42 protein-coding genes are annotated in these 46,760 nt (G+C 73.0%); 25 read left to right on the forward strand and 17 right to left on the reverse strand.

All coding sequences use genetic code 11. The features are described from left to right. Positions 1–127: 127 nt before the first annotated feature. From ABZ923_RS27415 to ABZ923_RS27435, 5 genes are all read right to left on the reverse strand, one after another. Positions 128–3,235 (reverse strand): efflux RND transporter permease subunit, encoded by a 3,108-nt coding sequence (locus ABZ923_RS27415; protein WP_361476482.1) that lies wholly within the window; start codon positions 3,233–3,235, stop codon positions 128–130. 157 nt (positions 3,236–3,392) lie between these two features. Beyond that, the gene (locus ABZ923_RS27420; RefSeq protein ID WP_361476484.1) at positions 3,393–4,073 is read right to left on the reverse strand and encodes a response regulator transcription factor; all 681 of its coding nucleotides are present in this window, start codon (positions 4,071–4,073) and stop codon (positions 3,393–3,395) included. Next, positions 4,070–5,287: a sensor histidine kinase gene (locus tag ABZ923_RS27425; RefSeq protein WP_361476486.1), complete on the reverse strand. Its 1,218-nt coding sequence runs from the start codon at positions 5,285–5,287 to the stop codon at positions 4,070–4,072. The genes ABZ923_RS27420 and ABZ923_RS27425 overlap by 4 nt, the downstream gene beginning before the upstream one ends. A 65-nt stretch (positions 5,288–5,352) precedes the next feature. Continuing rightward, entirely contained in the window at positions 5,353–5,631 is a 279-nt protein-coding gene (locus ABZ923_RS27430; RefSeq protein WP_361476488.1) for a hypothetical protein, read from the reverse strand. 32 nt (positions 5,632–5,663) lie between these two features. Then, on the reverse strand, positions 5,664–6,443 hold the full coding sequence (locus ABZ923_RS27435) for a PspA/IM30 family protein (protein ID WP_078894006.1): 780 nt from the start codon (positions 6,441–6,443) through the stop codon (positions 5,664–5,666). Positions 6,444–6,668: 225 nt separating this feature from the next. On the opposite strand from ABZ923_RS27435, the gene ABZ923_RS27440 reads away from it, so the two are divergent. From ABZ923_RS27440 to ABZ923_RS27450, 3 genes are all read left to right on the forward strand, one after another. Beyond that, positions 6,669–7,295: a DUF3043 domain-containing protein gene (locus tag ABZ923_RS27440; RefSeq protein ID WP_361476491.1), complete on the forward strand. Its 627-nt coding sequence runs from the start codon at positions 6,669–6,671 to the stop codon at positions 7,293–7,295. 83 nt (positions 7,296–7,378) lie between these two features. Beyond that, positions 7,379–8,080 carry a class I SAM-dependent methyltransferase gene (locus ABZ923_RS27445; RefSeq protein WP_361476557.1) on the forward strand — a complete coding sequence of 234 codons (702 nt, stop codon included), beginning with the start codon at positions 7,379–7,381 and terminating at the stop codon, positions 8,078–8,080. A 56-nt stretch (positions 8,081–8,136) separates the two neighbouring features. Further along, positions 8,137–9,228, forward strand: a complete 1,092-nt coding sequence (locus tag ABZ923_RS27450) for a trypsin-like peptidase domain-containing protein (protein WP_361476493.1) — start codon at positions 8,137–8,139, stop codon at positions 9,226–9,228. 58 nt (positions 9,229–9,286) lie between these two features. Here ABZ923_RS27450 and ABZ923_RS27455 read toward each other — a convergent pair whose 3' ends face one another. After that, positions 9,287–9,496, reverse strand: coding sequence for a hypothetical protein (locus ABZ923_RS27455; protein ID WP_030340902.1), 210 nt, complete (start codon positions 9,494–9,496; stop codon positions 9,287–9,289). A 79-nt stretch (positions 9,497–9,575) separates the two neighbouring features. Between ABZ923_RS27455 and ABZ923_RS27460 the strand changes: the two genes are divergently transcribed. After that, complete coding sequence (locus ABZ923_RS27460; RefSeq protein WP_361476495.1) at positions 9,576–10,778, forward strand: bifunctional adenosylcobinamide kinase/adenosylcobinamide-phosphate guanylyltransferase; 1,203 nt, start codon at positions 9,576–9,578, stop codon at positions 10,776–10,778. Here the strand turns inward: ABZ923_RS27460 and ABZ923_RS27465 are convergent. Continuing rightward, a complete protein-coding gene (locus ABZ923_RS27465) occupies positions 10,768–11,754 on the reverse strand; it encodes a class I SAM-dependent methyltransferase (protein ID WP_361476497.1) in 987 nt (328 codons plus the stop codon). The two genes, ABZ923_RS27460 and ABZ923_RS27465, sit on opposite strands and share 11 nt — an antisense overlap. Positions 11,755–11,887: 133 nt before the next feature. On the opposite strand from ABZ923_RS27465, the gene cobT reads away from it, so the two are divergent. From cobT to ABZ923_RS27480, 3 genes are all read left to right on the forward strand, one after another. Then, positions 11,888–13,015: a nicotinate-nucleotide--dimethylbenzimidazole phosphoribosyltransferase gene (gene cobT, locus ABZ923_RS27470; RefSeq protein WP_361476499.1), complete on the forward strand. Its 1,128-nt coding sequence runs from the start codon at positions 11,888–11,890 to the stop codon at positions 13,013–13,015. 113 nt (positions 13,016–13,128) lie between these two features. Continuing rightward, entirely contained in the window at positions 13,129–14,934 is a 1,806-nt protein-coding gene (locus tag ABZ923_RS27475; protein ID WP_361476501.1) for a phosphatidylglycerol lysyltransferase domain-containing protein, read from the forward strand. 25 nt (positions 14,935–14,959) lie between these two features. Further along, positions 14,960–15,739, forward strand: coding sequence for a hypothetical protein (locus ABZ923_RS27480; protein WP_361476503.1), 780 nt, complete (start codon positions 14,960–14,962; stop codon positions 15,737–15,739). Here ABZ923_RS27480 and ABZ923_RS27485 read toward each other — a convergent pair. Beyond that, positions 15,679–16,443 (reverse strand): hypothetical protein, encoded by a 765-nt coding sequence (locus ABZ923_RS27485; RefSeq protein WP_361476505.1) that lies wholly within the window; start codon positions 16,441–16,443, stop codon positions 15,679–15,681. The genes ABZ923_RS27480 and ABZ923_RS27485 overlap by 61 nt on opposite strands. Before the next feature lie 60 nt (positions 16,444–16,503). Between ABZ923_RS27485 and ABZ923_RS27490 the strand changes: the two genes are divergently transcribed. The 9 genes from ABZ923_RS27490 to ABZ923_RS27530 all read left to right on the forward strand — a co-directional run bounded on the left by ABZ923_RS27490 (position 16,504) and on the right by ABZ923_RS27530 (position 29,510). Beyond that, positions 16,504–17,265: an adenosylcobinamide-GDP ribazoletransferase gene (locus ABZ923_RS27490; RefSeq protein WP_361476507.1), complete on the forward strand. Its 762-nt coding sequence runs from the start codon at positions 16,504–16,506 to the stop codon at positions 17,263–17,265. A 225-nt stretch (positions 17,266–17,490) separates the two neighbouring features. Then, positions 17,491–19,035, forward strand: coding sequence for a leucyl aminopeptidase (locus tag ABZ923_RS27495; protein ID WP_361476509.1), 1,545 nt, complete (start codon positions 17,491–17,493; stop codon positions 19,033–19,035). Between the two features lie 291 nt (positions 19,036–19,326). Then, positions 19,327–20,715, forward strand: coding sequence for a dihydrolipoyl dehydrogenase (gene lpdA / locus ABZ923_RS27500; RefSeq protein WP_361476511.1), 1,389 nt, complete (start codon positions 19,327–19,329; stop codon positions 20,713–20,715). A 61-nt stretch (positions 20,716–20,776) separates the two neighbouring features. Next, positions 20,777–22,591, forward strand: a complete 1,815-nt coding sequence (sucB, locus tag ABZ923_RS27505) for a 2-oxoglutarate dehydrogenase, E2 component, dihydrolipoamide succinyltransferase (RefSeq protein ID WP_361476513.1) — start codon at positions 20,777–20,779, stop codon at positions 22,589–22,591. 183 nt (positions 22,592–22,774) lie between these two features. Continuing rightward, positions 22,775–23,398 (forward strand): GntR family transcriptional regulator, encoded by a 624-nt coding sequence (locus ABZ923_RS27510; protein WP_356160086.1) that lies wholly within the window; start codon positions 22,775–22,777, stop codon positions 23,396–23,398. Positions 23,399–23,678: 280 nt separating this feature from the next. Then, a complete protein-coding gene (gene aceE, locus ABZ923_RS27515; RefSeq protein ID WP_361476515.1) occupies positions 23,679–26,381 on the forward strand; it encodes a pyruvate dehydrogenase (acetyl-transferring), homodimeric type in 2,703 nt (900 codons plus the stop codon). A 58-nt stretch (positions 26,382–26,439) separates the two neighbouring features. Then, complete coding sequence (locus tag ABZ923_RS27520; RefSeq protein ID WP_361476517.1) at positions 26,440–27,426, forward strand: WYL domain-containing protein; 987 nt, start codon at positions 26,440–26,442, stop codon at positions 27,424–27,426. A 67-nt stretch (positions 27,427–27,493) separates the two neighbouring features. Beyond that, complete coding sequence (locus ABZ923_RS27525) at positions 27,494–28,012, forward strand: DUF4240 domain-containing protein (protein ID WP_361476559.1); 519 nt, start codon at positions 27,494–27,496, stop codon at positions 28,010–28,012. Between the two features lie 313 nt (positions 28,013–28,325). After that, positions 28,326–29,510, forward strand: a complete 1,185-nt coding sequence (locus ABZ923_RS27530; RefSeq protein WP_361476519.1) for a MarP family serine protease — start codon at positions 28,326–28,328, stop codon at positions 29,508–29,510. Positions 29,511–29,546: 36 nt separating this feature from the next. Here the strand turns inward: ABZ923_RS27530 and ABZ923_RS27535 are convergent, their stop codons facing one another. Beyond that, positions 29,547–30,035, reverse strand: coding sequence for a GNAT family N-acetyltransferase (locus tag ABZ923_RS27535; protein WP_361476521.1), 489 nt, complete (start codon positions 30,033–30,035; stop codon positions 29,547–29,549). Between the two features lie 73 nt (positions 30,036–30,108). Here ABZ923_RS27535 and ABZ923_RS27540 point away from each other — a divergent pair, with 73 nt between their 5' ends. Both ABZ923_RS27540 and ABZ923_RS27545 read left to right on the forward strand, forming a co-directional pair. Next, positions 30,109–31,005, forward strand: a complete 897-nt coding sequence (locus tag ABZ923_RS27540) for a TIGR01777 family oxidoreductase (protein WP_361476523.1) — start codon at positions 30,109–30,111, stop codon at positions 31,003–31,005. A 180-nt stretch (positions 31,006–31,185) separates the two neighbouring features. Continuing rightward, on the forward strand, positions 31,186–32,550 hold the full coding sequence (locus ABZ923_RS27545) for an NAD(P)/FAD-dependent oxidoreductase (protein WP_361476525.1): 1,365 nt from the start codon (positions 31,186–31,188) through the stop codon (positions 32,548–32,550). Positions 32,551–32,557: 7 nt separating this feature from the next. On the opposite strand, the gene ABZ923_RS27550 is transcribed toward ABZ923_RS27545, so the two are convergent. Then, positions 32,558–34,015: a regulator gene (locus ABZ923_RS27550; RefSeq protein ID WP_361476527.1), complete on the reverse strand. Its 1,458-nt coding sequence runs from the start codon at positions 34,013–34,015 to the stop codon at positions 32,558–32,560. Between the two features lie 239 nt (positions 34,016–34,254). Here ABZ923_RS27550 and lipB point away from each other — a divergent pair, with 239 nt between their 5' ends. From lipB to ABZ923_RS27580, 6 genes are all read left to right on the forward strand, one after another. Continuing rightward, the gene (gene lipB, locus ABZ923_RS27555) at positions 34,255–35,052 is read left to right on the forward strand and encodes a lipoyl(octanoyl) transferase LipB (RefSeq protein ID WP_361476529.1); all 798 of its coding nucleotides are present in this window, start codon (positions 34,255–34,257) and stop codon (positions 35,050–35,052) included. 115 nt (positions 35,053–35,167) lie between these two features. After that, positions 35,168–36,133 (forward strand): lipoyl synthase, encoded by a 966-nt coding sequence (gene lipA, locus ABZ923_RS27560; protein WP_361476531.1) that lies wholly within the window; start codon positions 35,168–35,170, stop codon positions 36,131–36,133. A gap of 230 nt (positions 36,134–36,363) precedes the next feature. Next, positions 36,364–36,561 (forward strand): hypothetical protein, encoded by a 198-nt coding sequence (locus ABZ923_RS27565; protein ID WP_361476533.1) that lies wholly within the window; start codon positions 36,364–36,366, stop codon positions 36,559–36,561. Positions 36,562–36,660: 99 nt separating this feature from the next. Continuing rightward, positions 36,661–37,362, forward strand: a complete 702-nt coding sequence (locus tag ABZ923_RS27570) for a DUF4191 domain-containing protein (protein WP_361476535.1) — start codon at positions 36,661–36,663, stop codon at positions 37,360–37,362. A gap of 65 nt (positions 37,363–37,427) precedes the next feature. Beyond that, entirely contained in the window at positions 37,428–38,516 is a 1,089-nt protein-coding gene (locus tag ABZ923_RS27575) for a right-handed parallel beta-helix repeat-containing protein (RefSeq protein WP_361476537.1), read from the forward strand. A gap of 43 nt (positions 38,517–38,559) precedes the next feature. Continuing rightward, entirely contained in the window at positions 38,560–39,624 is a 1,065-nt protein-coding gene (locus tag ABZ923_RS27580) for a methyltransferase (protein WP_361476539.1), read from the forward strand. Positions 39,625–39,697: 73 nt separating this feature from the next. On the opposite strand, the gene ABZ923_RS27585 is transcribed toward ABZ923_RS27580, so the two are convergent. Genes ABZ923_RS27585 through ABZ923_RS27615 form a run of 7 tightly spaced genes read right to left on the reverse strand, consistent with a single transcriptional unit; the run spans position 39,698 to position 44,863 of the window. After that, positions 39,698–40,030, reverse strand: a complete 333-nt coding sequence (locus ABZ923_RS27585; protein ID WP_361476541.1) for a TcmI family type II polyketide cyclase — start codon at positions 40,028–40,030, stop codon at positions 39,698–39,700. Positions 40,031–40,051: 21 nt separating this feature from the next. Then, complete coding sequence (locus ABZ923_RS27590; RefSeq protein ID WP_361476543.1) at positions 40,052–40,531, reverse strand: SRPBCC family protein; 480 nt, start codon at positions 40,529–40,531, stop codon at positions 40,052–40,054. A 1-nt stretch (position 40,532) separates the two neighbouring features. Then, positions 40,533–40,787, reverse strand: coding sequence for an acyl carrier protein (locus ABZ923_RS27595; RefSeq protein ID WP_361476545.1), 255 nt, complete (start codon positions 40,785–40,787; stop codon positions 40,533–40,535). A 19-nt stretch (positions 40,788–40,806) separates the two neighbouring features. Beyond that, positions 40,807–42,051 (reverse strand): beta-ketoacyl synthase N-terminal-like domain-containing protein, encoded by a 1,245-nt coding sequence (locus ABZ923_RS27600; RefSeq protein WP_361476547.1) that lies wholly within the window; start codon positions 42,049–42,051, stop codon positions 40,807–40,809. Between the two features lie 7 nt (positions 42,052–42,058). Then, entirely contained in the window at positions 42,059–43,318 is a 1,260-nt protein-coding gene (locus tag ABZ923_RS27605) for a beta-ketoacyl-[acyl-carrier-protein] synthase family protein (RefSeq protein WP_361476549.1), read from the reverse strand. After that, positions 43,315–43,746: a cupin domain-containing protein gene (locus ABZ923_RS27610; protein WP_361476551.1), complete on the reverse strand. Its 432-nt coding sequence runs from the start codon at positions 43,744–43,746 to the stop codon at positions 43,315–43,317. The genes ABZ923_RS27605 and ABZ923_RS27610 overlap by 4 nt, the downstream gene beginning before the upstream one ends. 34 nt (positions 43,747–43,780) lie before the next feature. Next, entirely contained in the window at positions 43,781–44,863 is a 1,083-nt protein-coding gene (locus tag ABZ923_RS27615) for a SchA/CurD-like domain-containing protein (RefSeq protein ID WP_361476553.1), read from the reverse strand. 199 nt (positions 44,864–45,062) lie between these two features. On the opposite strand from ABZ923_RS27615, the gene ABZ923_RS27620 reads away from it, so the two are divergent. Beyond that, on the forward strand, positions 45,063–46,721 hold the full coding sequence (locus tag ABZ923_RS27620; protein WP_361476555.1) for an FAD-dependent monooxygenase: 1,659 nt from the start codon (positions 45,063–45,065) through the stop codon (positions 46,719–46,721). Positions 46,722–46,760: the final 39 nt, after the last annotated feature.

Consider the following 46,760-nt stretch of genomic DNA (forward strand, 5'->3'; position numbering starts at 1 on the left):
GTTGTCGTCGGTCCTCGACGCTCCGCGTCGACTCCCTCCTCCGCCTTGCAGCTGCACGCACCAAGCCCCGCTCGGGTCGGCCAGGTGGCGCGGTCCCTCGGGGCCGGCCTGATCCGGAAGAAAGACCCTAGACCTGCGCCGGCTGCGGCTCTTCGGAGGCCTTGGCCGTCGGCTGCCGCTTCGCCGCCCGCTTCTTCGCCCTGCGCTCCTTGCGCAGCTCCAGCATCGCGTAGAGCGTCGGGACGAGGAGCAGGGTCAGCAGGGTCGAGGTGATCAGGCCGCCGATGACGACCACGGCCAGCGGCTGGGCGATGAAGCCGCCCTCGCCGGTGACGCCCAGGGCCATCGGGAGCAGGGCGAAGATGGTCGCCAGCGCCGTCATCAGGATCGGCCGCAGCCGGTGCCGGCCGCCCTCGACGACGGCCTCCACCACGCCGTGGCCCTGCGCCCGGTACTGGTTGATCAGGTCGATCAGCACGATCGCGTTGGTCACCACGATGCCGATCAGCATCAGCATGCCGATCATCGCGGGCACGCCCATCGGGGTGCCGGTGGCGACCAGCAGGCCGATCGCGCCCGTCGCCGCGAACGGGATGGAGACCAGCAGGATCAGCGGCTGGGCGAGCGAGCGGAACGTCGCGACCAGCAGCATGAAGACGATCGCGATGGCCGCCAGCATGGCCAGGCCCAGGTTCTTGAACGCGTCGTCCTGGTCGGAGCTGACACCGCCGATCTCGGCCGTGGCGCCCGCCGGGAGCTTCAGGGCCTTGATCTTCGTCTGCAGCTTGCTGCTGATCGCACCCGTGTTGTCACCGGTCGGCCGGGCCGTGACGGTGGCCGCGCGCTGCCCGTCGATGCGGGTCATGGACACCGGGCCGTCCACCAGCCGCACCGTGGCGATGCCGGCGAGCTTCACCGGGCCGAGGCGCAGCCTCTTCAGCTGGGCCAGCGTGGTCGCGGGCTTCGCCGACCGTACGACGACGTCCCGCTCGGTGTCGTCCAGGATCGCCTTGGCCGCCGTCGTCCCGCGCACGGCCTGCGCCACCGCGGCGCCCAGCTTCTGGTCGTCGAACCCGGCCGCCGCCGCCTTGGCGTTGGCCCTGACGGAGATCCGCGGCACGCTCCGCGCGAGGTCGCTGCTGACGTCCGTGACGTGGTCGAGGCCGGCGACCGTGGAGCGGACCTGCTCCGCCGCCGTCCGCAGCGCCCGCGGGTCGGACGCCTTGACCACGACGCTCAGGTCCTGGTTGCCGAAGCCGTCACCGGCCGACACGGTGGTCGTACCGATGCCTTCGAGCTTCTTCAGGCCGTCCTCCAGGTGCTTTTGCACCTCGTCGTAGGACGCGGAGTCCTCGAGCATCACCTGGTACGACGCCTGGTTGGTGTCGGTGCCGCCGCCGAAGGCCGCCATGAAGCCGGAGGAGCCGACGGTGACCTGGTAGTCCTTCACGCCCTCGGTGGAGGCGAGCAGCTTCTCGACCTTCTTCGCCTGCGCGTCGGTGGCGGCCAGGCTGGTGCCGGGCTTCAGCTTCTGCTTGACGGTCAGGACCTCCTGGTCGCCCTGGTCGAAGAAGTTCGTCTTCAGCAGGCCGGACATGCCGAAGGTGACGACCAGGACGACGATCGCCAGAGCCACGCTGGTGAGGCGGCGGCGGGTCGCGAAGCGCAGGACGGGGACGTAGGCGCGCTGCAGGCGGCTGCCGGCCTCCTTCTCCTCGGCCTTGCGGCGGGCCTCGGCCGCGTCGCCCGGGGTGCCCTTCGGGGCGCGCAGGAACCAGTACGACAGCACCGGCACCACCGTCAGCGACACCAGCAGGGAGGCCAGCAGGGCCGCCGTCACCGTGATGCTGAACGAGCCGAACAGGGCGCCCACCATGCCGCCGACCAGGCCGATCGGCAGGAACACGGCGACCGTGGTGAGGGTGGAGGAGGTGACCGCGCCGGCCACCTCGCGCACCGCGGTGAGGATGGCCTCCTTGCGCTCCTCGCCGTAGCCGAGGTGGCGCTTGATGTTCTCCAGGACCACGATCGAGTCGTCGACGACGCGGCCGACGGCGATGGTCAGCGCGCCCAGCGTCAGCATGTTCAGCGACAGGTCGCGCATCCACAGCACGAGCAGCGCGAGGACCACGGACAGCGGGATGGACACCGCGGTGACCAGGGTGGAGCGGACCGAGGCCAGGAAGACCAGGATCACCAGGACGGCGAAGAGCAGGCCGAGCGCGCCCTCCGTGGTCAGGCCCTTGATGGACTTGGACACGGCCGGGCCCTGGTCGCTGACGACGGTGAGCCGCGCGCCGGAGCCGAGGTCCGCGCGCAGGCCGGGCAGCTTGTCCTTGACCGCCTCGGAGATGGAGACCGCGCTGCCGTCGTGGTCCATCGTGACGTTGACGGCGAGGCTGGGCCGGCCGTCGGTGCGGGTGATGGAGTCGGCCGGGGCCGGCCGTTCCCGCACGGTGGCCACGGACCCGAGGCGCACCGGCTTCCCGGCGCCCTCGCCGGTGACCCTCAGGTCCTCGATCTGCTTGAGCGAGGTGAAGCCGCCGCCGACCTGGACGGTGCGGTTCGCGCCGTCCTCGTCGAAGGAGCCGGCCGGGACGGTCGCGCCGCCCGCCTGGAGGGCCTGGCCGAGGGCGGCGGGGGTGAGGCCGGCCCGGGCGAGCTTCGCGTCGTCCGGGGTGACGGTGACCTGGAGGTCGCGCACGCCCATGACCTGGACGCGGCCGACGCCGTCGATGCCCTTCAGCGCCGGTACGACGGTGGTGTCGAGCTGGTCGGCGAGGGCCTGCTGGTCCTTGTCCGAGGTGACGGCGAGGACCACGGTCGGCATGTCGTCCGTGGAGCCGGAGACGACCTGCGGGTCGACGTCGTCCGGGAGCCGGTTGCGGGCCCGGTTCACGGCCTGCTGGACGTCGGAGACGATCCGGTCGGTGTCGTTGCCGTAGTCGAAGGACGCCATGATCACGGCGTTGCCCTCGCTCGCGGTGGAGGTGACTCCGGTGACGCCGTCGACGCCCTGGAGGTTGTCCTCGATCGGCTCGACGACCTGCTTCTCGACCACGTCGGGCGAGGCGCCCTGGTACGGCGCGATGACCGACACCATGGGCAGTTCGATGGTGGGCAGCAGCTGCTGCTTGATCTGGGGTATCGCGATCAGCCCGAAGGCGAGCGCGATGATCGACACGAGCCCGACGAGGGCCCGTTGGGCGAGGCTGAATCTGGACAGCCAGGACATGGGTCAGGGTCTCTCTTCTGTGAGCGGCAGAAGCGGCAAGGACGCAGGTGAGCGCCCACTCGACCACCCTGAGCCATGCCGGGGGCCCGTTCCGTAGGCCCCAGGTCCCGTTCCTTTACCGGGCCCCTACTCCACGCGCAGTACGCGGGGGTGGAGATCACTCCATCCTCGGACGGACCAGCCCCGACTCGTACGCGATCACGACGAGCTGCGCCCGGTCCCGCGCGCCCAGCTTGGCCATGGCCCGGTTGACGTGCGTCTTCACCGTCAGCGGGCTGACCGCCAGGCGTTCGGCGATCTCGTCGTTGGAGTGGCCGCCGGCTACCTGGACGAGGACCTCCCGCTCCCTGCCGGTGAGCGCGCCGAGCCGCTCGGAGCGGGCCGGGTCACGGCCGTCGCCGTCGCCGCCCTGGGCGAGGAAGCGGGCGATCAGGCCCTTGGTGGCGGCCGGGGACAGCAGCGCCTCGCCGCCGGCCGCGACCCGGATGGCGTTCAGCAGTTCCTCGGGCTCGCTGCCCTTGCCGAGGAAGCCGGAGGCGCCGGCCCGCAGCGCCTGGACGACGTAGTCGTCGACCTCGAACGTGGTCAGGATGACCACGCGGACCTGCGCGAGGGAGGGGTCGGCGCTGATCAGCCGGGTCGCGGCGAGACCGTCGGTGCCGGGCATCCGGATGTCCATGAGGACGATGTCGGGACCGTGCTCCCGGGCGAGCCGGACCGCCTCGGCGCCGTCGGAGGCCTCCCCCACCACCTCCATGTCGGACTCGGAGTCGACCAGCACCCGGAACGCGCTGCGCAGCAGTGCCTGGTCGTCGGCGAGCAGGACACGGATGGTCATACGGGCTCCCCCTGGGCCGTCGTCGTCTTGACCGGCAGGATCGCATGGACCCGGAAGCCGCTCCCGTAGCGGGGGCCGGTGGTCAGGGTGCCGCCGAGGGCGGTGACCCGCTCGCGCATGCCGAGCAGCCCGTGCCCGCCGCCGGCCTGCGGCGCGCCGGCCGTGCCCGAGCCGTCGTCCAGCACGGTGATCTCCAGGTGGGGGCCGACCCGTACGACGCTCACCTCGGCCTCGGCGTCGGGGCCCGCGTGCTTCTGCACGTTGGTGAGGGCCTCCTGGACGATCCGGTAGGCGGCCAGGTCGACGGCGGCCGGGAGCTCGGCGCCCTGGTCGGCGCGGGCCACGGCCACCGGCAGGCCCGCGCTGCGGAAGGTGTCGGCCAGCTCCTCCAGGCGGCTCAGGCCGGGGGCCGGTTCGGTGGGGGCCTCCGGGTCGCCGGACTGGCGGAGCAGGCCGACGGTGGCACGGAGTTCGTTCAGCGCGCTGCGGCTGGCCTCCCGGACGTGCGCGAGGGCCTCCTTGGCCTGGTCGGGCCGCTTGTCCATGACGTGGGCGGCGACGCCGGCCTGCACATTGACCAGGGCGATGTGGTGCGCGACGACGTCGTGCAGGTCGCGGGCGATCCGCAGCCGCTCCTCGGCGACCCGGCGGCGCGCCTCCTCCTCCCGGGTGCGTTCGGCGCGTTCCGCGCGGTCCCGCATGGCCTGCACCACCGCGCGACGGCTGCGTACGGCGTCCCCCGCGGTGGCGCCGATGCCGGTCCAGGCGAGCACGCCCAGGTTCTCCTGGGCGTACCAGGGCAGCGGGCCGGCGAGCATGGCGGCGGCGGTCAGCACGGTCATGGTGAGCAGGCCGAGGCGCCAGGTGGTGGGGCGGTCGGTGGTCGCGGCCACGGTGTAGAGGGCGACGACGGCGGACATCGCGACCGGGGCGCGCGGGTCGCCGGTGAGGAACTCGAGGAGGGACACCGTGCCGGTGACGGCCAGGACCGTGCGCGGGGTGCGGCGGCGGAAGACGAGCGCCGCCGCGCCGGCCAGCATCAGCAGCAGGCTGAGGGCGTCGGGGACCCGCAGCTCCCAGGTGACGCCCTGTTCGCCCCGGGGCACGGCGAAGGTGCCGGCGATCATGCAGGCCAGCACGCCCGCCGCGAGGGCCGCGTCCAGGGCGAGGGGGTGTGCCTTGAGGCCGCACCGGGCGCGTTCGAGAGTGCTCACGGAGGAACAGTACGGTTCCGGCACCGGGCGGCGACGGCAGAAGGGGTTTCCGGGCGGCCGGGGGCTCAGCCGGGGATCAGCCCGTCGTCGCTCAGCAGTTCCCGGACCTCCTCCAGCGTCGCGTCGGCCGACGGCAGGATCAGGTCGGACGGCTCCAGCGAGGCGTCGGGCAGCGGCGTGCCGAGTCGGCGGACGGCGTCCAGGAGGGCGCCGAGGGTGCGGCGGAAGCCGTCCCCGTCGCCGCTCTCCATCTCGGCCAGCAGCTCGTCGTCCAGCTCGTTCAGTTCGGTGAGGTGGGTGTCGTCCAGTCTCACCTGGCCCTCCCCCATGATCCGTACGATCATGTCGGCCTCCTCGGCTCGGGCCCCGGCGCCGCCTACTGCTTGTCGAAGCGCGGGGTGTCCTGCGGCTGCTGCTGGGACTGCCCCTGACCGGTGCCGCCCTCGATGGCCTGCTGCGGGGAGCCGCCGGCGAGCTCGGCCTTCATGCGCTGCAGTTCCAGCTCTACATCCGTACCACCGGAGAGCCGGTCCAGCTCGGCCTGGATGTCGTCCTTGTGCATGCCGGACTGGTCGTCCAGGGCGCCGGAGGCGAGCAGTTCGTCGATGGCGCCGGCCCGGGCCTGGAGCTGGGCGGTCTTGTCCTCGGCGCGCTGGATGGCCAGGCCGACGTCGCCCATCTCCTCGGAGATGCCGGAGAAGGCCTCGCCGATGCGGGTCTGGGCCTGGGCGGCGGTGTAGGTGGCCTTGATGGTCTCCTTCTTCGTACGGAAGGCGTCCACCTTGGCCTGGAGGCGCTGGGCCGCCAGGGTGAGCTTCTCCTCCTCGCCCTGGAGGGTCGCGTGCTGCGTCTCCAGGTCCGTGACCTGCTGCTGGAGAGCGGCCTTGCGGGACAGCGCCTCGCGGGCCAGGTCCTCCCGGCCGAGCGCGAGCGCCTTGCGGCCCTGGTCCTCCAGCTTCGACGACTGCTGCTGGAGCTGGTTGAGCTGGAGCTCCAGGCGCTTGCGGGAGGTGGCCACGTCCGCCACGCCACGGCGGACCTTCTGCAGCAGCTCCAGCTGCTTCTGGTACGAGTAATCGAGGGTCTCGCGCGGGTCCTCGGCCCGGTCAAGGGCCTTGTTCGCCTTCGCGCGGAAGATCATCCCCATACGCTTCATGACACCGCTCATGGGCTTCGCGCGCCCCCTTCTGACGGACTCCAGCTCACCGATCCTGCGACAGGACCCACAGTACGGGCCCTGCTTCCATTACCGCACCGTTCGCGGGGTGATGCGCTCATCCCCGAGGACGACTGCGGACCGCTCCGCTCCGGCGTGAGGAGTAGGTGATCCACCCTGAAGACGTCCGGCGTTGCCGGATCGTTCCCCACCGGACTGGGGTCCATGCCGGTGCAGCCCTTACCCTTGGGTTTTGTGTTCCGTAGCCGTGCCAAGGAAGAGAAGGCCCCCGCCGACAAGGCGGTGGTGACCGACTCCAAGCAGCCCCGTGACCCGCAGGCCCCCAAGGGCAGGCCCACGCCCAAGCGCAGTGAGGCCCAGTCCCAGCGCCGCAGCGTCGCCCACACGCCGACCAACCGCAAGGAGGCAGCCAAGCGCCAGCGCGAGGAGCGGCGGCGGGCGCTGGAGCGGCAGCGCCAGGCGCTGGCCGGCGGCGACGAGCGCTACCTGCCCGCCCGGGACAGGGGCCCGGTCCGGCGGTTCGCCCGGGACTGGACGGACTCGCGGTTCAACGTGGCGGAGTTCTTCCTGCCGCTCGCCGTGGTCATCCTGGTGCTGAGCGTGGTGCGGGTGCCCGCGATCCAGAGCATCGCGCTGCTGCTGTGGCTGGTCGTGATCGTGCTGATCGTGCTGGACTCGGCGTTCAGCGGCTTCCGGCTGAAGAAGCGGCTCAAGGAGCGCTTCCCGGACGAGAACACCCGCGGCGCGGTCGCCTACGCCCTGATGCGGTCCCTCCAGATGCGCCGGCTTCGGCTGCCGAAGCCGCAGGTCAAGCGCGGAGAGCGGCCCTGAGCGCTGACGCTTTCACCGGGGGCGCGGCCGAGGCCCGGCCGGACAGGCTGGGCGGCCTGCGGGATGTCGTGAGCCAGGAGCTGGTGGCGCGGCAGCTGGACGAGCAGATAGCCGGGCGGTTCCCGGTCGGGCGGCGGCTGCGGGTGCTCGACGTGGGGATGGGCCGGGGCGCGCAGGCGCTGCGGCTGGCCCGGCTCGGCCACCAGGTGACCGGGGTCGAGCAGGACGCGACGATGATCGCCGCCGCCCGGGAGGCCGTGGCCCGGGAGCCGGAGGGCATCCGGGAGCGGGTCCGGCTGGTGCAGGGCGACGGGCGGGACACCGGCGTGCACTTCCTGCCGGGCAGCTTCGACGTGGTGCTGTGCCACGCCGTACTGATGTACGTCGAGGAGCCCGATCCGCTGGTGGCGGGCCTGGCCCGGATGCTGGCCCCCGGCGGTCTGCTCTCCCTTCTGGTCCGCAACGGCGACGCGCTCGCCATGCGGCCGGGCCTGACCGGCGACTGGGCCGGCGCCCTGGCCGCCTTCGACACCACCGCGTACCGCAACCGTCTCGGTCGGGACGTCCGCGCCGACCGCCTGGCCTCCCTGACCGCCACGCTCGCCGGTATCGCCGCTCCGCTGCACGCCTGGTACGGCGTCCGGGTCTTCACGGACACGGCGGCGGACGACGCGGCGGTACCCGACGACCTGCGGACGCTGCTCGCGGTGGAGGAGCGGGCCGGGCGCACGGACCCCTACCGCGGGGTGGCGGCGCTGCTGCATCTGTGCGGGGTACGCGGCTGAGCCCGTTCGGCGCAACGGCGCGGGACGGATGATCACCCGGCGGTGAGACTCGGGGCATGGACGCTTCCCGTATCCGTGCGCGCGCCCCGCGGACGGCCGTCCGCGCCGCCGCGCTGGCGTGCTGCGCGGCCCTCGCCGCCGGCTGCACCGTCCCCGCCGCCCCGGCCGGGCGGGACGCCCCGGCGACGGCTCCGGCGGGCACCGGGGCGGCCGTGCCGATGGCCGCGAGCGACCTGCAGAGCCAGTACCAGAGGGTCATCAGGGAGGTGCTGCCGTCGGTCGTGCAGATCCAGGCGAGCCACGAGCTGGGCTCCGGGGTGGTGTACGACGGCAACGGACACATCGTCACCAACGCGCACGTGGTCGGGTCGGAGAAGACCTTCCAGGTGACCACGGCCAGCAACGAGGAGCCGCTCACCGCGAGCCTGGTCTACTCCTACCCCGAGCAGGACCTGGCCGTGATCCGGCTGGACCGGGCGCCGGACGGGCTGAAGCCGGCGGTGTTCGGGAACTCCGACAAGGTGGAGGTCGGCCAGATCGTGCTGGCGATGGGGTCCCCGCTGGGGCTGTCGTCCAGCGTGACCCAGGGCATCGTCTCGGCGACCGGACGGACCGTCAGCGAGGGCAGCACGCAGGGCGGTACGGGCGCGACGATCGCGAACATGGTGCAGACGTCGGCCGCGATCAACCCCGGCAACAGCGGCGGCGCCCTGGTCGACCTCGACGGGCAGGTGATCGGCATCCCGACCCTCGCGGCGGCCGATCCGGGCCTCGGCGGCAGCGCGGCGCCGGGCATCGGATTCGCGATCCCGGCGTCGATGGTGCGGACGATCGCCGACCAGATCGTCAGGCACGGCAAGGTCGTCGACTCCGGACGGGCGGCCCTCGACATCACCGGGCGGACCGTCGTGGACGACCGCTACCAGCCGGTCGGGGTGGCGGTGGTCAGCGTCCAGGCCGGCGGCGCGGCCGAACGGGCGGGCCTGCGGCCCGGGGACATCATCACCAGGGTGGGTGACGAGCCCATCACCACCATCACCTCGCTCGCCGAGGCGCTGGCGGCCGACAGGCCGGGCCGGCGGACGGCGGTGACGTACCTGCGCGACGGCGCGGAGAAGACGGTCCAGGTGACGCTGGGCGAGCAGTGAGGAGGTGAGGAGGGCGGCCCCGCGGCCCCCTCCCCGCCTCCTCGTCCCGCCGGTGGCCTCAGGCGTCCGCCTGCAGGCTCATCGGCCCGTAGATCTCGGTGGTCTCCTCGAACAGCCGCACCTGGTCGGCCCCGCCCTCCAGCAGCGCCTTCCAGTGTTCGCCGATCCAGGACTCGGCGTCGCCCTGGGTGGTGAACTCCTCGGGCTGCACGGCCGGCTGGACCTCCGTCCCGTCGGCCTTCTCGAACCGCCACGTCCATGCCGTCATGTGGGCCTCCTTTGATCCAACACCTGCCGAGAGCCTAGCCGGAAGCGCAAGACCTGCTCAGAGAGGTGAAAATCGATCTGTGGACATCACTCTGCTCGGTACCGGCGCCCCCGCGGGACTGCCTCGCCCCGACTGTTCCTGTGCCGCCTGTGCGACCGCGCTCGGGCCGGACGCGCGGGCCGCGACCGCGGTGCTGGTGGACGGCGCGCTGCTGCTCGACCTGACACCGGGTGCGGCCTTCGCGGCGGCGCGCGCCGGCCATTCGCTGGGCGGGGTGCGGCAGGTGCTGCTGTCGCACCCGCACGACGGTCCCGCGGTGGAGGTGCCGGCCGGGCTGCCGCAGCCCGGCCGAGTGCCGGACGGCCGGGAGTTGGCGCTGCTGACGGGGCATCGGGTGCGGGCGGTGGCGATGGACGCGGGCGGCACCGGGTACGCGGTGACCGGGCCGGACGGGCAGCGGCTGCTGTACCTGCCGCCGGGCGGGGCGCCGGCCGGTCTGGAGGAGGCCACGGCGGAGTCGTACGACATGCTCCTCGCGGACGTCGTCGGGCGGCCCGACGCGCTCGCCCGGCTCCGCGCGGTGGGCTCGGTCGGGCCGACGACGGACGTGCTCGCGGTCCACCTGGACCACGACGTGCCGCCCGGCGCGGAGTTGCGGCGCCGGCTCGCGGCGGCCGGGGCGCGGGCGGTGCCGGACGGTACGACGCTGGTGGTCGGGGCGTACGAGGACGTGCCGGACGTGCCGCGGCGGACACTGGTGCTGGGCGGGGCGCGCTCGGGCAAGTCGGTGGAGGCGGAGCGGCGGCTGGAGGCCTTCCCGGACGTGCTGTACGTGGCGACGGGCGGCACGCGGGGCGGGGACACCGAGTGGGCGGCCCGGGTGGCCGCGCACCGGGAGCGGCGGCCGGGGTCGTGGCGTACGACGGAGACGACGGACCTGGTGCCGCTGCTGGCCGCGGACGGGCCGCCGCTGCTGATCGACTGTCTGTCGCTGTGGCTGACCGATGTCATGGACTCCGTGGGGGCGTGGGACGACGCGGAGTGGGCGGGCGGCGGCGAGAAGGCGCTGCGGGAGCGGGTGCGGGAGCTGGCGTCGGCGGTGCGCGCGACCCGTCGGACCGTGGTGGCGGTGTCCAACGAGGTCGGTTCCGGGATCGTCCCCGCGACGGCCTCCGGGCGGCGGTACCGGGACGAACTGGGGCGGCTGAACGCGGCGTTCGGGGCGGAGTGCGAACAGGTGCTGCTGGTCGTCGCCGGGCAGGCGCTGGTGCTCAGGGGGTGAGCTGCTTGCGGGCCACGATCCGGTACGCGTTGGAGAAGCGGGTGCGGCGGAAGAGGGGGGCGAGGACGTGGTCCAGTGCCGCGGCCACGTCCAGGAGGGGGCTCGCCGCGAGCTGGAGCAGCGGGGGCGCGGGGGCCAGGGAGAGGGCGACGGCGGCGGTGAGGTCGTAGGGCACGTGCGGATGCTTGCGGTCCGTCACCAGGATCGTGCAGCCCAGGGCCTCCAGTTCGGCGCGCAGGTTGGCCAGGGGCGGCAGGTGCAGGTGGCGCGGCTGGCCGTAGGGCAGCCACCGTCTGCCGAGGAGCGTGGCGAACAGGCAACGGGGGTCGGGGACTTCGACGACCAGGTGGCCGCCGGGCCGCAGCACGGTGAGCGCGGCCCGCAGTTCGGCGCGCGGATCGGGCGCGTGCTCCAGGTGGTGGAACAGGGTGACCACGTCGTACCGGGCGTGCAGCCGCGCCGCCATCCCCGGCGTCGCCAGGTAGCCGCGGTGCGCCTCCTCCACCCGTCCCTCCCGCAGCGCCTGCTCCACCCGGGCCGTCGGGTCGAGCCCGTCGAAGCTGGTGTAGGGGAAGAACTCCTTCGCCGCCTCGGGAAAGCGGCCGTGGCCCGTGCCGACGTCCAGCCAGCTCTCCGGCTCGTGCAGCGCCGACAGGCGCCAGGCGGTGGTGCGGTGCCGGCGGCGGACCGCTGCCGGGGAGAGGACGCGGGCGGTGAGCTCGTCGAGGTGCCGCTCGTAGAAGTCCCGGTGGAAGAAGGCGATTCCCTCCGCGCTGAGCCGCGGGTTCTGGAAGGCGTGGCCGCAGTCCCGGCACCGGTCGAGGGCGAACGTGCCCTGCCGGTGGCGCAGCGGGTCGGGCGCGCGCACCCGGGTGCGCAGGCGGCGGGAGCCGCACCAGGGGCAGTCCTCGCGGCGGGGCTCCTGGAAGGGGTCGAAGTCGGTGGTGATCTGCGGGGTGAGGGGCGAGGTCGGCATGGGCGGCTCCCTGTGCGACATTCCGCGGCAAACCGGAACGTATGGGATACCGATCTGAGGTGCAAAGACGTCGTGGGGGTGTGGTGGCGATGTGGCGCGGGAGCCGTCCTCGGCTGGCGGTACTGTTCGGCGAATGAGCAGCCTTAATCTGGACGACTTCACCGATCTGATCGAGCGCCCGGACGGGGGCGTGCGCCGTGACGCCGAGGCCCGGCGGGAGCGCCAGATCGTGCCGCCGGGGGCGCTGGGCCGGCTGGACGAGCTGGGCGAATGGCTGGCGGCCGCGCGGGGCGCCGTACCGGTACGGCCGGTCGAACGGCCGCGGGTGGTGCTGTTCGCCGGTGACCACGGCGTCGCCGAGCTGGGCGTGTCGGCGCGGCCCGCGGGCGGTGCGGAGAAGCTGGTGCGGGCGGTGCTGGAGGGTGCCAGCCCGGTGTCCGTGCTCGCGCGCCGGCTGGAGGTGCCGGTGCGGGTCGTGGACATGGCGCTGGACTGCGAGCCGGACGCCTTCCCCAAGGATGTGACACGGCACCGGGTGCGGCGGGGCAGCGGCCGTATCGACATCGAGGACGCGCTCACGGCGGAGGAGGCCGAGGCCGCCCTGCTGGCGGGTGTCGCGGTCGCCGACGAGGAGGCCGACTCGGGCACCGATCTCGTGGTGCTCGGTGATGTCAGCGTGGGCGGGACCACGCCGGCGGCGGTGCTGATCGCCGCGCTGTGCGGGACCGACGCGTCCGTGGTGACCGGGCGGGGCGGGGTCGCGATCGACGACCTGGCGTGGATGCGCAAGTGCGCGGCGATCCGGGACGCGCTCCGGCGGGCCCGGCCGGTGCTCGGGGACCAGCTCCAGCTGCTGGCGGCGGTGGGCGGGGCGGACCTCGCGGCGATGACCGGGTTCCTCCTCCAGTGCGCGGTGCGGAAGCTGCCGGTGATCCTCGACGGGGTCGTGGCCGCCGCGTGCGCGCTGGTCGCCCAGCGGGTCGCGTTCCGGGCGCCGGACTGGTGGCTGGCCGGGCACGACAGCGGGGAGCCGGGACAGGCCAAGGCCCTGGACCGGATGGCCCTCGAACCCCTGCTGGCGCAGGGCGTGAAGGTCGGCGAGGGCGTCGGCGGACTGCTGGCCCTACCGCTGGTCCGGGCCGCGGCCGCCCTGGCCGCGGAGCTGCCGGAGACGCCGGGGGCCGAGGAGACGCCGGGGTCCGAGAAGACGGCGGGGTCCGAGAAGACGGCGGAGACGCAGGAGGCGCCGGGGGCCGAGTAGCCGGCCGCGGCCGGCGCGGCCGGTCCCACATCACCCCGCTCCCAGCGGCCGAGCAGAGAGCCGCAGCCGGAATGGCATGGTTCGTTGTGGTCGCGGCCATATGATCCTGTTCCATGGGAGATGCCCTAATTGCCGTGGAGCAGCGAGTCGGGGCGGCGCGGACGGGTGAGCGGGGGCGGCGGTCCGTCGGGGCGTCCCGGCGGGCCGCCGCCTTCGCCGTCTGGTATCTGCGGACCGTCGCCTTCATCAACTTCCTCAGCGCGGTGTGGGTCTCGCTCGGCCAGGACGTGCGCCGGCACAACCAGGACGACTTCTTCACGCCGTACCTGCTGACGGCCGGCTTCGCCTCCGGGGTGTTCACCGCCTTCCTGGCGATCACCATGCGGCGCCGCAAGCGGGCCGCGTGGATCCTCAACCTGGTGATGAGCGGGCTCTTCCTGGCCCTGTTCGCGTTCGCCATGGCGTTCCCGGAGATCCGGCGGTACCCGCAGAACTGGATCTCCCTGGCGCTGACGGCCGCCTTCGTGGGCGCGCTGCTCGTCGGCCGGCGGGAGTTCTACGCCAAGGGCGACCTGTCCAACCCGCGGCTCGCGGCCACGGTGGCCGTCGGCGGCGGACTGGTGGCGAGCCTGCTGGCCGGACTGCTGGTGACGGTCACCAACCAGGCGCCGGACGCGGCCCGTTCGACGTTCCCGGAGCGCTGGCACTACGGCACCCTGCGCCTGGTGTCCGTGGCCGCCGAGGAGTCCCACTTCCCGGGCATCGACCCGCCGAACTGGGCCAACGTGGCGGTCAACGTGCTCAGTACGGCCCTGGTCCTCGCCGTCCTCTACGCCGCCTTCCGGTCCCGGCGGGCCGTGGACCCGCTCACCGAGGACGACGAGCAGCGGCTGCGCGAGCTGCTGGAGCGGCACGGCGACCGCGACTCGCTCGGCTACTTCGCACTGCGCCGGGAGAAGTCCGTCGTGTGGTCGCCGACGCGGAAGGCGGGCGTCGCCTACCGGGTGGTCGGCGGGGTGAGCCTGGCGTCCGGGGACCCGATCGGGGACCCGGAGGCGTGGCCGGGGGCGATCGCGCCGTGGCTCGCCCAGGCACGGGCGCACGGCTGGATCCCGGCGGTGATGGGGGCGGGCGAGGAGGCCGGGACGGTCTACTCCCGGCACGGCCTGGACGCCCTCGAACTCGGGGACGAGGCGATCGTGGAGGTCGCCGAGTTCACCCTGGAGGGCCGGGCGATGCGCACCGTCCGGCAGGCGTACAACCGGGTGAAGCGGGCCGGGTACCGGGTGCGCATCCGGCGGCACGCGGACATCCCGGCCCAGGAGATGGCCTGCCTCGTCGAGCGGGCCGACGACTGGCGGGACGGCGCCACCGAGCGCGGCTTCAGCATGGCGCTGGGCCGGCTCGGGGACCCCGCGGACGGCCGGTGCGTGATGCTGGAGTGCACGGACGCCGAGGGCCGGCTGCGAGCGCTGCTCTCCTTCGTGCCGTGGGGGCCGCACGGGCTGTCCCTCGACCTGATGCGGCGGGGCCGAGACGCCGATGGTTCTGCCAACGGGCTGATGGAGTTCATGGTCATCGAGCTGCTGCGGCGGGCCGGCGAGATCGGGATCACTCAGGTCTCACTGAACTTCGCGATGTTCCGGTCGGTCTTCGAACGTGGCGCGCGTCTCGGGGCCGGTCCGGTGCTGAGGCTGTGGCGGTCGCTGCTCAGCTTCTTCTCACGCTGGTGGCAGATCGAGTCGCTGTACCGCGCCAACGCGAAGTACCGGCCCATCTGGGAGCCGCGGTTCCTGCTCTTCGAGAAGAGCGCGGACCTGCTGCGCATCGGCCTCGCCTCGGCCCGCGCGGAAGGCTTCCTGGAGGCGCCGGGACTACCGAAGTGGCTGCACCGCAGGCACCTGGACACGCACCGATGAGACACGCTCGACGGGGGAACGCTCGATGGCCGGAACGCTTGACGGGGGAACGTTCGACGAGGGACGTGCCGTGAGGGCCCCGGCCCGCTGGGCACGTGCCGAGTGGGGGCCGCTGTACGCCGCCGTGCGCGGACCCCTGCGGGACCGGGGGCCGGCGGCGGTCCCGATGACGCTCGCCGCGGTGGGTCTGACGGCGTTCCTGCAGTACGTGCAGAACCAGCCGTGGGGCTATCTGCCGGTGCAGAACCTGGGTGCGGTACGGGCCGACGACCCGCTGTGGCTGGCCCTGCTGCGCACCCCGCTGTCGCTGTTCGTGCCCGCGCTGGACCTGCCGGTGTGGGGGGCGCTGGCGCAGATCCTGCTGGTGTTCGGGATCGCCGAGCTGTGCCTGGGCTGGGGGCGGACGCTGACCATCGCCTACGTCGCCACGCTCGCCGGGACCCTGTACGCGCGTCTGGGCGTCACCCTCGGCGGGCACGCCCCGTTCGGGCTGCCGTGGACCGACGGGCAGGTGGTGGACACCGGCCCGTCGGCGGCCGTCGTGGGGCTCGCGGTGTTCGTGGCCTGGCGGTACGGCGCCTATGCGACGGCGGGTGCGGTGACCCTGGCCATGGTCGTCGAGGTGCTGGTGAAGGAGAACCTGGCGGGCAAGGAACACCTGGCCGCGCTGATGGCGGTGGGGCTGCTGTGCCTGCTGGCGGCGCTGCGGCAGCAGCGGGCGAGCCGGCCGGGCCGTCCCGGCCGTCACCTGTGGTCGGGCAGGCGGGCCGGACGCGGGTCGGGTTTGCCCCCGATCCAGTCCTGAACGGCGCGGCTCGGCCGGACCCAGCGGCGGTCGTGCCGGTAGGCGCGCAGGGCGGCCCTGGCGCGGGCGCGGGGGCGGCGGCCGTAGAAGCGGCGGGCCCACGGGGAGCCGGGGCGGGCGAGCCGGACCGCGCCGACCAGCGCGACCAGCGGCACGATCACCCCGAAGAGCGCGGTGCGGGCCTTGCCCTTGCCGAGGGCGATGAGCGACAGGAGGAAGTTCCCGGAGATGGTGGCGAGGGCGCCGCCGCGGTCCTGGAGCTCCTCCTGCGACAGGTCGTTGACGCCGAACGGGGCGAAGCCCCCGAGGAGCAGGCCGACGAGGGCGGCGGTGAGCACGACGACCTCGACGCTCTTGCGGCCCTCCTCGGTCCAGTAGACGTCGTCCAGGTGCAGGATCAGCGCGAACTCGTCCAGGACCAGGCCCGCGCCCATGCCGAACAGCACGGCGGAGACGGTCCCGCCGGCGCCGTGCCGGTCGCTGGCGACCGCGCCGAAGCCGCCGACGAGGGTCAGGACGATCCCGGGCACGACGTGGTGGATGTGCAGCCCGCCCGCCTTGACGTTGCCGAACGGGCCCTTGCCGGCCCGGATCAGGCGGGTGACGACCCGGGTGGCGACGAAGGTCAGCACGAAGGCGGCGAGGGCGAGCAGCAGCGGGAGTTTGCCCGGCTCGACGATGTTGCGCACCCACCAGTGCCCCATGTGCGCACTGTATCCCCGGCACCCGTGGGTGGCCCTCCGGCCGCCCGGTACCCTGCGCCGGTGCAGAAATCCTCCCCCCTGGACGGTCTCCGGTTCGCCTTCGGCACCCTCACGGTGCTGCCCGTCCGGGTGCACCGCTGGGACCGGGTGGCCGCGCGCGGGGGCATGCTGTCGGCCCCGGTGGCCGGGCTGGTCGTCGGCGGCTGCGCGGCCGGGCTCGGTGTGCTGCTGCTCCTGCTCGGCGCGGGCCCGCTGCTCGCCGCCGTCGCCTCGGTCGCCGTACCGGCCGTGCTGACCCGGGGCCTGCACCTGGACGGGCTCGCCGACACCGCCGACGGGCTGGGCAGCGGCAAGCCCGCCGAGGACGCGCTGCGGATCATGAAGCAGTCGGACATCGGGCCGTTCGGGGTGCTCACCCTCGTCCTGGTGCTGCTGGCCCAGGTCGCCGTGCTGGCGCAGCTCTACGGCGACTCGTGGGCCCGGGGTGCGGTGGCGGCCGTGGCCTCGGCGGTCACGGCCCGGCTGGCCCTCACCCTGGCCGCCCGCGCGGGGGTGCCGGCCGCCCGCCCGGAGGGGCTGGGGGCGGCGGTGGCCGGGGTGGTGCCGGGGGCTGTCGCCCTGGGGACCGTGGTGGGGGTGGCGGCGGTGGCCGCCGTCGCGGGCCCGTGGGTCGCCGCGGCGGTGGTGGCGGGGGCCGGTGGGGCCGAGGTGCTGCTGCGGCGGTGCGTCCGCAGGTTCGGCGGGGTGACCGGGGACGTGTTCGGCGCGGTCGCCGAGACGGCCGCGACCGTCGTTCTCGTGGTGCTGGCTCTCGGTCGCTAACGGTTTCCGGCCCGGCGCGCCGGTCGTCGTACCGCCCGTTCTGCCACCCGAGGGACTGAGCGAACGCACCCACGCGCGTAGTCTCGTTCCGGGTGTTCGCCGACAGGGTGAAGGCCCCGGTTGCCACCTGTCCCCAGGCCTGGACCTAGGGTCGGCTCTCGGGCCCGGTCGACCCACCCCATTTCGGCCACTGCAACTTCACATCGGAAGCGAGAATTCACCACCGTGACTGCTCTGACTCTCAGCACCGCCGCGGCGCCCGGCCTGCGGGCCGACGCGATCGTGATCGGTGTCGCCAAGGGCGCCCAGGGGCCCGTCGTCGCGCCGGGCGCCGAGGCCGTGGACAAGGCGTACGACGGCAAGCTGGCCGGCGTTCTGGAGACCCTCGGCGCCTCGGGTGCCGAGGGCGAGCTGACGAAGCTGCCCGCACCGGCCGGCTTCAAGGCCCCGCTCGTGGTGGCGGTGGGCCTCGGCGCGGAGCCCGACGACAAGGACGCCGACGCCGGCTACGACGCCGAGGCCCTGCGCAAGGCCGCCGGCGTGGCCGCCCGCGCGCTCACCGGGTCCCGGAAGGCCGCGTTCGCGCTGCCCGTGGACGGCCCCGGCGCCATCGGCGCGATCAGCGAGGGCATCCTGCTCGGCGCCTACTCCTTCGACACCTACAAGGGCGGCGCCCAGGACGCCAAGAACGCCAAGGCCAAGAACGGCAAGGCGCCGCTGGCCGAGGCCGCGCTGCTCGGCGGCAAGCCGCGCGACGCCGCCCACAAGGGCGCGCTCGCCCGCGCGGTCGCGGTCTCCGAGGAGCTGAACCGCGCCCGCGACCTGATCAACATGCCGCCGAACGACCTCACCCCCGCCGTCTTCGCCGGCATCGCGCAGACCGCGGCCAAGGAGCACGGTCTCAAGGTGCAGGTGCTCGACGACAAGGCCCTGGCCAAGGGCGGCTACGGCGGCATCCTCGGCGTCGGCGGCGGCTCGGCGGCCACCCCGCGCCTGGTGAAGCTGTCGTACCGGCACCCGAAGGCGGAGAAGCACCTGGCCTTCGTCGGCAAGGGCATCACCTACGACTCGGGCGGCATCTCGCTGAAGCCGGCCGGCCACAACGAGACGATGAAGTGCGACATGAGCGGTGCCGCCGCCGTGTTCGCCGCGGTCGTCGCCGCCGCGCGCCTCGGGCTGGAGGTCAACGTGACCGGCTGGCTGGCGCTGGCCGAGAACATGCCGTCCGGTTCCGCGGTGCGCCCGGGCGACGTGCTGCGCATGTACAGCGGCAAGACGGTCGAGGTGCTCAACACCGACGCCGAGGGCCGGCTGGTGCTCGCCGACGCGCTGTGGGCGGCCTCGCAGGAGAGCCCGGACGCGATCGTGGACGTGGCCACGCTGACCGGCGCGATGATGCTGGCGCTGGGCAGCCGGACGTTCGGTGTCATGGCCAACGACGACGCGTTCCGCTCCGCGGTGTACGAGGCGGCGGAGGAGGTCGGCGAGCCGGCCTGGCCGATGCCGCTGCCGGAGCACCTGCGCAAGGGCATGGACTCGACCGTGGCCGACATCGCGAACATGGGCGAGCGGATGGGCGGCGGGCTGGTCGCCGGCCTCTTCCTGCGCGAGTTCGTGGGCGAGGGCATCACGTGGGCGCACCTCGACATCGCCGGGCCGGCGTTCAACGAGGGCGGGCCGTTCGGTTACACGCCCAAGGGCGGCACGGGGTCGGCGGTGCGGACGCTGGTCCGGCTCGCCGAGCTGACGGCCGCGGGTGACCTGGGCTGACGGTCGCCCACCGACTCGGGCCGCGATGTCGTCTCGCGGCTCCCGGGGCGTGGAGGGCTGCTCGCGCGGTTCCCCACGCCCCTTCGCCGGTGCGGCAGTCCCGTCCGTTTCCAGGGGACGTGGGACGTCTCACACACCAGCCCGGCGTCTCGATCGCCTCCGACAAGTGCAAAGATGGAGCCCGGCAGGACAGGGCCCCCACCGAAGGGCCGAAGCATCAAGCGGCCGGACACCAGCCGCCTGCCGGTCATCGGAGACCGGCGTACGGCGCACATGCATGGAGGACGTGACGTGGCGAACGACGCCAGCACCGTTTTCGACCTAGTGATCCTCGGCGGTGGTAGCGGTGGTTACGCCGCGGCCCTGCGCGGGGCGCAGCTGGGCCTGGACGTCGCCCTGATCGAGAAGGACAAGGTCGGCGGCACCTGCCTGCACCGGGGTTGCATCCCCACCAAGGCCCTGCTGCACGCGGGCGAGATCGCCGACCAGGCCCGCGAGAGCGAGCAGTTCGGTGTGAAGGCCACCTTCGAGGGCATCGACGTCCCGGCCGTCCACAAGTACAAGGACGACGTGATCTCGGGCCTGTACAAGGGTCTGCAGGGGCTCATCGCGTCCCGGAAGGTGACGTACATCGAGGGTGAGGGCCGGCTGTCCTCCCCCACCTCCGTGGACGTGAACGGCCGGCGCATCCAGGGCCGCCACGTCCTGCTGGCGACCGGCTCGGTGCCGAAGTCGCTGCCGGGCCTGGAGATCGACGGCAACCGCATCATCTCCTCCGACCACGCCCTCGTCCTGGACCGCGTGCCCAAGTCCGCGATCATCCTCGGCGGCGGTGTCATCGGTGTCGAGTTCGCCTCGGCGTGGAAGTCCTTCGGCTCGGACGTCACGGTCATCGAGGGCCTGAAGCACCTCGTCCCGGTGGAGGACGAGAACTCCTCGAAGCTGCTCGAGCGCGCGTTCCGCAAGCGCGGCATCAAGTTCAACCTCGGCACGTTCTTCCAGAAGGCCGAGTACACCCAGGACGGCGTGAAGGTCACCCTCGCCGACGGCAAGGAGTTCGAGGCCGAGGTCCTCCTCGTCGCCGTCGGCCGCGGCCCGGTCTCGCAGGGCCTGGGCTACGAGGAGGCCGGGGTCGCCATGGACCGCGGCTACGTCCTCGTCGACGAGTACATGCAGACCAACGTTCCGACCATCTCCGCCGTCGGCGACCTCGTCCCGACGCTCCAGCTCGCGCACGTCGGCTTCGCCGAGGGCATCCTGGTGGCGGAGCGTCTGGCCGGTCTGAAGGTCGTTCCGATCGACTACGACGGTGTCCCGCGGGTGACGTACTGCCACCCGGAGGTCGCCTCCGTCGGTATCACCGAGGCCAAGGCCAAGGAGATCTACGGCGCGGACAAGGTCGTCGCTCTGAAGTACAACCTGGCGGGCAACGGCAAGAGCAAGATCCTCAAGACCGCGGGCGAGATCAAGCTCGTCCAGGTCAAGGACGGTGCCGTGGTCGGCGTCCACATGGTCGGCGACCGCATGGGCGAGCAGGTCGGCGAGGCCCAGCTGATCTACAACTGGGAGGCGCTGCCGGCCGAGGTCGCCCAGCTCATCCACGCCCACCCGACGCAGAACGAGGCGCTCGGCGAGGCCCACCTGGCCCTGGCCGGCAAGCCGCTGCACTCCCACGACTGAGCCTTCGGTCAACGGGCGCGACGACACAGACTTCCGCAATTCGTTAGGAGCAACCGAAACCATGGCGGTTTCCGTAACCCTTCCGGCGCTCGGTGAGAGCGTCACCGAGGGCACTGTCACCCGCTGGCTGAAGGCCGAGGGCGAACGCGTCGAGGCCGACGAGCCGCTGCTCGAGGTCTCGACCGACAAGGTCGACACCGAGATCCCGGCCCCCGCCTCCGGCGTGCTGGCCTCCATCAAGGTCGCCGAGGACGAGACCGTCGAGGTCGGCGCCGAGCTGGCGCTGATCGACGACGGCACGGGCGCGCCCGCCGCCGCCCCGGCCCCCGCCGCCGCCGAGGCCCCCGCCCCGGCTCCGGCCGCCGAGCCCGCGCCGGCCCCCGCCGCCGAGGCCCCGGCCGCCCCGGCTCCGGCCCCCGCCGCCGAGGCCGCCCCGGCCGCCGCGGCCGATGCCGCCGAGGGCACGGACGTGGTCCTGCCCGCGCTCGGCGAGTCCGTCACCGAGGGCACCGTCACCCGCTGGCTGAAGTCGGTCGGCGACTCCGTCGAGGCCGACGAGCCGCTGCTCGAGGTCTCCACGGACAAGGTCGACACCGAGATCCCGGCGCCCACCTCGGGTGTGCTGCTGGAGATCACGGTCGGCGAGGACGAGACCGCCGAGGTCGGCGCCAAGCTCGCCGTCATCGGCGCCCCGGGTGCCGCCCCGGCCGCCGCTCCGGCTCCGGCCGCCCCGGCCCCCGCCGCCGCGCCGGCGCCCGCCCCGGCGCCCGCTCCGGCTCCGGCGCCCGCCCCGGCCCCGGCTCCGGCCGCTCCGGCTCCGGCCCCCGCCGCTCCGGCTCCGGCGCCCGCCGCCGCGGCCCCGGCTCCCGCGCCGGCGCCCGCCCCGGCTCCGGTCACCCCGGCCACCGCGCCCACCTCCCCGACCGCCACCCAGGCGACGGACGAGGGTGCGTACGTGACCCCGCTGGTGCGCAAGCTCGCCGCCGAGAACGGCGTCGACCTGGCCACCGTCAAGGGCACCGGCGTCGGCGGCCGTATCCGCAAGCAGGACGTCATCGCCGCCGCCGAGGCCGCGAAGGCCGCCGCCGCCGCTCCGGCTCCGGCCGCTGCCGCCGCCCCGGCCGCCAGGAAGGCCCCCGCGCTGGAGGTCTCCCCGCTGCGCGGCCAGACCGTGAAGATGCCGCGGATCCGCAAGGTCATCGGCGACAACATGGTCAAGGCGCTGCACGAGCAGGCCCAGCTGTCGTCGGTCGTCGAGGTCGACGTCACCCGCCTGATGCGCCTGCGCGCCCAGGCCAAGGACTCGTTCGCCGCGCGCGAGGGCGTCAAGCTCTCCCCGATGCCGTTCTTCGTGAAGGCGGCGGCCCAGGCGCTGAAGGCCCACCCGGTCATCAACGCCAAGATCAACGAGGCCGAGGGCACGATCACCTACTTCGACTCCGAGAACATCGGTATCGCGGTGGACTCCGAGAAGGGCCTGATGACCCCGGTCATCAAGCACGCCGGCGACCTCAACATCGCGGGCATCGCCAAGGCCACTGCGGAGCTGGCCGGCAAGGTCCGCGCCAACAAGATCACCCCGGACGAGCTGTCCGGCGCGACCTTCACCATCTCCAACACCGGTTCGCGCGGCGCGCTGTTCGACACGATCATCGTGCCGCCGGGCCAGGTCGCGATCCTCGGCATCGGTGCCACGGTCAAGCGTCCGGCCGTCATCGAGACCGAGGAGGGCACGGTCATCGGCGTCCGCGACATGACCTACCTGACGCTCTCCTACGACCACCGCCTGGTCGACGGCGCCGACGCGGCCCGGTACCTGACGGCGGTCAAGGCGATCCTGGAGGCGGGCGAGTTCGAGGTCGAGCTCGGTCTCTGACCCGTAGTCGCCGATCAGGCCGTACGGCACCCCGCCCGGAACCTTCCGGGCGGGGTGTTCGCGTTTGTCTGCATGCCGGGCGTGTAAGCCTTGTCTCACCTGCGCAAAAGCACCCCCACGCGCCCTACCCGCGGAGCGGACCGGCCTTATTGTCTAAACGTCAGCCCTCCCTAAGGAGCCCTCATGACCGCGCCCGTCGTCCACTCGCTGCGCGAGCAGATCCGCGAGCACATCGTGGAGGGGATCGTCAGCGGGCGCTGGCAGCCGGGCGAGCGCATCGTGGAGCGCCGCATCGCCACCGAGCTGGAGGTCAGCCAGACCCCGGTCCGTGAGGCCCTGCGCGAGCTGGAGTCCCTGCGCCTGATCGAGTCGGCCCCCAACAAGGGCGTCCGCGTGCGCAACCTGACCGCGGCCGACCTGGAGGAGAGCTACCCGGTGCGGGCCGGCCTGGAGGCCATCGCGGCGGAGCTGGCGGCGGAGCGCCTCGCGGAGGACTGCTCGGCGCTGGAGCCGCACGTCCTGGCCCTGTACGAGGCCGACCGGGAGGCGGACGGCACGGCCCAGGTGCGCCACACGGTCGGCTTCCACCGCGAACTGGTCCGCGCGGCGCGCAACTCGGTGCTGCTGCACACCTGGGAGGGCCTGGGCATCGAGGTGTTCACGGCGCTGTCCATCCGCTGGCTGGGCACGGTCCAGCAGTCGTACGCGGAGGAGCACGAGGAGCTGGTGCAGGCGTTCAAGCGGCGGGATCCGCGTATCGCCGAGCTGGTGAAGGCGCACGTCCTCGGCTGCGCGCCGCGGGCGTGACGGGCTTGGTTCAGTCGAGCGAGCCCTCGCTCAAACGCCGCTTCACCTGCGAAAACAAGGCGATTTCGCGTCACCCGGTGCCATCACTGAAGGCACCGGGTGCCTACTTTCTCGGAATCAAGACTTTTTCCCCCTCAACCCTTTGATCGATCATCGATCAGGGAGTTACAGTCGCCGACGGACTTCCACCGAGGTCCGCTGCCCTGTCCTGCCAAAGACCAAGGGCACCCCCGAACCCTTACCGATGAGGGAACCCCCTTCGACTGAGGAAGGCGGCGACATGACCGACCCCAACGCCATCCAGCCGAGCGCGCTCGACCAGCTCCCGGACCGCGACCCGGAGGAGACCGCCGAGTGGCAGGCCTCCCTGGACGCCGTCGCCAGGGAGGCCGGGCCGCACCGCGCCGCGTACCTGATGCGCCGCACGCTGGAGCGCGCCGAGGCGGGCGGCATCGCGCTGCCGAAGCTCCTCGAGACCGACTACGTCAACACCATCCCCACCTCCGCCGAGCCCTCCGTGCCCGGCGACCCGGAGATGGAGGCCCGGATCACCGCCTGGAACCGCTGGAACGCGGCCGCGATGGTGACCCGCGGCTCGAAGTACGGCGTCGGCGGCCACATCGCCACCTTCGCCTCGGCGGCCTGGCTGTACGAGACGGGCTTCAACCACTTCTTCAAGGGCAAGGAGGGCGACGGCTCGGGTGACCAGCTCTACATCCAGGGCCACGCCTCCCCCGGCATCTACGCCCGCGCCTTCCTCGACGGCCGGCTGAACGAGCACCACCTCGACAACTTCCGCCAGGAGGCCGGCGGCAACGGCCTGCCCTCCTACCCGCACCCCCGCCGCCTGCCCTGGCTGTGGGAGTTCCCGACGGTGTCGATGGGCCTCGGCCCGCTCTCCGCGATCTACCAGGCGCGCTTCAACCGCTACCTCACCAACCGCGCCATCAAGGACGTCTCGGCGTCCCACGTCTGGGCCTTCCTCGGCGACGGCGAGATGGACGAGCCGGAGTCGACGGCGGCTCTCGCGCTCGCCGCGCGTGAGGAGCTGGACAACCTCACCTTCGTCATCAACTGCAACCTGCAGCGCCTCGACGGCCCGGTGCGCGCCAACTTCAAGATCGTGCAGGAGCTGGAGGCCCAGTTCCGCGGCGCCGGCTGGAACGTGATCAAGACGCTGTGGGGCACCGCCTGGGACGAGCTGTTCCAGCTGGACACCACGGGCGCGCTGGTACGCCGCCTGCGCGAGGTACCGGACGCGCAGATCCAGACGTACCAGACCCGCGACGCCGCCTACATCCGCCAGGACTTCTTCGGCAAGGACCCGGCGCTCGCCGAGATGGCGAAGCTGCTGAGCGACGACAAGATCCTCGAGTGCTTCCACCTCTCCCGCGGTGGCCACGAGTCGCGCAAGGTCTACGCCGCGTACAAGGCGGCCGTCGAGCACAAGGGCGCGCCGACCGTGATCCTGGCCCAGACGGTCAAGGGCCACACCCTCGGCGAGGGCTTCGCGTCGAAGAACGCCAACCACCAGATGAAGAAGCTGACGGTGGACGAGTTCAAGGCGATGCGCGACCTGCTGGAGCTGCCGATCAAGGACAGCGACTTCGTCGACGGCGTGGTGCCCTACGGCCACCCGGGCGCCGACTCCCCCGAGGTCCGCTACCTCCAGGAGCGCCGCGCGGCCCTCGGCGGCCCGGCCCCGGCCCGCCGCACGCACGCGCTGCCCGCGCTGCCCGCCCCGGCGGAGAAGACCTTCGCCTCCTTCGACAAGGGCTCCGGCTCGCAGAACGTGGCCACCACCATGGCCTTCGTCCGCCTGGTCAAGGACCTGGTCCGGGACAAGGAGACCGGCAAGCGCTGGGTGCCGATCGTCCCGGACGAGGCGCGCACCTTCGGCATGGAGTCGCTGTTCCCGTCCCTCGGGATCTACTCCCCCAAGGGCCAGACGTACGAGCCGGTCGACCGCGACCAGCTGATGTACTACAAGGAGGCCAAGAACGGCCAGATCCTCAACGAGGGGATCACCGAGGCCGGTTCGATGGCCGACTTCATCGCCGCGTCCACCGCGTACGCGACGCACGGCGAGGCGATGATCCCGTTCTACATCTTCTACTCGATGTTCGGCTGGCAGCGCACGGCCGACCAGATGTGGCAGCTCGGCGACCAGCTCGGCCGCGGCTTCCTCGTCGGCGCGACGGCCGGCCGTACGACCCTCACGGGCGAGGGCCTGCAGCACGCCGACGGCCACTCCCCGGTGATCGCCGCGACCAACCCGGCCGCGCTGACGTACGACCCCGCGTTCGCCTACGAGATCGCGGTGATCGTCCGTGAGGGTCTGCGCCGGATGTACGGCGAGGCCAAGCCGGGCGAGGACCAGAACGTCTTCTACTACCTGACGGTCTACAACGAGCCGCTGCCGCAGCCGGCGAAGCCGCAGGGCCTCGGCATCGACGAGGGCATCGTCAAGGGCCTGTACCGCTTCAACACCGCGGAGTCGGCGGGTATCACCGTCGTCGCCAACGCCCCGCGCATCCAGCTGCTCGGCTCGGGCACCGCGATCCACTGGGCGCTGGAGGCGCAGAAGCTGCTCGCCGAGGAGTGGGGCGTGGCCGCCGACGTGTGGTCCGCGACCTCCTGGTCGGAGCTGCGCCGGGACGCGATGGAGGCCGACGCGGCGCTGCTGCGCGGCGAGGAGCGGGTGCCCTACGTCCGCCAGGCGCTCCAGGGCGCCGAGGGCCCGGTCCTCGCGGTGTCCGACTACATGCGCCAGGTTCCGGACCAGATCGCGCAGTGGGTCGAGCAGGACTGGTCCTCGCTGGGCGCCGACGGCTTCGGTCTGTCGGACACCCGTGAGGCCGCCCGCCGCCACTTCGGCGTCGACGCCCCGTCGATCGTCGTGGCGGCCCTCGCCCAGCTGGCCCGCCGCGGCGAGGTCAAGGCGACGGCGGTCAAGGAGGCCCGGGAGAAGTACGGGCTGTAAGGCACCGCTCTCCTGAGGAGGCCCCCGCTTCGCCGGGGGCCTCTTGCATGATGTGCGCATGCGCGCCGCTCGTCTCATCAAGATGGTTCTGCTCCTCCAGTCCCGGCCCGCCATGACGGCGGCCGAGCTGGCGCGGGAGCTGGAGGTGTCAGAGCGGACCGTGACGCGGGACGCGCAGGCGCTGTCGGAGGCCGGGGTGCCGGTGTACGCCGACCGGGGTCGGGCCGGCGGGTACCGGCTGGTCGGCGGGTACCGGACGCGGCTGACCGGGCTGGCCCGGAGCGAGGCCGAGGCGTTGTTCCTGAGCGGGGTGCCGGGCGCGCTGCGGGAGATGGGTCTGCAGGACGTCGCCTCGGCGGCCCGGCTGAAGGTGTCGGCGGCGCTGCTGCCCTCGCTGCGGGACGCCCCGGACACCGCCGCGCAGCGCTTCCACCTGGACGCCCCGGCCTGGTTCCGGGAGCCCGAGGCGCCCGCGCTGCTGCCCGTGGTCGCGGAGGCGGTGTGGGACGACCGCTGCCTGCGCGCCCGTTACCGGCGGGGGGACGGCGCGGTCGAGCGGACGCTGGAGCCGTACGGACTCGTGCTGAAGGCGGGCGTCTGGTACCTGTGCGCGCGGGTGGCCGGCGGCGGCTCCTTCCGGACGTACCGGATCGACCGGTTCGAGGCCGTCGACGCCCTCGCCGAGCGTTTCCACCGGGCAGCGGATTTCGACCTGCCCGCGCACTGGGCCGAGCACGCCGAGCGGTTCGCCCGGTCGATCCTGCGCGCGGAGGTGGTCGTACGGCTCTCCGCGGACGGGGTGCGCCGGCTGCCGTACGCCGTCGATCCGCTCGCCGCCCGGGAGGCGCTGGCCGGTGCGGGCGCCCCGGACGCCGAGGGCTGGGTGACGGTGACGCTGCCTGTGGAGTCGGAGGAGGTCGCGCACGGCCAGCTGACCGCGCTCGGGCCGGAGGCGGAGGTGCTGGCTCCGGCGAGCCTGCGGGAGCGGTGCGCCGCGGACGCGGCCCGGCTGGCGGCGCGGTACGCCCGCGGGGACGCCGGCTGACGGTCCGCGGGGCGGCGCGGTACTCCGCGTGCGGCCCACCGGCCGAGGCCCGATGCTGGTGACCGTGATGGACGAGACGGAGTTCTGGGAGCTGATCGACTCCACCCGCGAGGCCGCCGAGGGCGACCCCGAGGAGCAGGTCGACCTGCTCCTGGACCGGCTGCTCCAGCTGGACCCCGAGCTGGTCCTGGACTTCGCCCGCCACTTCGAGGCCCGCTACAACCGCGCCTACCGCTGGGATCTGTGGGGCGCGGCCTGGCTGCTGCTGGACGGGTGCAGCGACGACGCGTTCGACTTCTTCCGGTGCTGGCTGATCGGCCAGGGCCGGGAGGTGTTCGAGGGCGCGCTGCACGATCCGGACGCGCTGGCCGGGCTGCTGGACGAGTTCGACGAGGAGATCGACGGCGACGGCGAGGAGCTGGGGTACGTGGCGGACGAGGCGTACGAGCAGCTCACCGGAACCGTCGCGCCCGACCTGGGCATCGCCCCGGCGCCCGCGGAGCCGCAGGGCACCCCCCTGGACCTGGAGAACGACCGGGTGCTCGCCGAGCGGTTCCCCCGCCTGTGGGAGCGGTTCAAGGGGTGACGCCGGACACCTGTCCCCGCCTGCGGTCGGTTTCCGGTCGGGTCCGACCGTAGGACGCGGGGTTCGCAGCGGGCTGCGTGCCGCCTGTGGCGTCCCTGTGGGCGTCCGGACCGGGGCGCCCGGCACCGGGGCGCTGCGCGGTGCCCGGGATGTGTGCTGTGCCACCGGGTGGAACCATCGTCCAGGTCCGGGTCGTTCCTGGGGGTACACGCGTACCTGACCGGTTCCGCCGCCCGGTGGCCGTCTCCGGTGCGCGTGCTGATCAGCGGACCGGTCCGGTCCGTACTGAGGGGTCCGAGAGAAAGGCGGCTCCGTGGATCTGCTCGACCTGCTGCTGGTGCTGGTGATCGCCGTCTACGCGGTGTCCGGTTACCGGCGCGGCCTGGTGGCCGGATGTGTCTCGCTGGCCGGGTTCGTGGGCGGCGCGGTCATCGGCGTGTGGCTGCTGCCCTGGGTGACGGGCCAGGTGGACCGGGGCACCTCGGCGGCGACGGTGCTCGCGGTGCTGACGGTGCTGGTGCCGGCGGTGGTGGGGCACGAGCTGGCGGGCCGGCTGGCGCTGCGGCTGCGCGGGGAGCTGGACCGGGGTCCGCTGCGGGTGGCGGACGGGCTGGGGGGTGCCGCGGCGAACTCGGTGGCGGTGCTGGTCGTGGCCTGGGTGGCGGCGAGCGTGCTGAGCGCGGCCCCGGCGCAGCCCCTGACGACGGCGATACGGAACTCGGCGCTGCTGGGCGCGGTGCAGGACGCGATGCCGCAGACCACGCCGGCCTGGTTCGCGCGGGCCACGTCCGCGCTGACCGAGGCGGGGTTCCCGCAGGTCTTCAACCCGTTCGAGAACGAGTCGACGGCCCGGGTGGCCCGGCCGACCGGGGACAGCGTCACCCCGGCCGCGACGAGCGCCGCCAAGCGGAGCTCGGTGAAGATCGAGGGCGCCGCGGGCGTGGAGGGCCGTGAGGGCAGCGGGTTCGTGTACGCGCCGCAGCGGGTGATGACCAACGCGCACGTGGTGGCCGGCATCGACGACCCGGGCGTGCGGGTCGGCGGGGTGGGGCCGTCGTACCGGGCGCGGGTGGTGCTGTTCGACCCGGACCGGGACGTGGCGGTGCTGTACGTGCCGGGGCTGCGCGCGCCGGTGCTGCGGTTCGACCCGGGGGCCGCGCGCGGGGACGCGGCGGTGGTGGCGGGCTATCCGCAGGACGGGGCACTGGACCTGCAGGCGGCGACGGTGGCGAACCGGGTGCGGGCGACCGGCCAGAACATCTACAACGACCGGACGGTCACCCGGGAGATCTACTCGGTCCGCTCCACGGTCCGGCCGGGCAACTCCGGCGGCCCGCTGCTGACCACGGACGGCAGGGTGTTCGGGGTGGTCTTCGCCCGGTCCACCTCGGACGCCGAGACGGGGTACGCGCTGACGGCGGCCGAGGTGGCGGGCGACGCCGATCGCGCGGCCACGGCGACGGCGCGGGTGGACACGGGCCCGCTGGTCGACTCCTAGGCCGGCGCGCCGCGCCGGCGGGCGGGTGCGGGGGGCCTACAGAGCGCGGCCCATGCACACGTCGTCGACGTACCGGCCGTCGATGAGGAACTCCTCCGGCAGGACGCCCTCGACGGCGAACCCCTCGGACGCGTACAGCGCCCGGGCGGGGGCATTGTGCCCGAGCACGCGCAGGGTGAGGCGCCGCGCGCCGCGCCGGCGCGCGTGCGCGACGGCGGCCCGGATCAGGGCGCGCCCGACGCCCCGCCCGCGCGCCTCCACGGCGACGGCGAACCCCTGGATGGCCAGGACGTGCGCGTTGGCGGGGAGCGGGGTCGGGTGGATGAGGCGGATGTAGCCGAGGAGGCGCCCGTCGGCCTCGGCGACGAGGAAGTCGTCGGGGAGGTGCCGCTCGTCGAAGAACGGCGGGTAGGGCGGCTGCGGCCGGGGTGCCACCGCGTGCAGGGTGGACCAGGTGGCCCGGTCGAGGGCGGCGAGTTCCTCCTCGTCGGCGGGGCGGGCGGTGCGTATGTGCGGCTCGGGCATGACGGTCACCCTACGGCGGGCGGTCCGGGCGTCCCACCGGGTTTCCGACCGGCCGTACGGTCATGCTGGGGCCATGGAACGTTCACGTATCGCGGTGGCCGGCGCGTCCGGTCTCATCGGCAGCGCTCTGGTGCGGTCCCTGACCGCGGACGGGCACGAGGTGGTCCGGCTGGTGCGCCGGGCCCCCCGGGGCGCGGACGAGGTCCGCTGGGACCCGGGGCGGGGTCACGTCGACGCGGCCGGGCTGGCCGGGTGCGACGCGGTGGTCAACCTGGCGGCGGCCGGGGTGGGCGACCGGCGCTGGACCCCGGAGTACAAGCGGCTGCTCCGGGACAGCCGGGTGCTGGGCACGGCGGCGCTGGCCGAGGCGGTGGCCGGGCTGCCCCGCCCGCCGCGGGTGTTCGTGAACGGCAGCGCGATCGGCTTCTACGGCGACACGGGCGACCGGGTGGTGGACGAGGACGCGCCGCCGGGTGACGGCTTCCTGGCCGCGCTGTGCGTGGAGTGGGAGGAGGCGACGGCGCCGGCGCGGGAGGCGGGGGTGCGGACGGTGTGCGCGCGGACGGGGCTGGTGGTGGCCCGGGAGGGCGGGGCGTGGGGGCGGCTGTTCCCGTTGTTCCGGGCGGGGCTCGGGGGGCGGCTGGGCGACGGGCGGCAGTACTGGTCGTACATCGCGCTGCACGACGAGGTCGCCGCGATCCGTCACCTCGTCGACCACGACGACCTGTCGGGTCCGGTCAATCTGACGGCTCCGCAGCCGCTGACGAACAGTGACATCACCGCGGCGATGGCCCGCGCGCTGCACCGGCCGGCGGTGTTCCCGGTGCCCGCCCCGGTGCTGCGCGCGGTGCTCGGGGAGATGGCCGGGGATGTGCTGGGCAGCCAGCGTGTGGTGCCGAAACGGTTGCTGGAGTCGGGGTTCCGGTTCGCGTTTCCGGGCATCGACGAAGCGATCCGTGCGGCCCTGTGAGCCGGCTGACAACACCGGCGAACGAAAGTGACCGTATGCGACCTCCATGCGACCGTGCCCTGTTGATGCGCGACTGCTTCTGACCGATCACGCCCCTACCCTCGACCCGAACTCGGGTATCCCTTGCGCCTGTTGGGGGCATGACGTCTCCACCGGTCGCGCAACCACAGGAGGGGCCTCGTGCTTGAGCCCGCGTACCAGGTGGACGTCGTCATCGTGGGAGCCGGAATCGCCGGCCTCTCGGCGGCTCATCGGCTGACCAGTGCAGGAATCACCACCGCGGTCCTGGAGGCCGCCCCCTGCGTCGGGGGCCGCATGTCGACCGAGAAGGTCGACGGCTTCCGGCTCGACCGCATCGGACAACTGCTGTCCACGTCCTATCCCGAACTCCGCCTGACCCCGGGCCTGGACGCCCTGACCCTGCGCCGCTTCGCGCCGGGCGTCCTGCTGCACCGCGACGGCCGCACCCAGCGCGCGGGCGCGCCGGCGGCCGTCGGGAGCGCAAGGGGCGCACGGGGCGCACTCCATGTGGTGCGCGCCTTCGCCAGCGCCCCCCGGGGTACGGCGGCCACGCCCGGCGCGCCGGTGGGCGGCGCGGTGGACCAGGCCCGGCTGGGCGCCGCGCTCGGCCGGATCGCCGCGACCCCCGTAGAACGCATCCTGGGCCGCCCCGAGATGCCGGCCGCGCAGGCGCTCGCCCAGCGCGGGGTGCCGGCGCGCACCGTCGACGGCTTCCTGCGCCCGCTGCTCGCCGCACTGCTGTGCGACCCGGGGCTGACCACCTCCAGCAGGTGCGCCGACCTGGCACTGCACGCCTTCGCGAGCGGACGGCTGTGCGTGCCGGAGGGCGGTGCGGAGGTACTGCCGGAGCTGCTGGCCCGGGCGCTGCCGCCGGGCACCGTGCACACCGGGGTGCGGGTCACCTCGGTGTCGACGACCTCGGTGGCCACCGCCGAGCACGGGGAGATCCGCTGCCGGGCGGTGCTGCTGGCGACGGACGCGCGCGCCGCGGCCGAACTGCTGCCGGGGCTCAGGGTGCCGGACTTCCACCCGGTGACGGTCGTCCACCACACCACGGACGAGCCGGCGGAGGCCTTCTCGACGGGCGGCTCGCTGCTGCTGGACGCCGACCGGGGCGGGCCGGTGGCGCACACGGCGGTGCTCAGCAACGTGGACCCGAGCCGGGCACCGGCCGGCCGCGTGCTGATCTCGTCGACGGTGCTGGGCACCCCGCCGGAAGGGGTGGACACGGCGGTCCGCATCCACCTCTCCCGGCTCTACGGCACCTCCACCCGCCGCTGGGAAACGCTGGCCGTGCACCACACCCCCGAGGCGGTCCCCGCCATGCGCCCCCCGCACGACCTGCGCCGCCCGGTACGCCTCCTGGCGGGCCTCTACGTCTGCGGCGACCACCGCGACACCAGCACCGTCCAGGGCGCCCTGCATTCGGCCCACCGCGCAGCGTCGGCCGTCCTGGCGGACCTGGGCGCGGCGGGTTCGATGCACAGCGCCGACCCGGTCCCGACGATGCCGAGGGCGGCGTAGGCCCCCCTCACCCCAGCGCCGCCACCTTCTCCCGGTACACCCTCACCGGCGCCGCGTCCCGATAGGGCTCCAGCCGGCGCTCGAACTCCTTCACGTACTCCACCGCGCGAGCGCTCCGCATCTCGGCGGCCTGCCCCGCCGCCTCCGCGGCGATCGCGCACGCCTGGTCGAGCTCGCCGAGGCCGAGGCGCGCGGTGGCGAGCACGACCCGGCAGAACAGGCGGCTGCGGGCATAGGTGGGCGCCCGCAGCTGCAGGGACCGCTCGGCGTGCTGCGCGGCCGCCCGGAACTGCTGCAGATCCCGGTGGCAGTGCCCGAACTCGTCGGCGAGCTGCGCCTCGTCGAAGAACGCCGCCCAGTACGGCACGTCGTCCCCGGGCCGGGCCACCTCCAGGGCGCGCTCGGCCCGCACCAGCGCCGCGGTGCACGCCCGCACCTCGCCGAGGACCCCGTGCGCCCGCGCCTCGGACGCGTGCAGCAGCGCCTGGACGACCGGCGGCGCGCCCGTGCCGACGCCCTGCTGGGCGACCCGCGCCAGCTGCACCGCCTCCCGGCCGTGGCCGAGGTAGACGGCCTGGCGGCTCATGGTGACCAGGACGTACGAGCCGTAGGCCCGGTCGCCGGCCGCCTGGGCGAGCCGCAGGGCCTGCACGAAGTAGCGCTGGGCGAGCCCGTGCGCGGCGATGTCGTACGACGTCCAGCCCGCGAGCCGGGTCAGGTCGGCGGCGGCGCCGAACAGCCGGCGGCCGGTCTGCTCGTCGTAGCTGCCGCGGAGCATCGGCTCGCACTCGTGCTCCAGGTAGCGCACCAGGGCCTGCCGGGCGTGGCCGCCGCCGAACCGGTCGTCGAGGGTGCGGAACAGCTCGCCGACCGAGTGCAGGGCGGCGATGTCCCCGCTGCCGACCTTGTGCCCGGGGGCGCGCTCGGCCTGCCCGCGCGTCCGCGGCGGGGCCGGCAGGTGGGGCTTGGCGGCACCGGGCCGGCCCTGCGGCGGCACCCGGGGTCCCGGTTCCCGGGCCACCCGGTCGTCGGCCTTGCCGATCAGCCAGTCCCGGCTGGGCACCACGAGTCCCGCCGGGGTGAAGGCGATCTTGCGCAGCTCGGCGTGGCTGCCGGAGTCCTTGCGCCACAGCCCGCTGACGATGTCGACGGCCTCCTCCGGGGTGGCCGCGAACTCCAGCCCGGCGTAGACCGGCGCGCAGGCGTCCAGGCCTAGGTCCTGGGCGGTGAGCCGGCGCCCGAGCCGGCGGGTGAACACCTCGGCGATGAGGGCGGGGGTGGTCCCCCGCGGCTGCTGTCCGCGCAGCCAGCGGGTGACGGAGGTCTTGTCGTATCTGAGGTCCAGCCCGTGCTCGAGGCCGAGCTGGTCGACGCGACGAGCCAGACCCGCGTTGGAGAACCCCGCCTCTGCGATGAGCGCGGCGAGCTGGCGGTTGGGGGTGCGCTGCGCGGGTCGGTCCGTCATCTGCGGTGCGGTCTCCTGCCTTCCGGGCCTTTGATGTGCCCGGATTGCCTTTGAGCAGCCCTTATGGCCTCACGAACGGCGCGAATGTAGCGGAGAGTGAGCAGACGGTCGCATACTTCGCGTGGCATTCATCCGATCGTGTGAGGAACGCCCGCAGGGCTGACGTACGCCGGACGGACGTACAGTGGCGTGGGCGCGATACGTGCCTGACACATCCTTCGCCGAGGGAGGCGCTTGCCGTGAGTGAGTTGCGGTTCGTCCGCATGGGATTCGGTGCCGATGCCGTCGACTACCAGGAGGCCTGGGACGAGCAGCGCCGGGTGCACGCGGCCCGGTTCGCCGACGAGGTCCCGGACACCGTGATCCTTCTGGAGCACCCCCCGGTGTACACGGCGGGCCGGCGCACCGAGGACAGCGAGCGTCCGCTGGACGGCACTCCGGTCGTCGACGTGGACCGCGGCGGCAAGATCACCTGGCACGGGCCGGGCCAGCTGGTGGGCTACCCGATCCAGAAGCTGCCCCGCCCGGTGGACGTGGTCGCGCACGTGCGGCGGCTGGAGGAGGCGATCATCCGCTCCTGCGCCGAGTTCGGCCTGGAGACCACGCGGGTGGAGGGCCGCAGCGGCGTCTGGGTGCTGGGCGACCCGGTCGAGCAGCGGCCGTCGCTCGGAGGGCTGTCCCTGGACTTCGACCCCCGGCTGCACGACGAGGAGTTCGACCCGCGGCTCAACGGCCCCGAGTACGCCCCGTCCAACGCGGGCCAGCGGCGCGAGGACCGCAAGATCGCGCAGATCGGCATCCGGGTCGCCAAGGGCGTCACCATGCACGGCTTCTCGTTCAACGTGAACCCGGACATGAAGGCGTTCGACCGGATCATCCCGTGCGGGATCCGGGACGCCGGGGTGGCCTCGCTCGCGGCCGAGCTGGGCCGGGACGTCACCATCGAGGAGGTCCTGCCGGTGGTGGAGAGGCACCTGAGGGACGTCCTGGAGCACGCGGACCTGAAGCCGCGGGTGATCGAGAAGGCGTCCGCCTGATCGTCCGTCGGGGGAATGCGCCCTGCGACAGCGGGGTTGGCCTCGACGGCAGGGCGCACAGAGCACGGGCGTACCCTGGTGTACGCCGAAGAATCGAAGTCACAGGGAGCCGGTCGTGTCCGCAGTCGCACCCGACGGACGCAAGATGCTGCGCCTGGAGGTCCGCAACAGCCAGACCCCCATCGAGCGCAAGCCCGAGTGGATCAAGACCCGGGCGAAAATGGGCCCCGAGTACACCGCGATGCAGAAGCTCGTGAAGAGCGAGGGCCTGCACACGGTCTGCCAGGAAGCCGGCTGCCCGAACATCTACGAGTGCTGGGAGGACCGCGAGGCGACCTTCCTCATCGGCGGCGACCAGTGCACCCGGCGCTGCGACTTCTGCCAGATCGACACGGGCAAGCCCGAGGCGCTCGACCGCGACGAGCCGCGCCGCGTGGGCGAGTCCGTGGTCACCATGGACCTGAACTACGCCACCATCACCGGTGTCGCCCGTGACGACCTGGCGGACGGCGGTGCCTGGCTGTACGCCGAGACCGTGCGCCAGATCCACCGGCAGACCGCGGACCGCGAGGGCGGCCGCACCAAGGTCGAGCTGCTGGCCCCCGACTTCAACGCCGTCCCCGAGCAGCTGGCCGAGGTCTTCTCCTCCCGGCCCGAGGTCTTCGCGCACAACGTCGAGACGGTCCCCCGGATCTTCAAGCGGATCCGCCCCGGCTTCCGCTACGAGCGCTCCCTGAAGGTCATCACCGAGGCCCGCGACTTCGGCCTGGTCACCAAGTCCAACCTGATCCTCGGCATGGGCGAGACCCGCGAGGAGGTCGGCGAGGCGCTCCGGCAGCTGCACGACGCGGGCTGCGAGCTGATCACCATCACCCAGTACCTGCGTCCCTCCGTCCGGCACCACCCGGTGGAGCGCTGGGTGAAGCCGCAGGAGTTCGTGGAGCTGAAGGAGGAGGCCGAGCAGATCGGCTTCTCCGGTGTGATGTCCGGCCCGCTGGTGCGGTCGTCGTACCGCGCCGGGCGCCTGTACCAGATGGCGATCGAGAAGCGCGGAGCGTTCGTCGCCACCCAGGCGGTGTGAGCCGAGCGTGTGAATTCACGCACAAGCTATTACTGGCCAGTAATGGCCGGGACGACGCGGTCCCGACCGTCCTCGCTGATGAGGGCGGTCGTCGGGGCCGCGTCGGCGTTTGCCAGCCCCGTATCAGACCTTCATGGGCGTTTGACCACTCGGACACGCCCTGGTAACACCAATCAGTGACTCTGGTATCACGCCCCGTACCTCCACCGCTCCGAGGGGGGACCTCGATCATGCAGGCCGCACCCGTACGCGCCACCGCCATCCCGACCTTCACCGACGCCCTCCGGGCCGTCGAATCCCTGCTCATGAGCGGCGGCCAGCGCACCGCCCGCCGCAACGCCTGGACGTCCGTCCTGGAGGACCGCCGCCGGGCCAAGGACCGCGTCGAGGCCCAGCGGTTCCTGGACCAGGCCGCCGGCCGCTCCTGACGCCCCGGACGGCCTCCGAGCCGCCCCCGGGCCGCCGCCGGTCCCGCCTGCCGGGCACTGCCGTCGTCCGCGCTCCCGGGGACACGTAGACTTCGTGGCATGGCGAGGAAGGAAACCGCGGCGGACGCCGCGAACGCAGGGCGACTGAAGCAGATCGCCCTCACGTACAAGATGACCCGCAAGGCCGACAAGACGATCGGCCTTGTACTCGCGGCCGTCGGCATCGGCACCCTCGGTGTCTTCCTCGCGATCGGCTTCCTGATCGGCCACCCGGTCTATCTGGGCATCTTCGGCCTGCTGATCGCCCTGCTGGCGACGGCGATCGTGTTCGGCCGTCGGGCCGAGCGGGCCGCCTTCGGCCAGATGGAGGGCCAGCCGGGCGCCGCCGCGGCCGTGCTGGACAACATCGGCCGGGGCTGGACGACGACTCCGGCGGTGGCGATGAACCGCAGCCAGGACGTGGTGCACCGGGCCGTCGGCAAGGCCGGCATCGTGCTGGTCGCCGAGGGCAACCCGAACCGGGTGAAGAGCCTGCTGGCCGCCGAGAAGAAGAAGATGAACCGCATCGTCGCGGACGTGCCGGTGCACGACCTGATCGTCGGCAACGGCGAGGGCCAGGTCGAGCTGAAGAAGCTCCGCACCACCATGCTGAAGCTCCCGCGCGTGCTCACCGGCCCCCAGGTCACCGCCACCAACGACCGGCTGCGGGCCCTGGGCGACCTGATGAGCAACATGCCGCTGCCCAAGGGCCCCATGCCCAAGGGCATGAAGCTCCCCAAGGGCGGCCCGCGGGGCCGCTAGCCTGACACGCCGCCGAACGGAGCATCCGGCCGGTTATCGGGTCGTCCGCTCCTAACCTTCGGCATGTGACAAAACGACACATTGCGTACCTGGCATGCGCCACGACCCTCGTCGGGGCATTCGTCGGCGCCACCCCGGCGTCGGCCGCCCACCGGGTCCTCGTGGTGCATGCGGGTGAGTCGATCCAGAAGGCGGTCAACGCCGCCAAGGCCGGCGACACCGTGTTCGTGCTCGCCGGCACCTACCGTGAGAGCGTCACGGTGAAGACGGCGGGCCTGACCCTGCGCGGCGCGGGCCCCGGCACCGTGATCCAGCCCCCCGCGAAGAAGACCAAGCCCGCCCCGCACGGCAAGAAGGCCGCCGTCACCTGCCTGTCGGACGGCAACGGCATCTGCGTGGTCGGGGGCAAGAACAAGCCCCTCAACGGCGTCACCGTCTCCGATCTGAAGGTGACCGGCTTCGCCAGGAGCGGCCTGTTCTCCATGGGCACCGACCGGCTGACCGTCAAGCGTGTGATCGCCGAGCACAACGGCCAGTGGGGCATCGCCCAGGAGCACTCCACCCGCGGGCTGTTCCGCAACAACACCGCCACGGGCAACGGGGACGCGGGGCTGTTCCTCGCCAACAACGTCAAGGCCGAGCAGGGTGCCACGGACAGCAAGGGCGCGGTGGCCGACCACAACCGCCTGCAGGGCAACCGGATCGGCATCACCGTCCGCCGCCTGCGCAACCTCGCCGTCACGCACAACTACGTCACCGGCAACTGCGCGGGCGTGTTCGTCGTCGGCGACGAGAACAAGCCGCGGGCCGGCGCCCTCACCGTCAGCGACAACCTGGTCGTGCAGAACAACAAGTACTGCCCGAAGACCGCCCGGCTGCCCTACCTGAAGGGCTCCGGCATCGTGCTGACCGGCACCGAGAAGGCCCTGGTGACGCGGAACCGGGTCACCGGCCACCAGGGCAAGTCCCCGCTGTCGGGCGGCATCGTCCTGTTCAAGAGCTTCGTGGGCGCCACCAGCGAGAAGAACCGGATCACCGGCAACCATCTGGCGGACAACTCCCCGGCGGACCTCGTCAACCAGGAGACCGCCAAGAGCGGCAACGCCTTCAGCGGCAACTCCTGCCGGGCCTCCAAGCCCGCGGGCCTGTGCTGACCGGACGGCCGAACCCGACCCACGCAAGGAAGGAAGGCGGCACATGACCGCACCATCCCGCGCGTCCTCGGCTCCCCCCGAGCCGGGGGCACCCCCCTCCCCCCCGCCGTCGATGCGGCTGCGCGAGCTCGTGTTCGGGGCGGCCTGCGCCGCCGCGGTGCGCGCCGCCGCCCGGCTGGGCGTCGCCGACGCGCTCGGCGACGCCCCCATGACCGTCGACACCCTCGCGGCTGCGCTGCGCACCGAGCCGGGGCCGCTGCGCCGGCTGCTGCGGGCCCTGTCCTGCTACGGCGTCTTCGCCGAGCGGCCGGACGGGACGTTCGCCCACACCGAGATGTCCCGGCTGCTGCGCGAGGACGACCCGAACAGCCTGCGGGCCATCGCGCTGTGGTGCACCGAGCCGTGGACCTGGGACGCCTGGCCGCACCTGGACCAGGCGGTGCGCACCGGCCGGAACGTCGTGGAGGACCTGTACGGCAAGGAGTTCTTCACCTACCTCAACGAGGACGCCCCCGAGTCCGCGGACGTCTTCAACCGCGCGATGACCCGCTCCAGCGAGCAGTCGGCGCGGGAGGTGGCGGCCCTGCTGGACCTGTCCGGCAGCCGCTCGGTCGCGGACGTCGGCGGCGGCCAGGGGCACGTGGTGGCCTGCCTGCTGGACAAGTACCCGGCGATGCAGGGCAGCCTGCTCGACCTGCCCCGGGTGGTGGACAACGCCCTGCCGCGGCTGCGCGCGGGCGGTGACCTCGCCGACCGCGTGCGGATCGTGCCGGGCGACGTCCGGGACGCCGTCCCGGTCGAGGCCGACGTCTACATCATCAAGAACATCCTGGAGTGGGACGACGAGAGCACGGCCCGGCTGCTGCGCAACGTCGTCGAGGCGGGCGGGCCCGGCACCCGCGTCGTCGTCATCGAGAACCTGGTGGACGACACCCCCTCGATGCGCTTCAGCACCGCCATGGACCTGCTGCTGCTGCTGAACGTCGGCGGGGCCAAGCACACCACGGACAGCATGGTCGGCCGGCTCCGGGCGGCGGGCCTGGCCGTCGGGGACATCCGCCCGGTCAACCCGTTCCTGCACGCGTTCGACTGCATGGTCCCCGCGTGAGCGATTCCTCCCAGCACACCGGTGCCGGGTCCGCGTCGGACGCGGGCCCGGCACCGGTGGTCCGGCCGGAGGGTCAGGCGCCGGCGTCGCGCTCCCAGAGGTAGAAGCGCTGCGCCATGGCGTCCTTCGGGGACCGCCAGGTCTCCGGGTCGTACGCGCTGACGTACGCCGTGAGCCGCTCGCTGACCTCCTTGAACTCGGGGTGCGAGGTGATCTTGGCGATGGCCGGCCCGGGCTCGCGGTCGGACTCGATGAGGTGCATGTACACATCGCCGAACTGGAAGAGGCTGCGCCGGACGACACCGACGAGGTGCGGCAGCTCCCCCCGGTCGGACTCCGCGAACACCTTGGCGATGTCGGGGGCGGAGCCCGGGGCCATCCGGGCGACGATCAGGGCCTGGTGCACGGTCGTCTCCTGTCGTCCGGCTCAGTCGGCCAGGGCCGGGGCGGGCCGCTCACCGGCGGCCGCCTTCTCGATCTTCTCCCGGATCAGCTCCAGCTGGACCTTGGAGTTCCGGTTGATGTTGTCGGTCATCCAGTCGTCGTCGACCGGCGCGTCCGGCTTCATCTCGAAGTCCTGGGTCCAGACCATCCGGGTGCCGGCGGGGACCTCCTCGTACCGCCAGTGGATGTTCATGTAGGCGAAGGGTCCGGTCTCCACCCGGCGTGCCTTGACGGTGCGGGAGGTGCGGTCCGGCTCGCGCTCGGAGACCCAGCTCCAGACGGTGCCGTTGTCGTCCGGGTGCATGGTGAGCCGGAAGGTGGTCTTCTCGCCCTCCCGCTTGAGGACCTCCACCGACGCGTACTCGCTGAACAGCTGCGGCCAGCGCTCCAGGTCGTTGGTCATGTCCCAGACCAGGTCCAGCGGGGCCGCGATGGTGATCTCGTTCTGGGTGTGTCCTGCCATGTCAGGCTCCTGCCATCAGGGTGCTGTTGACGAGGTCGAGGAACTGCTGCGGTGTCTTGCAGCGCTCCGCGTCGACCGGCATCGGGGTGCCGTGCGTGTTCTCCAGTTCGCCGACGATGCCGAGCAGGCCGAGCGAGTCGACGCCGAGGACGTCGAAACCCGTCTCCGGCTGCTCCTTGAGCTGCTCGGGGCTGACGGTGACCCCGGCGGCCTTCTTCATCAGCGCGGCGAGTTCTTCCACGGTGATCTGGGACATGTTCTCCTCCTTTGCTTCCTCACTGCGCGGTGCCGCGTCGCAGCACCAGCGCCGAGTTCGACCCCATGAGTCCGCGGCTGAGGACCAGCGCCGTGCGCAGTTCGGCGACACGGGCGTGGCCCGTCACGAGGTCGAGGTCGTGGCAGACGTCGAAGACGTTCGGCGTCGGCGGGATCAGGCCGTGCTCCATCGCGAGCACGGCCGCCGCGGTGTCCAGCACGGGGGCCGCGCAGTACCCCCGGCCGGTCCCGGTCTTGGGCGCGGTGACCGGTACCCGGGTGCCGTGCCCGCCGAGGACGTCGGCGATGGCCAGCGCCTCGGCGCGGTCCGCCGCCGGGACCCCGAGGGCGTCGGCGAAGACGACGTCGACCTCCTCGGGGGCGCAGTCGGCCTCCCGCAGGGCCTGCCGGACGGCCTGCGCGAGGCCCTCCCGGGACTCCTCCCAGCGGGAGGCGCCGGTGAAGGTCGCCCCGTGGCCCGCCACGAAGGCCCGGATCCGGGCGCCGCGGGCGCGGGCGGTGCCCGACGCCTCCACCACGAGCATGGCGCCGCCCTCGGCCGGGACGAACCCGCAGGCGCCGTCCGTGAACGGGCGGTACGCCCGGGAGGGATCCGGCTCGCGGCTCAGTTCGTCGTAGCCGAGCTGGCAGACCATCGAGTACGGCGCGAGGGGCGCCTCGGTGGAGCCGGCCACGATCACGTCGGTGCCGCGCCGTACCGCCCGTGCCGCGTGGGCGAGGGCGTCCAGGCCGCCGGCCTCGTCGGAGGCGACGACCGAGCAGGGTCCCTTGAAGCCGCGGCGGATGGACACCTGGCCGGTGCTCGCGGCGTAGAACCAGGCGATGGACTGGTACGGCCCGACGAACCGGCTGCCCTTGCCCCACAGCTGCTGCAGTTCGCGCTGGCCGAACTCGCCGCCGCCGGACCCGGCCGCGGTGACCACGCCGATGGAGTAGGGCGCGTCGGGCACGCTGCCCGGCCCGAGCCGGGCGTCGTCCAGCGCGAAGTCGGCCGCGGCCATGGCGTAGTGCGTGAACCGGTCGGTCTGGACGAGGAAGCGCTCCTCGATCGTCGCCGCCGGGTCGAAGGCGCGGACCTCACCGGCCACCTTGAGGGGAAGGTGCTCGCAGCCCTCGCGGGTGATCCGGTCGAGGACGCTCAGGCCCTCCTGGGTGGACTTCCAGAAGGTGCCGGTGGTGGTGCCGTTGGGCGCGACCACACCGATGCCGGTGATGGCCGCGTGCCGGTCCTGCGGTTCGCTCATCGTGTCCTCACTCCCTCGGCCGGGTCAGGATCACCGCGGACTGGAAACCGCCGAACCCGCTGCCCACGGACAGCACGCTGGTCAGCTTCCGTTCGCGGGCGACACGCGGGACGTAGTCCAGGTCGCACTCGGGGTCGGGGATCTCGTAGTTCGCGGTCGGCGGGACGACCTGCTTGACGAGGGCCAGCACACAGGCGACCAGCTCGATGGCGCCGATCGCCCCGAGGGAGTGCCCCACCATGGACTTGATGGAGCTCATCGGGGTGTCGTAGGCGTGGTGGCCGAGCGCCCGCTTCACGGCCGCCGTCTCGTGGCGGTCGTTCTGCCGGGTGCCGGAGCCGTGCGCGTTGACGTAGTCGATCGCCGTGGGGTCGAGCCGCGCCTGGTCGAGGGCGGTGTCGATGGCACGCGCCATCTCCAGTCCCTCCTTGGTCAGGCCGGTCATGTGGTAGGCGTTGCCGAAGGTGGCGTAGCCGCCGAACTCGCAGTACACGTGGGCACCGCGGGCCCGGGCGTGCTCCAGTTCCTCCAGGACGAGCACCGCGCCGCCCTCGCCCATGACGAAGCCGTCACGGTTGTTGTCGAAGGGCCGGGAGGCGTGCGCGGGGTCGTCGTTGTTCGGGGACGTGGCCTTGATCGCGTCGAAGCAGGCCATGGTGATCGGGGAGATCGGCGAGTCCGACGCCCCGGCGATGCATATGTCGGCCCGGCCCTCCTGGACGGTGTGGAAGGCGTACCCGACGGCGTCCAGACCGGAGGTGCAGCCGGTGGAGACGGTCTGCACCGGACCCTGTGCGCCGAAACGTTCCGCCACCGCGGAGGCCACGGTGCTCGGCGAGAACGCCCGGTGCAGCTGCGGCTCCGCCTCGGTGTGGTCGACGTCCCAGCGCCGGCCGCGGTGGCTGACCAGGACGTAGTCGTGCTCCAGCCGGGTGGTGCCGCCGACGGCGGTGCCCAGGGAGACACCGACCCGCCAGGGGTCCTCCCGGGCGAGGTCGAGACCGGAGTCCCGTACCGCCTCCTCGCCGGCGACCAGGGCGAACTGTATGTACCGGTCCGCCCCCTGGACCTGCTCGGCGTCCAGGCCGTGTGCGGCGGGGTCGAAGTCGCACTCGGCGGCGATCCGGGACCGCAGCCCGGTCGGGTCGAAGAACGTGATGCCCCGCGTCGCGGTACGGCCCTCGGCGAGCAGCTCCCAGAACGCCGGTACGCCGATCCCGCCCGGTGCCACGACGCCTATGCCGGTGACCGCCACGCGCCGGCTCATGAGCGGACCTGCGCCCGGTCGGCCGGCGCGGCGGCGGCGGTTTCCGTCCCCTCGGTGTCGACGTGGCCGAGGGCCGGCCGGGGGGCCAGCGGACCCAGGTGGAAGACGATCCGCGCCTCCACGTTGCCCACGTTGCGGAACCGGTGGCGCATGTTCATGGGGATCATCAGCCCCTGCTCGGGCCGCAGCGGGTGCGGCTCGCCGTCCAGGTCCACCTCCAGCTGGCCGCAGACGACGTAGACGAACTCCTCGGAGTAGGGGTGGTAGTGCTCCCCGATGCGGTCGCCGGGCTGCACGATGGCCACGCCCATGAAACCGCTGGTGGAGCCCACCGTCGCCGGGGTGAGCATGGCGCGCAGATCGCCGCCGCGCCGGGTGTTGGGCTCGACCTCGCTGAGGTCCACGATCTTCGGAAGGGGTTTGATCACGGCGTTCCTCCGTTGGTGTGCTGGGCCTGCCGGGTCAGGCGTCGGGCGAGCGGCGGTCGGTGACGAGGTCCATGCCTACGGGCTCCCCGTCCAGCAGGCTGCCGAGCGCGGCCTGCCGACCGGACTCCGACAGCAGGGCCCGGGCGCCCGGGCCGGGGCGTACGTCGACCAGCCGGACGACGACGTCGTCGCGCTGGAAGATCGTGCTGCGCAGGACCGGGCTGTCCGGGTCCTCCGCCGCCGCCTCGTCCTGCTGGGCCAGCAGTTCCGCCAGCCGCATCCCGCAGTCCGGCCGGGCCGGGTAGTACAGCGCCTGCCGCTCGCCCTCGGTGAGTTCGTCCGCGGTGACGTGGTGCACGGCCGGCAGCGCCGCCCGGGTGAAGAACACCCGCGCGGACTCCTGGTCGTTGAGGTCCCGCTCCTGCTCCAGATAGGGGTTGATGGCCTCCTCGACGGCCCGCACCTCGGGCTGCCGGGCGACGTGGCGCAGCGCCGCGAGCAGGTCGCCACGCACCTCGATGGCCCGCACGACCCGGTTGCCGTGCATGAACAGGGAGGTACGGCACAGCCGGGTCGTCTCGTCGACCCGCGCCTGGGGCGAGGCGTAGTCGGAGAGGATCCTCTTGACCTCCCGCTCGCTGCCCGGCTTGACCGTGAAGGTCAGCGCGTGCCGGATCACGCCGTCGCCGATCCGCGGCGAGGCCTGGAGCCGGCGCCGCGACGCGGCCCCGGCCGGCTCGCCGCCGGTCTCGCGGACGATGTGGAACCTGAGCGACCGGGTGTCCCGGACGCAGCTGTGCAGCGGTTCCACCATCCGCACGTGCTCCTCGCTGTTCACCCAGGTCAGGAACGGCGGGGCGCTCTCCCACTCGCTGGTGATGAGCCATTGGGAGGGATTCTCGATCGACTGGCACAGCTGGTCGCTGACGTGGCCGGGCACCTGCGCCACCTGGTTGCACAGTTGCTCGTAGGCCTCCAGGAACTGCTGCTGGGCGCCGTCGTTGACGTCCACGAGCAGGACGACCCGGAGACGGGAGCCGTCGAACACGGACTGGGAGACCCTCTTCGACACCTCGCGCGTCGACTGGTCCGAGATCTTTTCCGACAAGGTGGTCATGCTGCGCATCTCCTTCACGGGGGCAGAGGCGAACGCCGGCCGCCGATGACGCGACGTCAGCGCTTCTTGATCCTGTGCCGCTTCCCGCGGTGCGCGCGACTCGCGTGAACCACGTGGGTGATTGAGCACGCGAAAACCGTCCCAGCGGGCACAGAAACTGCGACGCGCCTCACATCCCGACCCTGCCTCTGGAGACTCGATGCAGCACAAAGCCGATCACCGGGTGCCCGTCCTCGTCGTGGGCGGCTCCCTGGTGGGCCTGTCCCTCTCCCTCTTCCTGGGCCGCCTCGGCGTACCGCACATGCTCGTCGAGCGGCACTCCGGAACCTCGATCCATCCGCGTGGCCGCGGCAACAACCTGCGCACGATGGAGCTGTTCCGGGTGGCCGGCGTCGAGCCGGACATCAAGACGGCGGCCTCGCTCCTCGCCGCCAACCACGGCATCCTCCAGACGCCGACGCTGGTCGGCGACGCCGGCGAATGGCTGTTCAGAGAGATCGACCCGGGCGGCGGACTGGCGAAGTTCAGCCCCACGACGTGGTGCCTGTGCAGCCAGAACGACCTCGAACCGGTGCTGCTGAAGGGGGCCCGCGCCCTCGGCGGCGACCTGCGCTACTTCCACGAACTGGAGGCCTTCGAACAGGACCCCGAAGGAGTGACGGCGTTCGTCCGGGACCGTGACAGCGACGCGCTGTACACCGTCCGGGCGGACTACCTGATCGCGTGCGACGGCCCGCGCAGCCCCATCCGGAACCGGCTCGGCATCGGACAGAGCGGGCCGGGTGACCTGTTCGCCAACGTGAGCGTCACCTTCCGCTCCAAGCTGCTCGCCGAGACGGTCGGCGACCGGCACTTCATCTGCTGCTACCTCACGAACCCCGAGGCCGACGGCGCCCTGCTGCCCGTCGACAACAAGGAGCACTGGGTCTTCCACGCCCCCTGGCACCCGGAGCACGGCGAGACGCTGGAGGAGTTCACCGAGGAGCGGCTCCAGCGGCACATCCGGCTGGCCGTCGGCGTCCCCGACCTCGACGTCGAGATCACCGGCAAGGCGTCCTGGCGCGCCGCGGAACGCGTCGCCGAGCGGTACACGGCCGGACGGGTGCTGCTCGCCGGCGACTCCGCCCACGAGATGTCCCCGACCGGCGCCTTCGGCTCCAACACCGGCATCCAGGACGCCCACAACCTGGCCTGGAAGCTGGCCGCCGTGCTCGACGGCTGGGCCGGACCGGACCTGCTGGAGACCTACGACACCGAGCGCCGGCCCGTCGCCATGGCCACCAGCGCGCGCGCCTCGGCCCGCTCGGTGGAGCACAGCCACCCCGGCTTCGCGCCCACGCCCGGCGTCGGCGGCGGGCCGCGCAGCGGCATCCTCCCGGTGGTCCTGTGCTACCGCTACCTGGAGGGCGCCGTCCTGGACGCCGACCCCGCCCATCCGGTCGTACCCGACGCGGTGCGGCTGACCGGGGACCCGGGCAGCCGGTCCCCGCATCTGTGGCTGCGCCGCGCGGGCGCCCGGCTCTCCACGGTCGACCTCTACGAGCGGTCCATGGTGCTGCTCTGCGACGCCGGGTCGGCGGCGGGTGCCGCCTGGCACGCGGCCGCCCGGCGCATCGCCGGCACGGACGGCGTACGGCTGGAGGCGTACCGGATCGGCGCGGGTGCGGACGCCGACCTGACGTACGACGGCGAGGGACCCGGCGGCGGCACCGACTGGGCCGCGGCGCACGGCACGACCGCGGACGGGGCGGTGCTGGTACGGCCGGACGGGTTCGTGGCCTGGCGCGCGGCCGGCGCGGTGGCGGATCCGGAGGCGGAGCTGCGGAGGGTGCTGGCGGCGGTTCTGCGGAGGGGCTGAGCACAGGAGTGAGCCCCCGGTGGCCGTCGGCCACCGGGG

It is taken from the genome of Streptomyces sp. NPDC046881 (assembly GCF_040645015.1).
Classification (GTDB): Bacteria; Actinomycetota; Actinomycetes; order Streptomycetales; family Streptomycetaceae; genus Streptomyces.

What these genes read in the sequence shown, in the direction of transcription:
- ABZ923_RS27565 (WP_361476533.1), top strand. Translation starts at nt 36,364, where the DNA reads ATGCAGGCCGCACCCGTACGCGCCACCGCCATCCCGACCTTCACCGAC.
- ABZ923_RS27605 (WP_361476549.1), bottom strand. Translation starts at nt 43,318, where the DNA reads ATGAGCCGGCGCGTGGCGGTCACCGGCATAGGCGTCGTGGCACCGGGC.
- ABZ923_RS27450 (WP_361476493.1), top strand. Translation starts at nt 8,137, where the DNA reads ATGGACGCTTCCCGTATCCGTGCGCGCGCCCCGCGGACGGCCGTCCGC.
- ABZ923_RS27435 (WP_078894006.1), bottom strand. Translation starts at nt 6,443, where the DNA reads ATGAAGCGTATGGGGATGATCTTCCGCGCGAAGGCGAACAAGGCCCTT.
- ABZ923_RS27570 (WP_361476535.1), top strand. Translation starts at nt 36,661, where the DNA reads ATGGCGAGGAAGGAAACCGCGGCGGACGCCGCGAACGCAGGGCGACTG.
- ABZ923_RS27540 (WP_361476523.1), top strand. Translation starts at nt 30,109, where the DNA reads ATGGAACGTTCACGTATCGCGGTGGCCGGCGCGTCCGGTCTCATCGGC.
- ABZ923_RS27600 (WP_361476547.1), bottom strand. Translation starts at nt 42,051, where the DNA reads ATGAGCGAACCGCAGGACCGGCACGCGGCCATCACCGGCATCGGTGTG.
- ABZ923_RS27535 (WP_361476521.1), bottom strand. Translation starts at nt 30,035, where the DNA reads ATGCCCGAGCCGCACATACGCACCGCCCGCCCCGCCGACGAGGAGGAA.
- ABZ923_RS27475 (WP_361476501.1), top strand. Translation starts at nt 13,129, where the DNA reads ATGGGAGATGCCCTAATTGCCGTGGAGCAGCGAGTCGGGGCGGCGCGG.
- ABZ923_RS27525 (WP_361476559.1), top strand. Translation starts at nt 27,494, where the DNA reads ATGGACGAGACGGAGTTCTGGGAGCTGATCGACTCCACCCGCGAGGCC.
- cobT (WP_361476499.1), top strand. Translation starts at nt 11,888, where the DNA reads ATGAGCAGCCTTAATCTGGACGACTTCACCGATCTGATCGAGCGCCCG.
- sucB (WP_361476513.1), top strand. Translation starts at nt 20,777, where the DNA reads ATGGCGGTTTCCGTAACCCTTCCGGCGCTCGGTGAGAGCGTCACCGAG.
- ABZ923_RS27615 (WP_361476553.1), bottom strand. Translation starts at nt 44,863, where the DNA reads ATGACCACCTTGTCGGAAAAGATCTCGGACCAGTCGACGCGCGAGGTG.
- ABZ923_RS27520 (WP_361476517.1), top strand. Translation starts at nt 26,440, where the DNA reads ATGCGCGCCGCTCGTCTCATCAAGATGGTTCTGCTCCTCCAGTCCCGG.
- ABZ923_RS27465 (WP_361476497.1), bottom strand. Translation starts at nt 11,754, where the DNA reads ATGCCGACCTCGCCCCTCACCCCGCAGATCACCACCGACTTCGACCCC.
- ABZ923_RS27595 (WP_361476545.1), bottom strand. Translation starts at nt 40,787, where the DNA reads ATGTCCCAGATCACCGTGGAAGAACTCGCCGCGCTGATGAAGAAGGCC.
- ABZ923_RS27580 (WP_361476539.1), top strand. Translation starts at nt 38,560, where the DNA reads ATGACCGCACCATCCCGCGCGTCCTCGGCTCCCCCCGAGCCGGGGGCA.
- ABZ923_RS27485 (WP_361476505.1), bottom strand. Translation starts at nt 16,443, where the DNA reads ATGGGGCACTGGTGGGTGCGCAACATCGTCGAGCCGGGCAAACTCCCG.
- ABZ923_RS27620 (WP_361476555.1), top strand. Translation starts at nt 45,063, where the DNA reads ATGCAGCACAAAGCCGATCACCGGGTGCCCGTCCTCGTCGTGGGCGGC.
- ABZ923_RS27420 (WP_361476484.1), bottom strand. Translation starts at nt 4,073, where the DNA reads ATGACCATCCGTGTCCTGCTCGCCGACGACCAGGCACTGCTGCGCAGC.
- ABZ923_RS27550 (WP_361476527.1), bottom strand. Translation starts at nt 34,015, where the DNA reads ATGACGGACCGACCCGCGCAGCGCACCCCCAACCGCCAGCTCGCCGCG.
- ABZ923_RS27415 (WP_361476482.1), bottom strand. Translation starts at nt 3,235, where the DNA reads ATGTCCTGGCTGTCCAGATTCAGCCTCGCCCAACGGGCCCTCGTCGGG.
- ABZ923_RS27440 (WP_361476491.1), top strand. Translation starts at nt 6,669, where the DNA reads ATGCCGGTGCAGCCCTTACCCTTGGGTTTTGTGTTCCGTAGCCGTGCC.
- aceE (WP_361476515.1), top strand. Translation starts at nt 23,679, where the DNA reads ATGACCGACCCCAACGCCATCCAGCCGAGCGCGCTCGACCAGCTCCCG.
- ABZ923_RS27480 (WP_361476503.1), top strand. Translation starts at nt 14,960, where the DNA reads ATGGCCGGAACGCTTGACGGGGGAACGTTCGACGAGGGACGTGCCGTG.
- ABZ923_RS27430 (WP_361476488.1), bottom strand. Translation starts at nt 5,631, where the DNA reads ATGATCGTACGGATCATGGGGGAGGGCCAGGTGAGACTGGACGACACC.
- ABZ923_RS27510 (WP_356160086.1), top strand. Translation starts at nt 22,775, where the DNA reads ATGACCGCGCCCGTCGTCCACTCGCTGCGCGAGCAGATCCGCGAGCAC.
- ABZ923_RS27455 (WP_030340902.1), bottom strand. Translation starts at nt 9,496, where the DNA reads ATGACGGCATGGACGTGGCGGTTCGAGAAGGCCGACGGGACGGAGGTC.
- ABZ923_RS27590 (WP_361476543.1), bottom strand. Translation starts at nt 40,531, where the DNA reads ATGGCAGGACACACCCAGAACGAGATCACCATCGCGGCCCCGCTGGAC.